The organism is Rhizobium sp. 10N414 (genome assembly GCF_056394785.1).
The window spans coordinates 1-57216 of the sequence record NZ_JBFTIN010000034.1; the positions used below are offsets into that span (position 1 = coordinate 1).

Below are 57216 nucleotides of genomic sequence, written 5' to 3' on the forward strand. Positions count from 1 at the left end.
GAGGTGACGATCGACGGCAGGACGCGGAAATCCTGCACCAGGGAGGCAGCTTCATCGTTCCCCCCGATCTGGTGCATGGGGTCAAGGCTCTCGAGAAGGGCCGCCTGATCGATACGTTTACGCCACATCGCGCCGAGTTTCTGAAGTGAGCGTGAGATGACCATGTTCGATCTTTCCGGGCAGGTGGCGGTCGTCACCGGTGCCAATACCGGCCTTGGTCAGGCAATTGCCGTGGCGCTGGCGGCGGCCGGCGCCTCGATCGTTGCCGTTGGCCGCTCATCGATGGACGAAACCGAGGCTGCGGTTCGCGAGATCGGTGCCGGTTTTCACGCCATCAAGGCCGATCTCGGGTCGATCGAGCCGGTCAAAGCGATCGTCGACGAAACGGTAGCGACCTTTGGCAAGCTCGATGTCCTGGTCAACAATGCCGGCATCATCCGCCGCGCCGACGCCATCGACTTCACGGAGGCCGATTGGGATGCGGTCATGGACATCAACCTGAAGAGCGTCTTCTTTCTGTCGCAGGCTGCCGCCCGGCATATGCTCGCGAGTGGCAGGGGCAAGATCATCAATATCGCCTCGCTATTGTCCTTCCAGGGCGGCATCCGCATTCCCTCCTACACGGCCTCGAAGAGCGGGCTTGCCGGACTGACGCGCCTCTTGGCCTGCGAATGGGCGGGCAAGGGCATCAACGTCAATGCCATTGCTCCGGGCTATTTCGTGACCAACAACACTACCGCGCTTCGCGAGGATCCGGTCCGGAACGCCGGCATCCTTGCCCGCATCCCGGCCGGCCATTGGGGCGATCCCGCGCAACTCGGTGGCGCAGCCGTGTTCCTGGCATCAAAGGCGTCCGACTATGTCCACGGCGTCGTCTTGCCTGTCGACGGCGGATGGCTTGCGCGCTGAACCAGCCAAGCAAGTCTTTGGCCGGGTGAACCGAGGATCGGGAAATTGTAGATAAGCGGCACAAAAGCCCAGCGCCTGGCCAGGACTGATGTCCGGGTCAGAAATGAAGAACCCTTCCTCACCCCAATTACGGGGAGTTGATCGATGGCAGGAAGAATTCGACTTCCCTTCGGCGACGCATTTCCAAAGCTTCGACACGATCATGCCAAAACTGCTCAGCGGCGGGCGGGTCTGCCTCCCATGCGCGCACAGTTTGCTGATTGTCGTCGATCTTGACGCGCCTCTTTCCGCCAAGCCGGAGATATTCCTCCGCAAGCTGACGGCCCTCCGTCATTTCCATCTTGAATCACGTCCTTTCGATGAGCCTCGCGACGCACCCGTCGCTTATTCGAAGAACGTTTGTCGCGAGCCATTGTTCCGCAGTCTCGGCATCGATTGCGACGGTGCAATGTCACCAATGCGTGGCCTTCCCGCCGTCAACCGCGTCGATGACGGCACCCCACAAGGCATCGACTTCTGCCTTCGCGTCAATCGATGCCAGATGGCTTTGGCTTGCTTCCAGCACCGCGTCGGCCATGGTGTTTACGTCGGCCTGTGTGTCGACCATGCGGATCGCACCGCCCTCTATCAGCTTGCAGAACAGGCCATGGTGGGCGAGGGCATCTCGCTGTCGCGGCGCGTTGACGACGACGGGCTTTCCCGAAAAGCTTGCCGCAAGCACGCTTGCCCGGCGCGCCGTCAGCCCTTCAGCGAAAAGATAGCAGAACACGTCGACATGTCTGAAGATCCCGAAGAGCTCCTCGGCGTCGGCAACATAACCTGTTACGACGACCCGGTCTGAAATGCCGAGCTTGTCTGCGAGCGCATAAAATTCCTGCTCCACATTGTCGCTGCCGCGGATGAACGATCCGGCGAAGACCACGCCGACGTCGTGGCCAAGCGCCACGAGCCGGGCAGCAGTCTCCAGAAGTGCCGTTGACTGCTTCTTGGGATAGATCGAACCGAATTGCCCAAGGATCAGCCGCCGGGCCTTGCGCTGTGCGTCAAGTCTCCGGGCGATCGGGCCGTCGTGGAGTGTGGTAGGCAAGGCAAGATTTGGCGGGATCGGGATGACTGCTCGCCGACTGGTCGACAGGGCGGACAGAGGGCTCTTGGCAAATTCGGCGGCGACTTCCGGCGCTGAAAACAAGATCCGAGTTGCGACCACCACCACCGGAACCAGCACCAGGCGACGCTTCCAGTCGAGAGCGTGCCATTCGTGCAATACCACGACAAGGTGTTTGCGCTGCAGCCGGGAAACGAATGCCGCGACGACCGGCTCTGCTAGCTTTTTCTTCCAGGCCACCACAGGAAAATTGAGGATGGCGGCGTCCGCATCGTCGAGCGCGGATTTAAGCCTCCCGATATTGCCGTCAAGCACGTGCCGAGTGGCGCGCCCGTCGAGTCGCAAAGCCGCCTGTCGGGCAAACTCTTCGACACCACAGGTTTGGGCGGCGTCGGAGACGAGTGCGAGGTAGCGACGTTTCGGCATATCAGACCTTTTGAACAGGCGGACGGCGGGTGACCGCGCTGCGTTGATACCGTCTTTTGGTAAAAGCCGGCTTACAATTTCAGGTTCAATGTTTGACATGCCGTCGGCAAAAAAAAAGGCCTGCCACCATCACGTGTATAGCGAGGGTTAACTATAGCTCGAGGTTTTACAGCGATGGGTCTTCGAAACAGCTAATTGTCGGATCCGTTCTTGACCGATGCTCGTTTCGAAGGTGCGTGAATGACTAGGCATAGCAGTGCACCAGCGCGTCTGAGTTATTCGATGAACGAATGGCCGACGAACCGGCTCGGAAGCCTGCCGATCGTGCGGGCCGGCATGGAAGAATCCGCAGACGCCTTCATTCAGTTGGCGCTCGAGCGCAGGGGGGCCGGCGGGCGTCCCTTCTACTCCACCTCCGCAAACGGTCAGGTCATTGCGCTTTGCGAGCATGATGCCAATTTCCGCTCGTTGACGCGTCAGGCCGACCAGATCCATGCCGATGGAATGTCGGTCGTGCTCTTTTCCAAGCTATCCTCGGCCGAGCCTTTGCCAGAGCGAGTCGCCACGACCGATCTCGTTCATGCCGTGGCGGAACGCGCGGCGGAAGTCGGGGTCAGTTTTTACTTTCTTGGTGCCAGCGAAGAGGTGAATGCCCGGGCGGTCGAGAACATGTCGAAGGCCTATCCGGGACTTCGCTTTGCCGGCCGACGCAACGGTTATTTTGATCGCGCCGAGGAAGAAGCGGTTGTCGAGGCGATCAATGCGGCGGCTCCGGATATCCTCTGGATCGGCTTCGGCGTGCCGCTGGAGCAGCAGTTCGTCGTTCGCAACATCAACAGATTGCACAATGTCGGCTTGATCAAAACCTCCGGCGGCCTGTTTGATTTCCTCGCCGGAAGCAAGAGCCGCGCCCCCCGCTGGATGCAGAAGATTGGCCTTGAGTGGTTATACCGCATGCTCCTCGAGCCGCGCCGGCTGGCAACACGCTATTTGACCACCAATCCGGTTGCCATCTACGCGATGCTCCGGCATTCGCTGCGAGCTCTTTCTGCAGGCCGGTGATCGGACCAACGATCTTGAGTTCCTCGATTTCGCTCATCACACCGAGTTATCGTGGCGACCTCGACAGTTGCCGCCTTCTCTGTGACTCGATCGACCGGTATGTGACGGGCTACGACGTGCATTACATCGTGATCGGGGACGAGGATGCGGACGCCTTCGTGGGCTTCGAAGGGGACAAACGCCGCGTGATCGTCTCGTCCAGCCTGCTTCCGTCCCTTTGGGCCCTGCCGAAATGGCGGGGGCGACGCTACTGGTGGGCACCCCATTTGCGCCTGCCGATCTACGGCTGGCACCTGCAGCAGATGCGCAAGATCGCAATGACGCTGGCGCAACCGAGCGAGCGGGTCATGTGCATCGACTCCGACAATTGCTTCTGCCGCCCACTGGATCTGAGCGCAATGGCATCGACGCCGAAGCTCGCTCACCACGTCGCGGCCGGAGATATCAATCCCACGCGACCTAGCCACGTCCGCTGGTGGCAAAATGCGCATCGGCTGCTTGGCCTGAGCGTACCGCCGCTGCCAGGCGACGATTCCATCAGCCAGATGGTTCTGTGGGAGCGGCGAACGGTGGCGACCATGGTGAAGCGTATCGAGGGCGCTAGTCGTTTTCCGTGGTGGCAGGCGCTGGCCCGCATCCGGCATTTTTCCGAGTATCTCATTTACGGTGTCGCGGTCGCCAATGATCCCGAGCTCGCGCAACGACATGAACGCGTTTCGCAAAGCCCGTGCCTGACCTATTGGGAGGGGCCGGCTCTCGACAGGGAGGGATTGGCGGCATTCATCGAAGGCTTGAAACCGGGTCAGACGACGATCGCGATCCAGTCGCATACGCACACACCGATCGAAGTGATCCGCGAGGCGGCTCTTGGCTGAGAGAGCCTAGTTGCTGGCCCGATATGGGGTTGGCAGGAAGCCGAGGCTTGCCAATGTACGACCGAGTGACACGAGCAGCGGATGGCTTGCCGGCAGCAGCCGCCGGGTCCTGAGGAACAGTGCCATCGATCGAAGGCAGCCGGCGCCGAGACTGAGAGCGTTTTTTGCAATCACCCTGATGGCCGACGTGCTGTGGATCCGATCGATAACATAATTGATGCTTCCGGTGCGCAGCGAGCGCGTCATCAGGAAACGGGCCGAGACGCGTTCCTCGGGTACGAATTCGCGGATAACCGCCTCGGCGCACCACCAGGTCTTGAAGCCGGCCTTGCGGCATCTCGTAAAAAACTCCATGTCGCCACCGCCCAGGAAGTTGAAGCGGACATCGAAAAGCGGCGAAGCAAGACCTGCAAATACGCGGCGGTGGATCAGGCAGTTGCCGGAACCGTGGATCTGATCAATTGCCCGGGTCGAGCCTTCTATCGAGCCGAAGAGCAGATGCTGGGTGACTGCGTCGGACACTGGTACTTCGAACTGCCGGACAACAGGCCCGCCGACGATGTCGGCACCCTCCCGCCGAGCCGTGTCAACGATCGCGGCAAGCCAACCGGGCATGGCCATTTCATCGTCATCGATCATCAGCAGAAACTCGGCCTCCGGAAAGCCAGCCATTGCCTCGCCGAACGCACGGTTGATGGCATGGCAATTGCCCTGCCGCTCTTCCGTGGTGACCAGGAAGGGCAGGCCGACCGTGGTGAGAAACTTGTGGGCAAAGTGGGCGCCGGCCGGGTTGGCTGCGTCGTTGTCGACAACGACGACGGCGAAGGCGAAATCGGTCACTTGCTCGGCGAGCGATGTCAGGGTGCGCGCCAGCCATTCCGGTCGACGAAACGTCGGGATGCAAACGACTGCCTCAACGGACCCCTTGCTTTCCTGCATCATCCAAACCTCGATCGCGCAGAGATTGTTCGCCTTGCGGCGTTAGCCGACTTGGCCTGGCCATTGGCGCTGAAGCTGTAATTGGCTGGCGCCCACTCTACAATCGACGGCTGAGTATGAGGTTAACGGGCCTTCTAAGAACCGTTGCGTCGATCCGAGGCGCGGGGACGGGAGTAACGCGCGATCCAAATTCGTCAGCCTCCTTGACGACAAGCCCGGCATTGGCCTGCAATCTCAAACCGAAGACCGCAATCAGCATCGTGAACCAGATCGGTCCGCTATTGCCGAAGAACGGGCTTTCGAGGCAGGCGAGAAACAGGGAAAAGAGCCAGATCCGCAAGAACAGGCGCGTCAATGCCATGTCGTTGCTGCCGGCAAGCGCGCGGCGGGCATAGCCGACAGGAAGGACCACCAGCCAGATGAACGTCATCACGAGCGCCGGGATGCCGCCATTGATCAACTGTTCCACGTAGCCGTTGTGTGAATTGGCGGCAGTGACGGCCCAGGTGGTCATGGCTTGGCCGCTGTTGAACAAGGCGTCGGTCTGCCAGAAGGACTGAAAGCCGTAGCCAATGATGGGCCGCTCGGCGATCGCGGAGAGTGCAAGCCGCCAGATCGAGCCACGATCGGTAAAGGTCGGATCGATGCCAGCGGAAGCAAGCAGGCTGCTGAAGGAAGGCGAGACCGCCGCGGTCAGCAAGATCAGGTTCAATCCGACAAGGCTGCCAAGAAGCAGCACCACGCCGAGTTTCGTCCAGCGTTCAAAAATCCAGGCAAGCAACAGGATTGCCGGAAGCATCGCGGCGGAGGTTTTCCCTCCCGCGTGAAGCACGAAGAACCCTGCTGACAATGCAATCAAGAGGCCAAGCCGGGCGTGTCCTGACCGTCTTGCATAGAGGCCGAAGAATACGGCATAGACCATCGCGGCTGCAGCAACGTTCTTATGGCCAAAATGACCGCGCCAGTCGCCGGCAAGCGACTGCTCTAGCGCGTCTGTCGCTTGATGGATGGCGAGGTGCGGCAGGAGAAGTACGCCAAAATAGGAAAGGCCGATCGTAAAGGTCAGGCCAAGGCACATGAGCCTTGCAAATTGCTCGCCGTTTCTTGGAATGAAGAGCATTGCGTTCGCGCAAAGGCAAACAAGGATTGCGAAAACGAGGCGCCTGAAGGCTGCGCTGGGGTCGCCTGCAAAAAGACCAGTGAAGAGCAGCCAGACGAGCAGGCCCATCAGCAGGCCATATGGGCGCAGCAGCAAGTGGCGCGCGGGATTCTGCAGGACCGTGCCAAAAACCACGGCCGACATGGCGATGACGATCAACTGATTGAAAACGTTGGACGTGCTGCCATAAGGTGTGGAGAGGCTCGTGGCGTTTGGATCGGGAAACGGGCTCAATCCGATCCAGAAGTAGCCGAAGACAGCCAGGAACAGAAAGCCTGCAAAGGTACTGCCTTTGCCCGCAGCAACACTCTTGCCGCTGTCAGCCATAGGCCTTGGCCTGGATCGCGCTCAAGCGGCGATAGTCTCGCCAAAGCCCCGACAAGACCGCGATGGCAAGGCCAAGTCCGAGGCCGACAACGCCGCCGGCGCCAGCCAGCACATAGCCCCGCGGCGGAAAGCTCCGCGCTGTCGGTACGATCGCCGGTGACACGATCCGCACGTTGGTCGTGTCGATCTGCTGGCGTTCGGCGGCTTCTCCTGCTCGTGCCATGAAGGCTTCGTAGACAGTCGCCTTGGCGCGCGCCTCACGCTCCAGTTCGCGCAGGTGAATCTGCGCGGCGGTGTCCTGGAAGACCGAGGATTTCATCTGGTTTGCCTCGGAATTCAGCGCGTCGAGTGCCGATCTTGCCTGGTCGAGTTCGGCTTTCGCGGCTTGCACGATGCGTGCCGTCTCCGCGTCGATCTGGCCCTCCAGCGCCCTGAGCTGTGGTTCGAGCGCCAGGATCATGGGATGACGCGGCCCGAGGACGGCCGATTGAGAGGTCACGCGTTGTCGCAGCGTCGAATATTGCGTGCGCAGCATTGTCATCGTTTCCGATTGCAGCGCAGACGCGTTCAGGCGGTTCTTCGGGTTGGTGGACACGAGTTCGTTGTAACGCGACTGCGCCTGAATGACGCGCGCCTTGGCGTCGATCAGCTGCGTGTTCGTCTGATTTGACATGAGGGTGCTGACGAGTTCTCCCGAACTCGATTGCAATCCCTGTTCGCGCTTGAACGTCTCAACCGCAGCTTCTGCCTTGGCAACCTCCACCTTCAGGTCACCGAGGCGAGCAAACAGCGAGCTCGCAGCCCGGCCGGCCCCTTCCGATTCCGCCTTGGCCAGTTCTTCCTGGAAGGCGGTCGCGATGGCATTGGTGATGGTGACTGACTTGGCCGCGTCCTGCGTCCACACCGCGATATTGACGATGAAAGAGCGTTCGTCACGACGGGCCGTAACCCGCTTTGCCAGCGTGCGCAGCGCGTCACCGGCCGGGTCCTTGGCTTCAGGCGCAACAAACTCCGGGTCATCGGTGAGCTTCAGCTCGCCAATCACGCGGCTCAGCACGTTACCCGATGTCAGGACCCGCAGCTTGCTTTCGACATCAAGCAGCTGCGTATCCCGCTGCATGCTCTCGGAGAAGATGTCGTCAGCAACAACCCGGAGATTCGACGGGTCGACGAGAAGGTCGATTCCGGCCGTAAAGCGCGGCTTCACCATAAGAACGACCGCATAGCCGGCGACCGCGCCGAGGATGGCAAAGGCAAAGATCCAGACGAGACCCACGCGCAGCCAGTTGAGGATACGGGTCAGGTCGAACTGAAAGAGTTCTTGAAAGACCGACGGCCAGTTTTCTGAGGAAGGGGTGGAAGCAGGGGGAGGCGCAACTTTCAGCACCGGCCGCGGCGATGCGGCACCGTCATCCTTTTCCCGGCTCGTCGTCCAGCCACGCGTACTGATGACCGGAGTCTGATGTCGGGATGCGGCTTCATACATGGCAGCGGGTTCTGATTTACATGGGCGCGGGAGCGCAAACCTATGGTTAAGAGACCTGATTTTCCTTAAGCATCCATTAATGGCGATTTCAATTTTCGCGTGCGCGTGAAGCAGCTCTCCAATAAAAAAGCAGAAGTTCAAGGCCTTGCCGCTTGCGCGGTCGAATTCTGGTTCATTTATACGCAATCCAAGGATATCCATTTATGCGCAGGCGGGACTTCGTTCTCGGCGCAATGGGTGCCGGACTGGCATCCACAGGCGCGCTCGACCCTTTTGTCCGGGGTGATCTGACTGCCAGGGCGGTGCCAGCCAGAGGCCCCATTCCCTACGGTGCGGCCGTGCGCACCGATCTTCTCGACACCGAATTCGACTACAAGCGGGCCATCGTCGATCACTGCCAGCTTGTCGTCGGAGAGGGCGGCTTGAAGTGGTTCGACCTGCGTCCGAGCCAGGATCAGTTCGTCTTCGACCAGCCTGACCGCCTGATCGATTTTGCCGATCAAAACGGCATGCAGATGCGCGGCCACACACTTGCCTGGTATGGCGCGATGCCCGATTGGACGAACAGCATCGGGAGCGTGTCGGAAGCCGAACGCGAACTCGTCCATCACATCACCACCGTCGTCGGACGCTATCGGGGGCGGATTCCGAGCTGGGATGTCGTCAACGAGGCAATCGCCGAACAGCCGGAGAGTGGTGCGACGATCCGCGGCTCGATATGGCAGGAGCGGCTCGGCAAGCGCTACATCGAGCTTGCGCTGCGCACGGCCGCCGCCGCCGATCCTTCGGCTCAGCTCGTCATCAACGATTACAACATTGAAAATCCGACACAGCAGTGCCGCGACCGGCGCCAGGCCTTGCTCGACCTGCTACGTGATCTGAAGGACCGCGATGTGCCGCTCCACGCCGTCGGTATCCAGGGACACCTCCCTGGCGACATGGACATCGACAAGGAGGGCCTATCGAGATTTGTCGAAACGGTGAAGGGAATGCAGCTTGACGTTCTCGTGACCGAACTCGATGTGATCGACAACAAGCTGCCCGCCCTTGAATATGACCGGGACCAGGTCGTCGCAGCACGCGCACGCGACTTCCTCGGTGCGATTTCCGAGGCGGCGCGCCCAAGCGCCATTCTGACCTGGGGCATCACTGATCGCTATACATGGGTGCCGATGTGGTTCAAGCGCGACGACGGCAAGCCCAACCGTCCGTTGCCCCTCGATGCCGGGTGCCGGCCGAAGGCGCTGATGAAGGTCATCGACGAATTCACGCGTGCAGCCGAATGATGTTTCGTCAGATCTCGGCATACATGATTGCGAACGCCGTTTCGGCCCTTTTCGGGTTCGTTTCGGTCGTGCTTTTCACGCGCATGCTTAGCCCGCACGAATACGGCATCTATGTCGTGGGTACGGGTGTTGCTGGTGTCATATCGACCCTGCTTTTCGGCTGGATCAAATTCTCCGTGCTGCGCTTCGATTCCGAAGGTGGATCGAAGGATGTACGCACCACTGCCCTTTTCGCTTATGCGGGACTGATGCTTCTCAGTCCTCTTGTCATCCTCGCGACGTGGCTCTTTGCGGAGGATTCGTCGACCTATGTCGTGCCGGCCGTGTTCGTCGCCTTCATGGTCGGGTTGTTCGAGTTCGTGCAGGAAGTGTTCCGGTCTCGCCAGCAGACGGGGGCCTACATGTGGTCGGTCATCCTGCGGGCGGTGCTGACGGTCGTCTTCTCTGCCGTCCTCGTAATGGTATTCGGCATGGGCGGGCAGGGTCTCCTTGTGAGCGTCGCCTGCTCCTATCTCGTGACTTTGTTGGTCTACGCGCCGAGCATCTGGCGCCGACCGCGCCACCCGTTCGATACCGGGCTGATGAAGGCAATGATGCGCTTCGGCCTGCCGATGACCGCCTCGTCCTTCATCTTCGTGTTGCACACGGTTCTCGATCGAATGATCATCATAACCTATATCGGCGAGACGGCCGCGGGCGTCTATGGTGCCGCTGCCGATCTCGTCCGACAGATCATCCTGTTTCCGGGCGTTGCAATCGGATCAGCAACAATTCCGGTGGCGATCCGTTTGCTGGCGCAGGACGGCCATACGGCTGCCAACCGGCATCTGATGGAAACCGCCGAGGTGCTCCTCACAGTGCTGATGCCGATGGTCGTCGGACTGGCGCTGGTGGCGCCCGGTTTTGCAAGCCTGATCCTCGGCCCCGAGTTTCGCGACGCGGCTGCCAACCTCATCCCGATCCTCGTCTTTGCCTGGCTGTTTCGCTCCATCTCCTATCAGTTCGTGCATGTCAGTTTCCAGCTGGCGAAGAAGCCGAGCCTGATGGGCGCGCAGGGCATGATCATTCTGGCGATCAACATCATTGGCATGGTTGTCCTCGTACCGCGCTTCCAGCTTGTCGGTGCGGCTTGGGCGCTGCTGATCTCCGAGATCGGTGGTGTGATTGCCGGTTACTTCCTGTCCTATCGCGCCCATCGCTTACCGCTCGAACTCCGTCCGATCGTCAAGGTCAGTCTCGCAACCGCAACGATGGCAGTGCCGACCTTCATCGTGGGCAGGCTTCAGACCGGCAACGCTGTCTTCGACCTGACTGTGCCGATCGTCACCGGTGTCGTCGTCTATGCGGCAGCTGCATTTGCGCTCAACCTGGCCGGCGTCCGAATGGCATTGACGAGGCGACCGCGGCCAGCCTGATCGGGATCACTTTCTTTTGATCTGGCGCCGAATAGAAGGCAAGGCAATGCCATTCCGACTTCCGCTAATTCTTAACGTGTCAAGTATATCGGTGAGGAATACGCACGGCGGTCTCTCGATTGGAACGCCTTGCGCGGGAGGGCAATAGTGACGCAGACAGATGTGAACTCGCAAGAAGAGAAGGGGCGTTCCGCCTCTCAGCCGACGGTCTTCGGGTCGCATACCGGATTGTTCACGGCAGCTGATGACGATGCGCCAAAGAGCGATCTCGCAGTGCTTTTCCTCAGCCCTTGGGGGCTCGAGGAGATGTGCACACGCAGGTTCTATCGCATCCTGGCGGAGCGCTTCGCAGAGATTGGTGTCGCGAGCCTCCGCTTCGACTATCCCGGAACGGTGAATTCGCTGGACGACACGTCAGCCGAACGCGGCCTGTCGGGGTGGGCCGAGGTGATCGGCAAGGCGGCTGAAGAACTCAAGATGCTGTCCGGCACCCGCAAGCTGGTCTTCATTGGTCAAGGTATCGGCGCGAGTCTCGCGCTCATGCAGGCGCGTTCCGCGTCATCACTTGCAGCGATTGCCCTTCTGGCGCCGGTACTGAAAGGAAGGGCCCATCTACGCGAGCTCTCGTTGTTTTCGCGGCTCATCGATGATGGTCTTGGCATAAAGCCTGAACTGCGTGACAGCGCGCCTGGATCGATCGCCGGATTGCGCATGCCCCGTGCTGTCGCAGATGACATCAAGGCAGTCGACCTCAACAGCATCGAAATCACGGCCGTACCACATGTCTTCCTCGCCGAGCGCCCGGGCTTTGAAGCCGATACGACGTTTCGTGATCGGCTGGCGTCGGCTGGCTGCCAGCTGCGGGCGATACCATTTTCCGGATATGATACGCTTGTTTCCAATCCGCTCGACCAGGAACTCCCCGAAGCGCTTGTCGATGAGTTGATCGACTGGCTGAAATCGCTGCCGCAATATCAGGATCACCGCCCGCTTCCGGCGAAAAAGCCTTCGCCGACCGCATCGGTCCGTTCGGAGAATATTCGCGAAACGTCCGTCCGCTTCGGTCAGGATGAACGGCTCTACGGGGTTTTGTGCGAACCCGCTGAAGGTTCGATTGGCGTGACCGCCGTTATTCTGACGACGGCCTACGATCATGCGGCCGGGTGGGCGCGCTCCTCGGTCGCGCTTGCGCGTGAGCTGGCAAAAGTCGGCGTGTCGTCCTTGCGCTTTGACAGCGCCGGTGTCGGGGACAGCCCGCCGGTCGCAGCCCGTCGCAAGCAGGTCCTCTATGACGAGGCCCAGATTGCCGATGTCGGAATGGCCCGGGATTATCTCGACAGTCTTGGTCTGGGCGACCGGACCTTACTGATTGGACGCTGCAGTGGCGCCTACGTCGCCTTTCGAAGTTTGCTGGCCGATCGACGCTGGAACTCCTGCGTGATTGTCAATCCGGTTGCTTTCCGCTGGCGCTTCAAGGGCCTGCCAAAGACATTGAAGGCCTATGTGAGGAATGCCCTCGATCTCGAAACGGTTCGCCGCCTCTGGAGCGGCGATGTGGACCTCGGCGCGGTGACAAAGAATGTCTCCATGCGTCTGGTGGACCGGATGGCGAACAGGCTGTCTTTCGTCTTCGCGCCCGCCAAGCCGATCACGCAGCTTACAAAGCAGGTGCATAGCGATTTTCAGGCCCTGGCCAGCCGCGGCACCCCGCTTTCGATCATCTATACGGAAGGTGACGAGGGGCAGGAGATGTTTCGGATCAATTTTGGCGATGCGGGCGAAAAGCTCTCTGCCTATCCGAACGTTCAACTGCATCTGTTCCCCGACGCCGACCACAATCTGACGCCGCTGCCGGCACGTGAGAAGATGATTGCGCTGGCAAAGCAACAAGCTCTTTCACTTGGCAACCGCAGCGAAGGGCACATTGCAAGCGCGGTTGCGTAGTGCAGTCATTCGCCTCCCTCGTCCGGCACCGGATTGGCGGAGTTGGTGCCGTCTGACCGACTGGTTTAGGCTCGTGGATGACACGCTGAATAGTGCCAGAACGCCGTGCATTATGATTTTAAGCACGGGGCTTCAACTATTGTTTGGCTGTATCTTGATTTGGGTCCTGCTGCTCATAAATTCATATACTTAAGCGTGAAGTTCACGCGACACCTGATAAGCGTCATATTGGGAGGTCATCATGGCAATCTCACTGATGGATGGAAGGAAAAGGCAGGATTGGGCTAACCTGGTTCTGGCGGTTTGCTTGTTTGTTTCGCCGTGGGTCATGGGATTCGCAGCGGACGCAATGCCGAGCTGGAATGCCTGGATCGTTGCCGTCATGCTCGCCGCTATGGCAACGGCAGCGCTGTCGGTATTTTCCGAATGGGAGGAATGGGCAAATCTCGTATTCGGCCTCTGGCTGATTGCGTCGCCCTGGCTGCTCGGTTTCACGGCCAATGCGAACGCGATGTGGACGGTTGTCGTGCTTGGCTTGCTCGTTGCGGCCGTATCGCTGTGGGCCGTCTGGGATGTTCATCATCCGCACGCCCACGCATAGACCGCGGCCCGGTCCGGTCGCTGCGGTGGGCTAGGTGAGCCGTGTCCACCGCTCAAATGATGGTGTGGTCTTAATTCGCGACCAGCATTGATCGCGAACATATGGCGATGGCGATCGTGTCGCCGGGAGCCCTCAAACTTCGAATATCAGCAGGAAATAGGCAACGAAGAGAACGAGGTGCACGGCGCCCTGCATGAGGTGCGTGTAGCCGCTCGCAAACGTAATGGTGCTGAGAGCCAGAGTGAGAACGAGCATCACGGTCTCGGTGCGCTCCAGACCAAGCACGACAGGATGGCCAATGAGGTGGCTGACGATCAGCATCGCAGGGACGGTCAAGCCGATTGTGGACAGAACGGATCCCAGGAAAATGTTGACCGACCGTTGCAGATGATTGGCGACGGAGGCCCGCACGGCGCCAATGGCCTCAGGTGTCGCAACGAGGACGGCCATGACGACGCCGCCGAGTGCCGCCGGAGCACGAATTGTCTCGATAACGAAATCGATTGGCGCTGCCAATTGTTCGACGAGAAAAACAACGAGGGCCATGTAGCCAACCAGCAGGATGACGGGAAGCCATAAAGGTCCTTCCCTGGTCCTGACATGCTCGACTGAAACCTCACCGGTGTCTTCGATGAAGAAGCCTCGGTGCCGTCCGGTTTGCAGGATCAAAAATACGCTGTAGAGCCCGACGGAGATGAAGACGAGAACCGCTTGTTGCACAGTCGAATACGGCAGACCGTTTGTCGGGTGCGTGAAGTTCGGCATGATCATGCTAAGCGTTGCCAGGGGCACGATAACGCCGAGATAGGCATTGGCTCCCTGGAGGTTGTGGTGCTGTTCATGCCGCCGCCAGCCTCCGATCAGAAGGCACAGTCCGACCATTCCGTTGAGGATGATCATCACCACGGCAAAGAGTGTGTCGCGCACCAGCGTCGGATTGTTTTCGCCGTGGCGCATGACAGCAGTAATGGCCATTACCTCGATCGACGTGATGGCTAGCGTCAGAATAAGCGTCCCATACGGCTCGCCCAGTCGCTCCGCGAGATGATCGGCATGACGCACGACCGCAAGTGCAGAACCGAGCACGACTGAAAACAACCACACAAAGATGACTGCCAGCCATATCGGATTGACGAGCAACCCGAAGAGAGACTCACCAAAGAACAGGAATATGACGCTCGTCGCAATGCTGACGGCGAGAATCCACTCCCGGCGCATCGGCGCCGACCAGTGACGTTGCTGCACGGCCACTTCCGGGTTCATTCCTGCAGGCCCCTCGAAGTCGTTTCGATGAATACGCCACAACCCGGCCCGTCCGTCCACTCTCATCGCACAAGTGGCGCCTGGCTGATCGTGCGGCCACTGTGCCGCCAGAATAAGTCCTTGCCGACACCGCTGGCCAATCTCAGCCCAGAATGTCGTGTCTCCAACGTTCCTCGGTTCTGGCAGGCCATGCCATTGGCATGCAGATAACGCTATGCAACTCCAGACTTAGTTTGATGCCGCGCGGCCCGACATGGCGCGCTGGTCTACTTGCTGGGGAAACGCTCCTGCCTATTTCCCCCACGAGGGATCATGAGAGGCGCCTTGTAGACGGTCGGCGGCCTGGATTGTGCCAATCAAAGGAGGAGTTGATGCCGGAGCCCTTTGTCGTTCATCGCGAGACCCACGTCGCGGCGCCACCTTCGGCGGTTTTTGCCTTGCTCACCGATCCCGAAAAGATCCTTCGCTGGATGGGGACTGAAGCACAGGTCGAACCTCAGCCCGGCGGGCTCTATCTGGTCAACGTTACCGGCGCTCGCTTCGCGCGTGGCTCGTTCCGAGAGGTCGTGCCCGTCCATCGGCTCGCCTACAGCTTTGGCTGGGATGGCAGTGAGATAGTCCCGCCAGGGTCGAGCCTGGTGGAGATAGACCTGATCGAGAAGCCCGACGGAACCCTGTTGAAGCTGACACATACCGGATTGCCGAATGCCGAGCAGTGTGCCGGGCATGCCGAGGGCTGGGAGCATTATCTCGGCCGAATGGCGCAGTGCGCGGCCGGACGCGATCCGGGTCCGGATCCGTGGGCCGGTCGGGCTGGATGATGGTCCGCCGCCTCGGTTGGAACTGCCTGAGTGGCTTGGACCGCGGGTGACAGCTCTCAACCGACATGGCATGATTTAAGCATGGATCTGCCCAACTCGCTTGCATGGTTGATCGATGAAGGCGGCACATCGCCGGATCCCGACTGGTTCCTGGCCGAATTGGGCCGGCGGCTGCTGACAGATGGTCTGCCGCTGGCAGGCGGTGCCCTGACGCTTGCGGCACCGCACCCAATCATCGCCCGCCGCACCTGGTTATGGCGAGCCGAGACCGGAGCCGTAATCGAGGCTTTGAGCTTCACTGATATTTCACGCAATCAAGCTGGGCGTGAATGGTTGTCTGGACTTGGGCCGGTGGCGGAGGACGTCGTAGGCCTTGCGCCCGACAGCCCGGTTCTGGGATGGGCCGGGACGCGTCCGTTCACGCCTTCGGAGGTCGGCGACCTGCATGAGGTGGCACGTTTTGCAGCACCATCCTTGGCCGCGTTAGCTGCAAGGGTTGGATTGACCGCGCTTCTCGAAGCCTATCTTGGCAAACGAAGTGCTGCCCGCGTGCTGGCCGGCGCTTTGTCTCGCGGCACCGGTGAGACGATACCGGCCGCTCTGCTCTGCGCGGATCTGCGAGATTTCACTGCGCTCTCGGAAGCAACCGAGCCAGCGGTGATGATCGCCACGCTCGATGCCTGGTTTGATCGTATTGCCGGCGCGGTTCATGCCTTCGGGGGCGAGGTGCTGAAGTTCATGGGGGATGGGGTATTGGCAATCTTCCCCGTCACCACTACGCCTGCCAATGCCTGCGAGGCGGCACTTCGCGCCGTTGCTTCGGCCCGCGCTGGCATGGCCCATCTCGATACCGTGCGCCAGGACCAGGGTTTGCCGACACTTCCCTTCGGTGTGGCACTGCATTTCGGGGAAATCCTCTGGGGTAATATAGGTGCTGCCGACCGGCTGGATTTCACCGCGATCGGCCCCGCAGTGAATTTGGTCAGCCGGCTTGAAGGCCTATGCAAGCCGTTGGGGCGTACCGTCCTGCTTTCCGGCGAGGTCGCGGCAGAGACGACCACCACCCTGGTTTCCATGGGTTACCATTCGCTGCGTGGCATTGCCGAGCCCTGTGCCGTCTTCACGCTTCCCGGCGACTGAGGTCACGGAGAGCGATCACTAAATTAGAACCAGACATCGGCGACTGTGCGCCCGTCCGACGGCAGATCCTCGAAACTGTAGAGGCCATCAAACCGTAGCAGGGGTATGTCGGCGACGTCAGCGGGCTCGGCGAGACGAAGGTTGACGGCGATTCTTGTCTGCCCGTTGTCGCCTGGCCTCAATCCACGCCAACTGACGAGATTGCCGCAGCGGCGGCAGAACTTGAAGGAAAGGCTTTGTGAGCCGCGGATATATGCGGTGAGTGCGTCGGTCGTGTCTTCGACACGAATTCCTTGGCCATCATATTCATAGGCCCAGAGGACGCCGTAGCGCCGGCAAACCGTGCAGTTGCAGATCGTCGCATCGGGAATCGTGCCGCGAAACTCCCAGTGAACCGCTCCGCAATGACAGGAGCCGCGGGTTATTTTGACGGCGGTCTGCTGCGCTTCCCCCGTGATCATGAAAACTCTCCCCCGACGATTGCCTCATATCTTCTAACGCAGATGGGGCGGGTACGACAGGTGCGACGTCGCCAGTTGGGCGGCAGCGATCGTTGCCGGGCGCGTCGAGGTTGTCAAATGGAGCCGTGGATTCAGGATCGTCCCGGCCTATTTTGCGGCCGCGTCCCCCGACCCTCGTCCTGCCAGCGTACTGAGCACGAGCACGATGTCCTGCCAGAAACCAGCCTTTTGAATGTAGCGGGCATCGGCTTGCGCGAGAGCCTCAGGCGTCGACATGTCAATTCCCTGAAGCTGGGCCAGTCCGGTTATGCCGGGCCTCACGGAAAACACGTTGAGTTTACGTCGTGCGGCGATGACGTCATGCTGCGATGGGAGGCATGGGCGAGGACCGACGAAGCTCATTTCACCGCGCAGGACGTTGATCAATTGAGGCAGTTCGTCGAGCTTGTAAGCGCGCAGCTTTCTGCCGAGCGGTGTGATCCAGGAGGAAGCCGCATCATGAGAGCCGACGTTCGGAGAGCCCGCTGCCATCGTCCGGAACTTGATGCACACAAACGGTACCTCACTTCGGCCAACGCGCTCCTGAAGAAACAACGCGCCGCCAGGCGACGATCTGCGCACGAGGACCACAAGGAGGAGCAGAACCGGAGAGAGAACAATAAGTCCGAGGCACGCAGCGCAGATATCAAACAGTCGCTTCAAAGACCTGTTAAAGCTGTTGACCATCGGGATATTCGTGTTCCTGTCTCAAAAATTCACACCAAACGTTTCAGCACGAGCGCTTCAGTGCGGTTCGCATATCAAAAGGCGGCGTCCAGTCCAATAGCGCGCGCGTATGCGAAATGTCCACTTCCAACCAGTCGGTGAGACGGTTCACCAGCTCTGCCTTGCCGGTTGCCCGGCCGAGGAAGTTGAGAACGCCGGGAGGGCACGGAAGCAATCGCGCCGAACACCCCATCGCGGTCGCCAGCTGCCTCATCAATTCTGGCGTCGAGACTGCTTCGCCGTCGCCCGCCAGGAATATTTGGCCAGCGGCAGCGGGATGAGATGCGGCGGTCACGATCAGATCGGTGAGATTTTCGACGTATATCATGGATCTTCGATTGTCGATCGAAGCCAGGGGCAAAGGAATGCCGCTCCGAACGAGCCGTTTGAGCGCTCGGAAGCTTCCTTCAGCGCCACGTCCATAGACCAGCGGCGGGCGGATAATGACGATCTCCATCCCGGTTGTCTTCGAAAGCGCCATCAGGGCTTGTTCCGCTTCGAGCTTTGAGACGGCATATTCTGTCGTCGGAGCAGCTGGATCATTCGACGTGAATGCACGCCCGGCGGCCGATCGTTCCCCGTTCACCTTGATCGTGCTGATGAACACGAACCGTTTGACCCCTGCGGCGACAGCCTGTTCAGCAAGGTTGATGGTTCCCTCGGCGTTCACTCTACGGAAGGAACCTGGCCCCGAGTCCGACCCATCGATGACATTCTGGTTTGCCGCCGCCAGATGGATGACGACATCGACGCCGCTCAGGGCGGCTTTCCAATCCGTCTCAGCATCGATCTTCCCGACGGCAACAGACCCTGCTCGGGGAGAGCGGCTGGCCGTCCTGTAGGCGAGGTTGCGGAGACGGAGTGCCTGCTGAAGATCCTGACCGACAAAACCTGTCGCGCCGGTAACGAGTAGCATTCTCAGCTCCGAGCCGATTGCAGAATGGCAAGCGATATCCCGATCAACTGGAGGCACCCTGCCGAACAGACACTAGATCGACCACTCCGTCGAACGGGTGAAAGTCCTGCACAAGCTCGCTCAGAATGCCTCGCAGTGCCTCGACATCTCCGTCGTCTGCGGCGGAACTCAATTGCTGGAGTTTCGGCATCAGCATCTCCAATGCCATGAACCGCTCCCGTGCGCGCATGATCTTGGCATGTTCCGTCGGCTCGGGATTGTCACCAATCAACAGCTCTTCGTAAAGCTTCTCTCCCGGCCGCAGGCCGGTCGTAACGATGCTGATGTCGCCGGACGGATTTCGTTCATCTTGGACGACAAGGCCGGAAAGTTCGACCATGCGCCGAGCGAGATCGATGATCTTGACCGGCTCGCCCATGTCGAGGACGAAGACATCGCCTCCCTTGGCCATGGAGCCGGCCTGGATCACGAGTTCGGTCGCCTCAGGCACCGTCATGAAGAAGCGCGTGATCTCGGGATGCGTCAAAGTGATCGGGCCGCCCTGGCGAATTTGCTGGCGAAACAGCGGAACGACAGAACCGGAGGATCCGAGGACATTGCCGAACCGCACCATGGTGAGAACCGTCGAGGCGCCTTCGGCCGCCAACCCTTGAAGCGCCATTTCCGCGAGCCGCTTGGTGGCGCCCATGATATTGGTCGGCCTGACAGCCTTGTCCGTGCTGATCAGTATGAACCTTTCGGCGCCGGCATCGATCGCTGCCCGGGCAACCGTCACCGTGCCAAAAACGTTCGTTTTGACGCCTTCGACCGGATTTTTCTCGACCAGCGGCACATGCTTGTAGGCGGCAGCGTGATAGACCATGTTCGGCCGCCAGGTCTCCATGATCTTCTGGATGCGATGTTCGTCGCAAACGCTGGCAAGCAGGGGAACGATCTGAAGCCCGCTATCCGGGTTGCTGCCGAGAAGTTCGTTCTCCAGGGCGTAGAGCCCGTATTCATTCTGGTCGAGAATCAATAAGAGAGCTGGCTTCAATCGAGCCAGTCCGCGGCAAAGCTCGCTGCCGATCGAGCCGGCCGCGCCCGTGACGAGCACCACTCGCCCTCTTATGTTCCGCTCCAGCAGTGTCTGGTCGGGCGCTACCGGGGTGCGGCCCAAAAGGTCCTCGATATCCAGTTCCTGCAGATCGGTGAATTCTGCCTGACCGCCGGCCAGGGCGTTCAGATCGGGGATCGTGCGAACCGCAACGCGCGCGCCCCTGAGCTTCTCCAGAATTTCGTTGCGACGCGACCGGTCGATCTTGGGAAGTGCCAGAAGGATCGTGCGCACGTTCAGCCGTGTGCTCAATTCAACGATCTTTTCAGGATCGTAGACCGCCACGCCGCCAATGAGACTGCCATGGAGGTTCCTGTCGTCGTCGAGATAGCCGACAACCTTCAAGTCGGCACTGCTGCTCAAGGCGCCCGCAACCTGCCGGCCACGGAAGCCGGCACCGTAGACGAGCATGTTTGTCTGCGTGCTCTGACGGAGGATCCGCTTGTAGGCTTCATGCAGGAAGTACCGCGCCGTAAAGCGAGAAAGGCCGATCGCGAGCAGCAGCAGCAAGGGCTGCATGATCCCCACCGTGCGAGGCACTCCTGGGAAGCTGATCGCCGTAAACACGGCCATGAAGGCAAGGCCATAAATGGTCACCGCCTTCAGAACGGTAACGAAGGCCGACCAGCCAAGGAAGCGGAAGATAGCCCGATATAGGCCCATCGTGATGAAGATCGGCAGTGCAATTATCAGCGAAACGGGAATGGTCAGGAGCTGAATTCCGGTCAGCGCCACCCATTCGTTCAATCGAAAGCAGAAGGCGAGCCAGATGGTCAGGATGCAGAGGCATGAATCGACCAGCAGCGCCAATACCCGCTTGGCGGGCCTCGGCAGATCGAGAATGTTTTGAACGTACCTGTCGGAAAGCGCCCGCATCTTATCCTATCCCTGCAGGCGCGCGGGGATTGCGTCGGACGGGCCGGTGATATCGGAAGCAACGCCACTTCGCTGACCCAAGCGCGAACGCAGCCTCATCGAACAGGCAAAACATGTGGCAGCAAACAGCAAGGAGTAGGACTCGCCGATCGCAAGCCGGTTGTTCGAATTGCTCAGGATCGTGAAGCCAAAGTAAACCGCGAACGTCAGGTAGCAGGCAAAGGCACTCCTGCTGATCACGCCTTCCGATGAAGCACGATAGACACGATAGATGCCTGAGACAACGATCAGCGCCAATATTGCGAGGCCAACGATCCCATATCGAACCAGAATCTCCAGATAGCCATCATGCAACAACGTGTATGGAACGCTGGCATAGGGTGTCGTCCGCCAGATCGTAAGCCAGCCGTTTCCGCTGCCGAAAATCGGCGAAACGGCTATGACATTCAGCGCGTTGGTCCAAAGCTGCAACCGCTCATCCATCGACATCGGGGTCTGCGGTGATTCGATTGCCTCCTTCATCACGCGCTCAAGCGGCGCGCCGCCATCCAATCGCTCCGCGATCATCACAGTGGCATTGAGCGTCGCGGCCCCGTAATGCGCGACGTTGTCACGAACCTCGTAGATGCCCCACGACAGAAGCAGGAGCCCACCGATCGCGGCGACCAGCACGGTCTTTTTCCTGAGGTAGAGGAGTGTGGTGACAGCCATCAGACCAACGGCAGGCAGCAGCGCCAGCCAGACACCCTTGGACTTGGCGCCATAAATATTGAAAATCGCCAAGCCGATAACAGCCACGGCGATCGCCAGCACAATTGCCTTTGCCCGTGCGGAACTGCCAATCTCCCACTGATGCACCGCCCAGTAGAAGGCTCCGATGAAGATGAAGCCGCACCCGACGGCGCCGTGAATGGAATTATGATGGAAAGCGGGAGATATGTACTCGCCCGCCATGATCGCTGAAAACGGCGTCGAGACAGCAAGAAGGACGAGCGCACCGCAGAAGAAGGCCAGCAAGATTGGCTTTATGAGATGCCAGCTCGTCTGCAGTGCCACGCCCATCGCGGGAAAGAAGATCGCGAAAGCGTAGAGCCATTCCGACGCGCCTTTCTCACCGGCTGAAATCAGGCCGAAGAGGAATCTCGACAAGGCGAAGACGCCCCAGGCAATGCAGACGATCGCAAGCCAGTCACTCAATACCGGGCGGAAAGGGGCCCTGCGAAGCGTGAAGGTCAAACCCATGATGAGGATGGCAGCATATCGATAGGCATCGCTTTCTATCAACGTCACGGACATCATGGCCAGCCATAAGATGCCGGTGGTGACATCGAGGGCTGACGACTTCACCAATTTGCGAAATATGGGTGCCGTCATGATAGTGCGTACCGGATTCGGCGTGCATACTCGATCACGCGAAGAAAATGCGTCGCGAGCTTGCGGGCGCCTCGCAGTTTTACGGCGCGGTATTGAGCCCGATCGGCAATCTGGCTCATAGCCGAGCGCTCGGACAACTCGACGATATTTTGTCGAACCGTGTAAATGCTGACGCCGGTCTTCCACCCCCGCTCGAGTGTCATATCATAGGGGAATTCGATATTATCGGCGCTTTTAAGCAGCTTGCGGGCCCCTTCACGCGTGACCAGGTAGCAAGCCGCAGACCCCTGCGGACCGTGCAGACAGCGCCCGACCGCGTCTCCATACTCAGAAACAGCCACTGTTCGGCACCACCTTGATCTGTGATTAAGCAACTTTACTACCTCGGCGGAAGGCACTGCTCGCAAGATTGCCTCTGCTCTATTGGTAAAATCATGACGTAATTCGACGTCATCTTCCATGATGATGGCGTTTTCGTAGTCGCTGGAAAGAAAGGCTTCCAGGGCTCTGATATGAGCGCGATAGCAGCCATATTCGCCAGGCAGCATCGCCCGGCCATTCCGGCGCAGGAACGCCTTCTCATTGAACCCGGATCTTTGCGTCGACGGGATCACCCTTCCATCGACGCCGGGGACTCTGTTGATCTCCATGCCAGCAAGAGTTGCTTGCGACGAAACGTCCGCCCATCGCCTTGACGAACTGTCCAGATTGATCACATACGCGCCGGTCAAACCTTGCAAACGCCCCATTCCCGTCAATGTGTTCAGTTTCAGCATCTGATCCGCGTCATTTGTGGCACTTCCCTGGCTCTGCGTCGCTCCCGCCTCGAAGACGCTGCGGATGCCACAAGCAATCGGCCGCCTTGGCCGGCTTTAATGGATAGTATTTCCGTCGATCCTTATCTACAACACCTTCTACGTGTGCATCCACAATTGCGACGGTGATCATGCTGCGTGACCGAGGCCAACGCGACAAATCACGTCCGGCTGTGGTGAACCACACAAAATCCAGCGCTGGGGCCTCCTATCTTCAACATGGCCGGTCTTTGCAAGCCAAATGTTCGACCAGTGCATCAGTTTTCGACGATAGCTGTCCCGTTCCCGAGCTTTGCCTTAACCCCAATGCGTTGGTTGGCTGGCTGTCGAAAGAGGCGGCAGATGCGAAAAGTCCCGATCGAAATCGAAACTCCCTGCATAGACTTCCTGTTGCTGCCGGATCGCCCCTTGCGTGCGCTTGTGCCTCTGCTAAGCCTTCTCAGGCTGCAAAACGAAACGCAAGTGAAAGAGACAGGGCTCATGTTCCTGAGCGATCGCCAAACGGAAATAGTCGGAATGGCCAAATCGAACGGCCGCGTTTTCGTCGAGGATCTGGCTGCCCATTTCTCCGTCACGCCGCAGACGATCCGCAAGGATCTGAACGACCTCTGCGATGCACAGATCTTGACGCGTGTTCATGGTGGAGCGACCTTCCCGAGTGGTACCGAGAACGTGAAATACGAGGCGAGACGCCAGATCGCGGCCACGGAGAAACAAGCAATCGGCGTTGCAGCAGCCGGTCTCATTCCCAATAACGCCTCGCTTTTCATCAATATCGGCACGACAACCGAGGCGGTCGGGGATGCGTTGACGAACCATCACGAACTGATGGTCATCACCAACAACATCAACGTTGCCAACAGACTGCGACTGTTCCCGACGATCGAGGTCGTCATCGCTGGCGGCGTGGTGCGTGGCTCCGATGGCGGTATTGTGGGGGAGGCAGCCGTCGATTTCATCAGGCAGTTCAAGGTGGACTATGCGGTTATCGGCGCGTCTGCGATCGACGAGGATGGCGCACTGCTTGACTATGACTTTCGCGAAGTGAAAGTCGCGCAGGCAATCATTGCAAATGCGCGGCATGTCATCCTCGTGGCCGATTCAACAAAATTCGAGCGGACTGCGCCCGTCCGCATCGCGCAACTTCCCCAGGTGCATACGTTCATCACCGATCGGTGCATTGCGCCGTCGATCCGCCGCCTCTGTCAGGAAAACAGCGTGAAGTTGATCGAGACCGGATCAGCGGATACATAGACAGTGGTAATTTGGGGTTCATTTCATCCAGGTCCTACGCTAGCGTTTGCCCATGAGTCTAGAAACCGTTCGCGCGTTCTTCCGCGCCTATGCTCCCGACGTCGAGATCATCGAAACCGCCGAAAGTTCCTCGACGGTGGCGCTGGCTGCGGAGGCGCATGGGGTCGATCCCGCCCAGATAGCCAAGACGATCTGCCTGCGTGTCGGTGAGAAAACGATGCTTGTCGTTGCCGGCGGGCTTGCGCGGCTCGACAACAGGAAGTTCAAGGATACCTTCGGGGGCAAGGGCCGGATGCTTGGGCCAGACGAGGTCGTGGAGGTTACCGGCCATCCCGTGGGGGGTGTCTGCCCCTTCGGTTTACAAACGATTATGCCGATTTATTGCGACGTCTCGCTGAGGCAATTTGACGAGGTGGTACCGGCAGCCGGCTCCACCAATTCAGCTGTACGCATATCGACCGAACGCTTGGCCGAACTCACCAAGGCAACCTGGGTCGATGTCTGCCAATGAAGATCGTCCCCTAAGGCTTCAAACCCGCGGGGCAATCCCTATATAAGCTCCCGACATGCATCATTTGTCATGACAGGAGAGATTGGATGCCGAGTGCCGTTTCGCGTTTTGCCAAGATTGCGGCGATTGCCGCTCTGACAGGCGCTACCGTGTTTGCCTCGATCGGCGAGGCTGATGCGCGCCGGGCTGGCGGCTTCGGATTCGGCAGCCGTGGTACACGGACCTTCCAGGCGCCGCCCGTTACCCGCACCGCCCCGTCGCCTGCCGCACCGATTGAGCGGTCGATGACGCCTCGCCCGCAGACCAACGCGCCGTATGCCGGCCAGCAACCGCTCGGCGCGCAGAGGCCCGGCTTCTTCAACGGCTTCGGACGGTCGATGATCGGCGGCCTCATCGCTGGCGGTCTTCTTGGCATGTTGCTCGGCCACGGTTTTGGTGGCGGCTTCGGCTTCCTCGGCATGTTGCTGCAAATCGCTCTGATTGCGATTGCGATTTCCTTTGCCATGCGCTTCTTCGCCAATCGCCGCCAACCGGCCTACGGGGGTTCTGGTCGCGCAACGGCTAGCAATATGACTCCAGCCGGCAACGGGTCGTTTCAGATCCCGTCGATTGGATCGGGGCTGGGCTATCAACAGCCACAGGCAAGCGCGAAACCAAATGACGAGCTCGGTTTGAGTCCACGCGATCTTGACCGCTTCGAGCAACTGCTGACGGAGGTGCAGACCGCTTATGGTGCCGAAGACTACGGCACATTGCGTCGTCTGACGACACCGGAGGCCATGTCCTACCTGGCCGAGGAACTGGGGGAGAATGCGACGAACGGCGTGCGCAACGAAGTCTCCAACGTCAAGCTGCTGCAGGGCGATATTGCGGAAGCCTGGCGGGAGGATGGCGCGGACTACGCGACGCTCGCGATGCGCTATTCGTCTGTCGATGCGCTTGTTGAGCGGGCAAATGGCAAGCTCGTCAGCGGGGACAACAGTCGACCTACGGAAACAACGGAAGTCTGGACCTTCGTCCGCAAGGGGGCGGACGAGTGGAAGCTTGCCGCGATCCAAGGCACGGAGCAGCGCGCCGCGTAACCTCGCGTCGCATCAACCTTCCTGGGCAGTCGGCACGACCCAAAGCGGGCGATCGTCACGTTTGCCTCGCAGGGCCGGCGCCGACTGGTCCTCCACGGCAAGGCCCTCTTCGCCTTCCTGAACGTCTACTTCATAGGTATAGTCGTAAAGCATTTCACAGGCGCGATCATTGGCCTTGATCTTCGCCTCGGTTTCGCCGATTGCAGTCGAAATCGCCTTGATCCGTGCGCGCAACATGGAACCGAGGATGTCGGTGGCCGGTCGCTTCTCCAGCCGCTCCAGGTGATGTTCGATCCGTGAGGCGTGGCGCTCGAGTTCTCTTTTGCTGAAACGCGCCTTTCGCATTTCCTCGGAAAGGTCGGACCGCATGCGGGCGAGGGGATCGAACGTGCCTGGCTCGCGTTCGTCCAGGGTCAGTTGATTGACGAGCTTTTCGATGACGATAAGTGCCTGCAGATCGACGGGATCGGCCAGTTCGACATCGTAGCCGGTGTCATCGAAGACCTTTCTGCGAACTGGATCCAACAGAAGCTCGTAGGCCTTCTGGACGCGGCTGAACGCCTCCGGGTCGCCACCAGAGTCCGGATGCGTCGCCTTTGCGCGACGCCGATAAGCAGCCTTCACCTGTTCGTCGGTCGCGTCTCGCCGGACCCCAAGAATCTCATAAGGATTGGTCACCATCCCTCCGTCGCTGTTCGGACATTGCCGTGACACCCATGAAGGGCATTCGTCCATCGAGGCCTTCTTCTACCATCACTGGGGCGGAGTTTGGACAAAAAGAATAAACAAAATCCCCTGATTCAATGCAGGCATGACACGGTTATCGGACGCGCGATTGCGGTTGATGGAGATCCACCGCCCCATTCACCCGTTCAACACCCTCGCCCTTTGAGCATGCCAGGCGCGTCATCGCGCTCGCGCTGAAAATAACCCATGCCCAGTCTGCTGCTTAATCGATATAATCCCGCGGCCCGCGTTGACGCATTTCGTCAAATCGAGTTCTATCCGCCACCATTTGTCCGGCCCCTCCTGGAGGTCCCGGAGAATTCGGAGGAGGTTTCATGCGCACTATCCGCAAGATCGCAGAATTGCGCGATCAGCTTGGTGCCTATCGGCGCGACGGCAAGACGATCGGCTTTGTGCCGACGATGGGTTTCCTGCACGTCGGACACATGGAGTTGGTCAGGCGCGCGCGCGCCGAAAACGAGGCGAGCGTTGTATCCATCTTCGTCAATCCGCTGCAGTTCGGGGCCAATGAGGATCTCGCCAAATATCCGCGTGACCTGACGCGCGACAGCGCGATGCTTGAGGCCGCCGGCGTCGATATCCTGTTTGCACCCGATGTCAGCGAAATGTATCCGGAGCCGATGCTGACGGTCGTCGATGTGCCGGCACTCGGAAACCAACTGGAAGGGGAGGTCCGCCCCGGACATTTCGCGGGTGTCGCGACCGTTGTGACGAAGCTCTTCAACCTCGTGCAGCCGGATCGTGCCTATTTCGGCGAGAAGGATTACCAGCAGGTGGCGCTCATCAAGCGGATGGTCAGGGATCTCGCCCAGCCGGTTCGTGTCGTTGCCGTGCCGACCGTACGGGAGACCGATGGCCTGGCTTGCTCGTCGCGCAACGTCTATCTCAGCGAGCGTGAGCGGGCGGCGGCCATTGTCGTGCCGAATGCGCTGGCGCAAGCCGAGCAGCTCTATGCGAAGGGCTGCGATAGTCCCGAGGAGCTGGAGGCTGCGTTGAGGCAATTCATCGCGACGGAGCCGCTCGCCACGCCTGAAGTGGTCGCGGTGCGGCACCCGGAAACCCTGGAACGATTATCCTCGCTGCAATCGGCGCCTGCCCTTGTCGCGCTTTTCGTGCGTGTCGGCACGACGCGGCTTCTCGACAACAAGATCATCGGGCTCAAATCGGTCAAGAATTCGAGGGCAGCGTAGTGAGCACCCACAGCAAGCAGAAGCGGCTGACGACAGCCTCGATTCGGGCGATGAAGGGCAAGGACCGTGTCGTCTGCCTGACGGCCTATACGACGCCGATCGCCCGCCTGCTCGATCCACACTGCGACCTTCTCCTGGTTGGCGATTCGCTGGGGATGGTCCTTTACGGCATGGAAACAACAGTTGGCGTGACGCTCGACATGATGGCTGCCCATGGCCGCGCCGTTATGCGCGGCGTATCGCGTGCCTGCGTCATCGTCGATCTGCCCTTCGGTAGTTACCAGGAATCAAAGGAACAGGCCTTTCGAAGCGCCGTCCGGCTGATGCAGGAGACCGGATGCGACGGCATCAAGCTGGAAGGCGGAGAGGAAATGGCGCAGACGATTGCGTTCCTGACAGCAAGAGGCGTTCCGGTCTTCGGTCACGTGGGGCTGATGCCCCAGCTCGTCAACACCGCCGGTGGCTTCCGGTCGCTCGGCCATTCCGATGAGGAGGCGGCAAAGATCAGGCGCGATGCACTGGCAGTCGCAGAAGCCGGTGCCTTTGCGGTCGTGGTCGAGGGAACCGTCGAGCCCGTTGCTCGTGACATCACGGCTTCCATTCCCGTGCCGACGATCGGCATCGGCGCATCCCCTGCCTGTGACGGGCAGGTACTCGTGTCGGACGATATGTTGGGGCTTTTCAACGACTTCAAACCGCGCTTCGTGAAACGCTATGCTGATTTGAGCCCTCTGGTGTCTCAAGCCGTCGAAGCTTACGCCGAGGAGGTCCGCACCGGGCAGTTCCCCACCAAGGAACATACGTTCCAACGCAAGTCATAGTGTCCAGTCGCCACCTGTGATCCCGTACGTCATGGGGCGGCGAGGGCTACCGCCATAGGCGCTGGAACACGGATTGGGGCGTTTAGCGTTCGCGGAGCCAGGCGTCGATCCCTCGCGCGGCGGCCCGGCCGGTGGCGAAGCATGCTGTTAGAAGATAGCCGCCTGTAGGGGCTTCCCAATCGATCATCTCACCTGCGACGAAAAGGCCGGGGAGTGCCTTCAGCATATAGTTCCGGTCAATCTCCCCCCACTCGACGCCACCTGCCGAGGAAATCGCCTCGGCGATCGGGCGCGTTCTTTGAACGGGGATCGGCAGGGCCTTGATCAGACGCGCCAGTCGATCGGGATCATTGAGGTCCGTGGCACTTGCGAGCTCTCGCAGAAGCGCCACCTTCACGCCATCGAGGCCAACTGCCTTGCGGAGCCGGTTTGACAGGCTTGCTTTTGGATCTTGCTTTCCAAGCGCGTTGGCGATGCGCTCCTGTGTGCGTGCCGGCACCAAATCGACGTCAAGCGTTGTGGTTTCGCCAGCCGCCAAGCTCTCTCTCAGCGCGGCCGCGTGGGCGTAGACGAGGCTGCCCTCGATGCCATGCCGGGTTATCACGAATTCTCCCGGAATGGTGCCGACCCTTGAGGTTGCCGTGACCGATTTGACCGGCTCACCGGAAAAACGCTCCCTCAGGTGCTCGCTCCAATCGACATCGAAGCCGCAGTTGGCAGGCTGAAACTCATCGATGGCGATGGTCTTCTCTCTCAGCCATGGCAGCCAGCTTCCATCGGAACCAAGCCGTGGCCAGCTCTTCCCGCCAAGTGCGAGCAGGGCTGCATCTGGTTTGACCACATGTGCAGCCCCGCTTGCCTCGATCGCATAGCCTCCATCCGAAAAACCGGTCCAGCGGTTCCGGGTGAGGATCTGAACACCTTGCGCCTCAAGCCTTCGCAGCCAGGCGCGCAGGAGCGGCGAGGCTTTCATGGCCGTTGGAAACACCCGACCCGAAGATCCGACGAATGTTTCGGTGCCAAGCCCTGCGGCCCAGGCTCTCACTTCCGACGGCTTGAAGCCGTCCAGCGCTTGGCGCAGGCGGGCATTCGACGTGCCGAAGCGTGACGCAAAGCGATCGTAGTCCTCGGAGTGGGTGATGTTTAGCCCGGACTTGCCGGCAAGGAGAAACTTCCGCGCAACGGTCGGCATCGCTTCATAGACTGTGACGGTGTGCCCGGCCGACGACAGGCTTTCAGCGGCCATCAGGCCTGCCGGCCCGCCGCCGAGGATCGCGATTTGCTTCTTGACCATGAAGTGTTGCCCAGGCTCGATCTGCAAACTCTCTCATGGCCCGCGCGAGCGTCATGTGCAAGAGCGCTGCGATGGGTATGGATGCTCCAGTACATCCTGTGCATTTAAATGGGGCTTTGTTCTGCAGAACGCGCGCCTGCGGACAGTTGGGCACGCCGCCTTAAGCGCCGCTGTAACATGGCTGGCATCGTTTGGGCGAAGATCAATCCACGATGCGGGGCGTGAATTTCGGCTTTGCAGGTGTCTCGGCTTTTTTCATTGCCTCTTCGTGATACCAGCAACTTTCGTAAACGGATGGAGTCATCCCCTGTTCAATATCAGTTTGACGTGTTTCGCCTGCGCCAAAGCGCTTCTGTGGAAATGCGTGGATCGTTGCAGTCTCGTGATGCACACCAACGGCCATTTTGTGCCTCCTTGTTCACCTGCCTCCGAAGACGTCGACGCGACGATAGCACATGTGCACATGATTTGCGCGATATGATTGAAAAAGGTGCAATATTTGTCAGAATAATGAGCATTCAAATTTGCTGCGGTTTATATCAGAATCCTTGAAGGTTCAAAATATAGGCAAATGCATAAGTAGTAATCATTGTAAGGTGGGTGCGAAAAAAATGTTGCACTTGAAGGCGCCCCGCCATCGGAGCTTCTCGACCGATGCGCCAACCATTTCCCTGGCGACTAAATGATTGAGTCCGCTATCAGTTCCACGCCCACGATCACGGCCAACTAGCCTGCAGCCCGCCGATCGACCGGCGAGCTTTGAACAGTTCGCGATGCCGTTCAAACCAAACTGGCACGCGACGTGCATATCATTTGGCAGCCCTTCGCGGCCTGGTCGCTTCAACGGTCGGTTCGCGTGAGGTTTTGCTCACGATTTATGTTTGAGAGACTCGCAAATGACCAAGTATAAGCTCGAGTACATCTGGCTCGATGGGTACACCCCGGTACCAAATCTCCGCGGCAAGACGCAGATCAAGGAATTCGACGCTTTCCCGACGCTCGAGCAACTCCCGCTCTGGGGCTTCGATGGTTCGTCCACGATGCAGGCCGAAGGCCGCAGTTCTGACTGCGTGCTGAAGCCGGTCGCGATCTATCCGGACCCGGCGCGCACCAACGGCGTTCTCGTCATGTGCGAAGTCATGATGCCCGATGGCGTCACCCCGCATCCGTCCAACAGCCGCGCCACCATCCTCGACGACGAAGACGCATGGTTCGGTTTCGAACAGGAATATTTCTTCTACGAGAACGGTCGTCCGCTCGGTTTCCCGGAAACCGGCTATCCGGCTCCGCAGGGTCCGTACTACACCGGCGTTGGCTACTCGAACGTGGGTTCGATCGCTCGCGAAATCGTCGAGGAGCACCTTGATCTGTGCCTCGCAGCTGGCATCAACCACGAAGGCATCAATGCCGAAGTGGCGAAGGGTCAGTGGGAGTTCCAGGTCTTCGGCAAGGGCTCAAAGAAGGCTGCCGACCAGATCTGGATGGCACGCTATCTGCTGCAGCGCCTGACGGAAAAGTACGGCATCGACATCGAGTATCACTGCAAGCCGCTCGGCGACACAGACTGGAACGGCTCGGGCATGCACTGCAACTTCTCGACCAAGTTCATGCGCGAAGTCGGCGGCAAGGCTTATTTCGAAGCGCTGATGGCGCAATTCGAAGCGAACCTGATGGACCACATCAACGTCTATGGCCCTGATAACGACAAGCGCCTGACCGGCAAGCATGAGACGGCTCCGTGGAACAAGTTCTCCTACGGTGTTGCTGACCGTGGTGCCTCGATCCGCGTTCCGCATTCCTTCGTCAAGAATGGCTATCGCGGTTATCTGGAAGATCGTCGTCCGAACTCTCAGGGTTGCCCTTACCAGATCGCTTCGCAGGTTCTGAAGACGATCTCGGAAGTTCCGACTGCCGGTTTTGCTTCGGCCGCGGCCTAAGCCAGCAATCTTGCGTTAGATTTGGTGGCGCCGGTCGGCTGATCGGCGCCATTTCCTTGACTGGCGGCCCGCTGACACCGAATTTGCAGCGGAAACGCCCTCGCACGCGCCGCTGCGATCCATCCACCAAAATCACCCGGTGGTTGAAAAGTCCAGCCGGACAAGTATAATCCTTTTGCGTTGTCGGTGTTTGGTCCTATACTCCTGGCGGATCCTCCAATCGCGAGTTGCCGTGACAGGGAAACACAGCCACTTCCTCCGCTTGCTCGGAACGCCTGCACTTTTTGCAGAGGGGCACGAGATTGCGTTGCCGGAGAAGGCCTATGCGTTGCTCGCCCTTCTGGTGTGCGCGCCGCAATATTCCATGGACCGCGAGATCCTGCGCGGCATACTCTGGCAATCGGATCAATCCAAACAGCGTGCCGGCAGCTTGCGCCAGCTACTTGCGCGTATCGATCGCARCATTCCCGATGATATGCCCCGCCTTGTCAAGGCGACCAACAGCCATGTCTCGTTCAACGACGAGGGATGGAATGCCGACGTTCTGGTCTTGACCAATACGGCCGCGCCGTTGCCACGTCCTGCGTGGGATTTGCTTGGCGGCGAACTCCTCGAGGGGTTCAAGGCGCCGACGATTGAAGCGGAAGAGCGCATCGGTGTGGAGCGACAGCGCATCGCCGACCGTCGCGAAGCCCATATCATTTCACTGCTTGAAACGCCGGAAAAGCGAACCTCCGACGATGTCCTCTTCCTCGCGGGTCTGCTCGTCGAGGCCGACCCTGCCAACGAGGTCGCTTGCCGGGCGCTGATGAAAAGGCACGTTGACGCGGAAGATCTTGCAGCCGCGCGCCAGGCATATTTTCGCTGCCGCGGTGAGCTGAAAACCGAATATGGTGCGGAACCGGATGGCGTGACGCAGGCCCTCGCGCAGGAACTCGGCATCATCGCTCCAGCAATGCTGGCCAGTTCGCCCATGACTGTGCCAACGATCGCGCCCACCGACCCGGTCGGGCAGCCCCGTGTCCTCATTTTGCCGCCGGATTCGATTTTGTCTGACCCGATGCTGCAGCGTGTGGGGCGAGCCTTGCTGGAAGAGGTAACGATCGGCCTGAGCCAGCAACGTGGGTTCAAGGTTATTGCCGCTCATACCAGTCTGGAAATCGTCAATCGCAATCTTGCGGGCATTGCTGCTCCAACGCCGCCCGAACTGCGCTTTGACTATACGGTCTATGTCACCATCCATGGCCGTGATGACGACATTTATGCGACCTGCCGATTGACGAAGACCTCAACGGCCGAGGTGCTGTGGGCAATCGACCTGCCGCTCGCCATGCAGAAGGTCAATCACTCCTTCGGGCAGCTTGCGCGGCGTATCGTGATGACGCTTGCCGACACGATCGAGCGCCGCGAGCTTCTGGACATGACGCACGACGTCAACCCGTCGGCATACCGGTTATACCTTGAAGGAAAGCGTCTCGTTTCGAAGACGGATCTGCAGCATCTGCGGCAGGCGCGCAAATGGTTCAAATCGGCGCTGGCCCGTCACGACAGATTCTCATCCGCGCACGCCGGAATGGCCCGCGTGCTCGGCATGGAGTGGCTGGTGCGCGGGATGAAGGACACGCAATTACTGGAGGATGCCGACCGGTCCGCCTGGCTTGCGCGCGACACCGACCCCAATAGCGGGCGGGCGATGCGTGAGTTGGGCTTTGTCGCTCTTTACCGTCGCCGCTTCAGCGACAGCCTCGATTTCTTCGCGGAAGCGCAGATGCTCAACCCGAATGACGCCGATATCCTCGCCGACCATGCGGATGCGCTTTTGCATGACGGACAGAGTGACAGGGCACTGGAGTTGAGCCTGGCGGCGATCAAGCTCAATCCGCTGCCTCCGGATTACTACTACTGGAACCTCGGTGGCATTCACTTCGTCCAGGAAAATTACGCAAAGGCGATCGAGGTACTCGATCGCGTCAAGGATCGTCCGGCGACCTCGCGCCTCTTGGCCGCAGCTCATGCGAAGAACGGCGACCTCCGGACCGCGTCGCGTTATGCCGCCATTGTCCTCGAAAATTTCCCGGATTTCCGTACCGATGACGTCTGGCAATTCGTGCCGGATCGCAATCCGGAGGACACGCGTCAGCTGATCGACGGTCTTCGCATCGCCGGACTGTCCTGAAGCGCTACAACTTCGGCGTTTTCCCTCTTTTCTGATGAGAATCTCGGTCACGCCGAAATAACGCCCGTTGGTGCATCTTCTCTGTGTCCGCAGCGCAATGCTGTTTTCAAACAGGAGATGAAACAATGACGACGACACAGATCAAGCCCGTTGCAGTCCGTCTTTCGGCAGCCGCTCAGGCCGTCCTGAAGCAGGAAGCAGTGCAGCTCGACACGAACGCGACGGCGAATATCGTTCACGCCCTGAAGTTCCGTTGAGGATTGATGCGAATGTCTGTTCAGACCTCACTCGAGCGCCTGGCGCAAGATCTCAGCCTCTCATCGGCCGGCATCAACAGCTATCACGACCGCTCGTTGACACCTGGGCAGACATTCGCGGCGATCAAGCCGCATTTCAAGGAACTCGGCATTACAAGGGTGGGTCTGCTCACCGCGCTGGATCTCCTTGAGATCCCCGTTGCCTTTGCCACGCGACCGAACAGCTATACGCTCTCCGTCTTCCAGGGAAAGGGCATCGACGAGGAGGCGGCAATGACCTCGGCTGCGATGGAGGCGGTGGAGACGCGTGTTGCCGAGAGCCAGCCAAGCGACCTTGTCATTGCGACCGTCGCCGGCATGAGGGCTGAGCATGCGCCGATGATCGACCTTGATTCGGTGGCCCGTTGTGTCCCTTCGGAGATTGGTTCCGAGCCGATCGCCTGGGGCGAGGGCCTCGATATCATGTCCAACCGTCCGGTCTTCGTTCCCTGGCCGCTCGTCGGCCTCGACCATCGGGGCACCCGGCCGTCGGGTTTCGAGCAGTCGAGCGACGGTCTCGCTTCCGGAAACCGGCCGGCGGAAGCCGTGCTTCACGGTCTTTGTGAACTGGTTGAACGCGACGCTTGGGCGCTGACGCAGTTGCGTCCCTATGAACAGCTGCGCGGCGCGCGGATTGATCCGATCGCGTTCGGCGACCCTGTGCTCGATATCATTGTCGATCGCATCCGTCGCGCTGGAATGCGTCTGTTGCTGCTCGACATGACGACCGATATTGGCGTTCCGAGCTTTCTGGCAGTTATCATTCCCGGCAATCTCGGCGAGCGCGTGGATGCCCGCTGGACCCATGTTTGCGGGGGATGCGGATGCCATCCTGATCCTGTTCGCGCAGCACTGCGAGCAATCACCGAGGCCGCACAGAGCCGACTGACGGCGATTGCCGGCAGTCGTGACGACTTTTCCCCGCGTCTCTATCAGAGGCTCGATGATGGTGGCCCGATGCAAGAGCTCATCAATCTCTGCGACGAAGCCCCGGTTACTCCCAAATTCTCTCTCGAAGCCCCGCAGCGCACCATGCAGGAAAACATCGGCCGCATTCTCGATCGCCTCAGGTCGAGGGGCATCGATCAGGTGGTGGCCGTGCCGCTTTCCCATCCGGGTCTGCCGGTCTCGGTCGTTCGTATGATCGTTCCTGGCCTCGAGGTGGATGTCAGCGGCGAATTCATTCAACTCGGATTGCGGGCCGTGAGCGCCATGCAGGGAGCGATGCAATGAAGGTCATTTTTGGCGGTCCGAGTTTTGGCGCCGACATCGATAGGCTTCGGGTCGAGAATCCGTCGATCCTCTTTCGTGGGCCGGCTGCACGCGGCGACATATTCCAGGCGGTGCGAGATGGAGCGCATGCGATCGGGATTGTTGACGGCTACTTCGGGGAAGTGCCTTCTGTGTGGCACAAGGAAATCCTTTATGGGCTGCAGCACAATGTCATCGTTGTCGGAGGTGCCAGCATGGGCGCGCTTCGCGCAGCCGAATGCGACGCGTTCGGGATGGTTGGGGTCGGCACGATCTACGAGGACTATGCCGAGGGTCGCCTGATCGATGACGAGGCCGTCGCGCTCGTGCATGCGCCGGAAGAGCTCGGCTGGTTGCCGCTTTCGGTTCCGTGGGTGGATTTTCAGCCGACGATCGACGGTCTCTATCGGCAGGGCGCACTTTCGCCTGCCGAGCACAAGATGCTGTTGCTCGCGGGCCGTTCGATCCATTTCTCAGAGCGTACCTATCCCAAGGTCGTCGAAGGCTGCACCCTTTCCGGTGACGGCCGTGCCAAGGAGATCCTGCGGCTGATTCGCGCCGGAAAGGTCGAGCGGAAGCGTCAGGACGCCGAACTCGTCCTGCAATATCTGCTGGAGGTGAGGTTTGCTCCCCAGCCGCGTGACTGGGGCTTCGCCGCCACCTCGCATTGGGAGCTTTTGCGGGCGGAAGTCACAGGTGCTGTCACGCCTGTAACGCCCAAGTAACGCCGGACCTGAATGATGGATATCGCTGAAGCCCGGAAGGCTCATCATTGGAGAAGGCAGTGACAATGAACATTCTGACGCGGGACGAGGGTACGGGTAGCGAGTACGCGAGAATCTTCCGGTTGCTCTCGGCGGCAAAGGATGAGGCCCAGAAGCTCAAGCTGAACAATCTGATGCACTTGACCAACATGGCTCTTCTTCAGGTGGTCATCGACTGGGACGGGATTGACCCCGAACGGGAGCTCGACGTCAACCTCGAAAAGCTGATCGGCACCAAGACGCAGGTCGCAATGAAGGATGCCAGCGAGAATCTAGTGCTTCTCGACTGCCACTGACGGACCGGGGTGACGTTGGGACTGCGCCTTTACTCGCCGTCGTCCAGCTGTTCCATGCCGGCAATTGCCTGTACGAGCTTTACGATCTTCTTGCGAACTTGCTCGTTCTTGATCGACAGGAAAGCGGCATTGAGCAGCACGCCGTCGCGGGAAACAACGAATTCCTCGCTGGGCGTTGGATTATCGTTGGCCGAGTTTGGGTTGACGTCCTCGAAGAAAGATCGGACGTCGACATCGAGGGCACCGGCAATTTCGACCAGCATGCTCGCTGAAACGCGGTTTGATCCCTTTTCATATTTTTGGATCTGCTGGAAGGTGACGCCAACCCGATCACCAAGTTCGGTCTGCGATACTTTACGCATCAGACGCTTTATGCGGATTGTCTTCCCGACGTGAACATCAACTGCATGGGGACCTTCCTTCATCGCTCTCTCCTTCCAACGCCGGTTGTTACGCGACTATTATGCCAGCAATCAACCTAACGGAGATAATTGAACGGATCAATTGCGTTGATGTGTTTTTTATCCCGCATAGAGAGCCTATGGGCAACATATTGGATATTCGGCTTTCGGCCCGATTTGCGAGGGGTTTAAATCGCAAATTTCTGTCACGGGGAGCAGCAACCACAGGTCGTGCGCAGCCGGCCGTTTTAAGTTGACGGATTCCCCCGCGTCGGGGTAGCGGCAATCCTGTGTGCTGGCGAGCCTTTCCGCCTCCAAACTCCGGAGCGCTTTCGCGGCGCGATGTGGTATGCCACTGATAGATCAGTCGATACAGATGGATTCGTAGCTGCCGTGACGATCGGGTTTGCCCATGCCGAATTGATAGCCGTACTGGTTGCGGTAACGGGTGGCGAACCGCGTGTCATGACGATCCGATCCGGCGATGCACTGCCGTCCGGTCCGTTCGAAATGGGACATCGCACACTGCAAAGCGGTCTGCGCGAATGGGTTCAGGAGCAGACGGGCCATCCGGTCGGCTACCTGGAGCAGCTCTATACCTTCGCCGACCGCGATCGAAACAACGAGATCATGGGTGGCCGGACGATTTCGATCAGCTACCTCGGCCTTGTGCATGAGCAAGCGACGCCAGGAGGCGGCCGACCCGGCTGGCAGGGCTGGTACGGCTATTTTCCGTGGGAAGACTGGCGTACCGGGCGACCGGTGGTCCTCGACCACCTGGTCGGCTGCCTTATGGCGTGGGCCGAGCGTGATCCGTCCCGTCGTGAGGATCGGATCCGTCGGGCAAATTTCGCCTTTGGGCTCGGCGAGGCCTCATGGAACGAGGATCTTGTATTGCAGCGTTACGAGCTCCTCTATGAAGCTGGCGTTGTGAGCGAGTCGGGCTGCGCAGCCGAAACCAATCCGGGCCGGGCAATGTTCGCGGACCATCGGCGTATCCTTGCGACAGGCATTGCGAGATTGCGTGCGAAGATCAAGTATCGCCCGGTCGTTTTCGAGTTGATGCCGGTGAGCTTCACGCTGCTGCAGTTGCAGCGCAGTGTCGAAGCGCTTGCCGGGCTGACGCTGCACAAGCAGAATTTCCGCCGGCTGATCGAGCAGCAGGAACTTGTCGAGGAAACCGGCGAGACGACGAGCGAAACGGGCGGACGCCCCGCAAAGCTTTTCCGTTATCGCCATGCTGTCCTGGAAGAACGCGCGCTCGCCGGATCAAAGCTGCCAATCTCCCGCAATTGACATATGCTCACAACGAGAATATCTATGCGCTCTAGATATGCTCTGATTGAGTATAAATAGGAGCCGGCCATGAACCACAGCGTTTCCGCATCCTCGCTCTACGAGCGCGTTCGTCGTGTTATCCCCAAGGCGGAGTGGATGTCGTTCCAAGACGATGTCGAGGCGATCCTTGAGCTGAAGCGGCGGCGAAACGCCGTCATTCTTGCGCATAACTATCAAACGCCGGAAATCTTCCACGGGGTCGCCGATATCGTCGGCGACAGCTTGGCGCTGGCGCGCAAGGCAATTGACGTCGAGGCGGATATCATCGTGCTTGCCGGTGTGCATTTCATGGCCGAAACGGCCAAGCTCCTCAATCCCGACAAGACGGTGCTCATCCCGGATATGGGGGCCGGTTGCTCGCTGGCGGATTCAATCACGCCCGAGGATGTGGCGCTTCTACGCCAAGCTCACCCCGGCGTGCCTATTATTACCTATGTGAACACCTCGGCGGCCGTGAAGGCGGCATCGGACATTTGCTGCACATCGGGAAATGCCAGGCAGGTTGTCGAGTCGCTCGGCGTGCCGCGCGTGCTGATGATTCCAGACGAGTATCTCGCCCGAAACGTCGCCCGCGAAACGTCGGTCGAGGTGCTTGCCTGGCATGGTCATTGTGAGGTCCATGAACTGTTCACGGCGGATGATGTCAGACAGCTTCGTGAGAATTATCCCGGGTTGACGGTGCTGGCGCATCCCGAATGTCCTCCGGATGTCGTGGCCGAGGCGGATTTTGCCGGGTCGACGGCGGTGATGTCGGATTTTGTCGGCCAGCAGCGTCCGGCCCGTGTCGTGCTCCTCACCGAATGCTCGATGAGCGACAACGTCGCTGTGCACCATCCCGATGTTGAGTTCATCCGCCCCTGCAACCTTTGCCCGCACATGAAACGGATCACGCTCGCCAATATCCGCGCTGCACTCGAGGAAAACCGCCACGAGGTCACCGTCGACCCTGAAGTTGCCGTTTCTGCAAGGCGTGCGGTCGAGCGGATGCTTGCGATATGACCGCGCTTCTCGGGTCATTGAGCGGGCAGGTCGTCGTCGTGGGAAGCGGGCTCGCCGGTATGATGACGGCGCTGACGCTGGCGCCGCAGCCGGTTGTGCTCATTACCCGCGGCGCCATTGGTGCGCAGACCTCGAGCGCCTGGGCGCAAGGGGGGATTGCCGCAAGCCTTGGCGAGAATGACAGCATCCAGTTGCATCTGTCCGATACACTTGCTGCCGGCGACGGCCTGTGCGATCCGCAAGCCGCGTCCGAGATCATCGAAGAGGGGTCGGCCGTCATCGCCGCCCTGGAGCGCGCCGGCGTTGCTTTTGATCAGGACAGTCAGGGTCGTCTGGTCCTTGGCCTTGAGGCGGCACATTCGCGTCGACGCATCGTGCATGTATCCGGGGATGGGTCGGGTGCTGCGATTATCGCCGCTCTGGTGGAGGCAATCGCCAACACGCCCTCGATTACCACGCTCGATGCAACCGAGGTGCGCTCGCTTCTGACCCATGATGGATCTGTCAACGGGGTGGTCGTCAACCGGGGAGGGCAAACCGCTGCCATCATGACCAACAGAGTGGTGTTGGCCACAGGTGGGATCGGCGGACTCTACGATGCCACGACCAATCCGATGTGCAATTTCGGCCAGGGGATCGCGCTGGCGGCAAGGGCAGGGGCAAGGCTTGCCGATATGGAATTCGTGCAGTTTCACCCGACCGGCCTTGACTCTGCGCGACGGCCCCTGGCGCTTGTCAGCGAGGCCGTGCGCGGCGAAGGAGCTGTTCTCGTCAACGACAGGGGTGAGCGCTTCATGACCGGTTTCGACGGCGCCGAGCTTGCTCCGCGCGACGTCGTTGCGCGCGCCATCAGCGCCGAGCTCTCGCTGGGGCGGCGTGTCTTTCTCGACGCCCGTGCTGCGCTCGGCAATCGCTTTGCCTCCCGCTTTCCAACGATCCATGCACTCTGTCAGGACGCCGGAATCGACCCGGCAATCGATCTCATTCCAGTGCGCCCCGCCGTCCACTACCACATGGGCGGTGTTGCGACCGATTTGACGGGGCGCAGTTCGCTCCCCGGTCTTTGGGTCATCGGCGAGGCCGCCTCGACCGGGCTGCACGGCGCCAATCGTCTGGCCAGCAATTCGCTGCTCGAGGCGGCAGCCCTTGGTATTCGGGCCGCCCGTGATATTGGAGCGACATTGCCCGGCACCGTTCGGGCGGCCCCGACAGTCTCAGCCGGGCCGGCACCGGATGCGTCGGCGGTGCGCGCGATCGTGTCGCGTCACCTCGGCGTGCTGCGCAATGCTGGGGCTCTCCAGGGTGCGATCGCCACCCTGCTGCCGCTCGCGGCATCCGACGGACCCGCTGCTGACCCGGCGATCGTCGCATTGACAATTGCCGTCTTCGCAATGCTGCGCAAGGAAAGCCGCGGTGCCCATGCCCGCACCGATTTTCCGCTGAAGCTGCCTGTCGCCGAACGCCGCTTCATGACATTTGCCGATGTGCTCGATGTCGCACATGCCGCCACCCATTCTTTCGCCCGGAGTGCCTGATATGTCCCTTGCCCCTTTGCCGCGCCTCATTATCGAACCGATGGTGCGCACTGCCCTCGTTGAGGATCTCGGCCTTGCCGGCGACATTACCTCGGCGGCGGTCATCCCCGCCGATCATCGCTCGTCTCTGGTTATGGTGGCGCGGCAGCCCGGTGTCGTCGCAGGCCTGGATGCGGCTGAACTCACCTTCCAGCTGGTCGAGCCAACGATCACCATGGCCCGTTACATGGAGGATGGATCCCCGGTCAGGCCCGGTGACATCATCGCGGAGATCACCGGACCGTCGCGTGGGTTGCTGACGGGGGAGCGCACGGCGCTGAACTTTCTTGGACATCTGTCCGGGATTGCGACGGTGACGGAAAGCTTGGTTGAGGCGGTCAGGGGCACGAAGGCGTCGATTGCCTGCACCCGCAAGACGACACCTGGGCTGCGGGGCCTGGAAAAATACGCGGTGCGCGCCGGCGGGGGCATGAACCATCGGTTCGCGCTTAATGATGCCGTCCTGATCAAGGACAATCACGTGGCGATTGCCGGCGGCGTGGCCGAGGCGATCCGTCGTGCCCGGGCGGGCGTTGGGCACATGGTCAAGATCGAGGTCGAAGTGGATACGCTCGAGCAGCTCAGTGAAGCGATGCGAGAGGGTGTTGATGCGGTCTTGCTCGACAACATGACGCCGGCGCAGCTGCGCGAGGCCGTCGCAATCGTCGATGGTCGCGCGATCACCGAAGCGTCGGGAAGAGTAACGCTTTCAACGGTTGCCGCGGTCGCCGCCTCAGGCGTTGACCTCATCTCTGTTGGCTGGTGTACGCACAGCGCGCCGACGCTGGATATCGGGCTCGACGTGCAAGGCTGACCGATATCGTTGGCAAATTCGTCGCGTGTCACGATTTCTGCGGCGCGCCACGAAGACCGGAAGGACCGGCTTGAGACGGCCCGGAGTATCCCGTCATGTGTCCAGGCGCGATATTCGGTTTCAGAGATGAGCGTTGGCTGCGCCGACACGAGGTTCTTTCCTCGACCTGAATAGTCGAAGGATGCGCGCTTCCGTTTCAGGCGATCGAGCATCCTGCGGAGGTGTTCGGCGTTCTTTTCGGCGAGCAGGCAGGCTGGAAGCCCATAGGAGTTCTTCGACCCTTGCCTGTTCATCCATGAGCAGCCGCTACATCGTCATCATTGTCGCAACAATGCCAAGGTCGCGACGAGCTGACCCGCGTAAAGCTGAGCGAGGTCACGGGTCTGCTCATCCCTGGATCGCTCCGCCTCGCCGAGATAAAAATCAAGAAGCAGTTCTGCTAGCGCAGTGGGTGGGATATCTGCCACCCCCATCGAGTTCTCAAACTTCAATATGCGTCCCCCGAAGGCTGCAACGCGCTGCGCCCAGCCGTTCTGTCGCAGTGTCGTCGGCTCTCGCGAGGGCGGATGATCATTTTGAACTAATGTCCGAAGGTGAGCGTCAAGTCTGGTTTCAACTTCGCGCAGGAGGATCGTTTCAGTCTGCGCGTGCTTCTGAAGATGGAAGGCCAAACGCCGTTCGCGGCGTAGAACAGAGACGTGCCCGAGTTCCTCGCGCGCCATACGTTCCGCCGCTTCGGCAATCTCCTGTGTCGGCGCGTGGGCGGAAACATACGTCCAGAAGAGGAAGGCCCGTTCCTCGTTTCGCACAGCCACCGAAAAGGCCCGATAGGCCGAAAGCAGCGCGGGGTCCGTGAGGTTCATACCTTCATCGTCAAAGACGTCCTCCGGTTCGCCGCCCGCAGCGACGCTGGCCATTCCCATTTGACCTGACCAATCCTCTACGGAAGCAAGATGGCCACGTTCCTCTGCAGCCAGGCGTTCGAACACGGCAACCAGGTCGGGCTTTCGCGATCGACGCATATGGTCCGCCAGCGTCTCGTAGCCAGCAATGGCTTCGGTCTCCATAGCCTTCGCCGTTGCCAGCAACTCGGGCATCGAACGGATGGTCATCGGTTCTCTTGGCAATTCTGTCATGGTTCGCTCCTGAGACGCGCCGTCTTGCGGAAACGGTTATCAGAAGGAAAGATTTTCCCGTTTGATACATGTCAAAGATGGGCTGCTGCGTCGCGACTACACCTTTCACCGTAAACCGCCAACGTGGGTGTACGGGGAAGAATGCTTTTGAAATCGAGACCTTGGCTGCAAGCCTGCTTGCAAGCGCTACTCGTGCTTGCTGCAATCTGGTTTTCTGCCGTTGCTTGCAGCGCCGCTGATCAGCTTGCGACCTACATCCAAAAGGTAGAGCCCTCAGAACTTTTCGAGGGAGCGGACAGCTTTGGCCCGCCGCAGGGAGAGCCTCCGATCGCCCCGGTGTTCCGCGGGAGCGAGGTTCTTGGTTACGCCTACCTGAATTCGGACTTCACGGCGTCCGCCGGCTATTCCGGAAAACCAATCCACATCGTGGTTGGCATTGCGGCCAATGGCGTCATTCGCGGTATCAAGCTCGTCGATCACAAGGAACCGATCGTCCTCATTGGCATTCCGCAGGCCCGTGTCGTTGCGGCGTTGAATTCGATCATCGGCAAAGATCTCGGACGTGTCGCCGCTGGCCTCGATCGTCCGCCGCAGGTCGACATCGTCAGCGGTGCGACAGTAACCGTCTTGGTCATGGGGGATAGTGTAGTCCGCTCGGCCGTGAAGCTTATTCGTGCCCATCGGCTCGACAGTCAGCAGCAAACCGCCGGAACGTCGGTCGCAACGGAAGTCAAGCGTGTCGACGAGGCAAAGGTAGGCACGCAGGATTGGGAAACGCTCCTTGGAGACGGTTCGATCCGCAGCCTGCGGCTGACAGTGGGTGAGGTCTCGGAGGCTTTCCGCACATCGAATAAGGACGCGGCTGCCGCAAGACCGGAAGCGACGCCTGAAACCGAACGATTCATTGATCTCTACGTTGCTCCGGTCAGCGTTCCAATCATTGGCCGGAGCCTGCTCGGTGACACCCTGTATGAACGGCTTCGCAAGCAACTGCAGCCGGATCAGGCAGCAATCCTCGTTGCCGGCGACGGTGCTTACTCTTTCAAGGGGTCAGGATATGTGCGCGGCGGGATCTTCGATCGGATCGAACTCCTTCAAGACGGGCAAGGTGTCAGATTCCACGACCACGACCATACCCGCATCCCGGCGCTCGCAGCAGCCGGCGCGCCCCGACTGAGGGAAATCGCCCTCTTCGCCGTTCCCAAGGATTTCACCTTCGATGTAACCGAACCCTGGGAGCTGCAGCTCCTGGTACAGCGCGCCGGCGAGGGCACACAGAAGGCCGTGCTACCCTATAACCTCGGCTACTCGCTCCCCACACCCTATGTGAAGGTCGAGAAAGCAAGCCAGACGCCTGCTGCCGCCCCGGTCTCCACAGCGCCGCGCGTGCCGCAGCCAGAAGCAACCGTCGACGAGGGCGAAGCTCCGCTCTGGATATCGATATGGCAGGGAAGCCGCGTCAAGATCGCGATAACGATCGGTGCGCTTTTGACGCTGACGGCAATCTTCTTCTTTCAGGACTGGCTTGTCCGCCGGCCGAAACTGTTCGCCTACGTCCGGAACGGCTATCTGCTATTTACCCTTGTTTGGCTGGGGTGGTTCGCCAACGCGCAGCTTTCGGTCGTCAATGTGTTCACCTTTGCCAATGCTCTCGTGACGGGGTTCAATTGGCAGTTCTTCCTGGCAGCCCCGCTCATTTTCCTGCTCTGGGCAGCGGTTGCGGCGGCGCTCTTGTTCTGGGGCCGCGGACCCTTCTGCGGGTGGCTTTGCCCGTTCGGTGCACTGCAGGAGCTTACCAGTAACGTCGCCAAGAAGCTCAAGGTGCCGCAGGTCAAGCTGCCATGGGGTCTGCACGAGCGTCTCTGGCCATTGAAGTACATCATTTTCCTCGGTCTCTTCGGCCTTTCCTTCTATTCGATGGCTCTTGCCGAGACGTTCTCCGAGGTGGAGCCCTTCAAGACTGCGATCATCCTGAAGTTTGCACGCCAGTGGCCGTTCGTACTGTTCGCGGTCACACTTCTGGTCGCCGGACTCTTCATCGAGCGCTTTTACTGCCGTTACCTGTGCCCGCTGGGCGCAGCGCTCGCCATTCCTGGGCGGATCAGGATGTTCGAGTGGCTGAAGCGTTGGCCTGAATGCGGCTCGCCGTGCCAGCGTTGCGCGAAGGAATGCCCGGTTCAGGCCATTCATCCCGAAGGTCAGATCAATGTGAACGAGTGCATCTACTGCATGCACTGCCAGGAGCTGTACCAGGACGACCACCGCTGCCCGCACATGATCCAGGTGCGCCTCAAGCGCGAGAAGTTCATGGCGCTGTCGACACCTGAATCCAGAGGAGAGGTCACCACCAAGAAGAAGGTCGAGGTTACCTACAAGGGTACTCCAATCAAGAAAGCAGATTCCGCGTCGGATCAGCCGGCGTGAACACACCCACCAAGGAGACGCAAATGACAACTCAAGAAAAGCATCCATTGTTCAACAGACGGCAACTTTTGGGGACGACTGCATTCGCGGCGGCAGCCGGCGCGGCCGGGGTCGGTGGCGCTCTGACGCTTTCCGGAGCCACGGCTACGGCGGCGCGCGCGGAAGGCTTGAACCATGAGGTCAAGCCTGGCGAACTCGACGAATACTACGTGTTCGTGTCCGGAGGGCAATCGGGCGAAATCAGAGTGGTTGGTCTCCCATCCATGAGAGAACTCATGCGTATCCCGGTTTACAACCGCTGCAGCGCGACCGGCTGGGGTCTTACCAACGAAAGCCGCAAGGTACTCACGGACGGTCTGCTTCCTCAAACGCGCGAATTCTTGTCCACTCGCGGCGGTGTCTACCACAACGGCGATCTGCACCATCCGCATCCCTCCTTTACCGACGGTACCTACGATGGGCGCTACCTGTTTGCCAATGACAAGGCAAACACGCGCGTCTGCAGAATCCGTCTGGACGTCATGAAGTGCGACAAGATCATCGAACTTCCGAACCAGCACACGGTCCACGGACTTCGTGTGCAGAAGTACCCCAAGACCGGATATGTGTTCTGCAACGGCGAAGATCGCGTTCCGATCCCGAACGACGGCAAGATTCTCGACGATACCAAGCAGTACCACGCTGTCTTCACGGCCGTCGACGGCGAAACGATGAAGGTTGCCTGGCAGCTGATCGTCGATGGCAATCTCGACAATGTCGATGCGGACTATCAGGGGAAGTACTGCTTTGCGACCTGCTACAACTCCGAAGAAGGCGTCAATCTTCCGGAGATGATGGCGAAGGACCAGGACTGGGTCGTTGTCTTCAATCTCAAGAGGATCGAAGATGCCGTCGCGCGGGGCGACTTCAAAGAGATCGGCGGCGTTCCCGTTCTCGACGGCCGCCACGGTTCCGCCTACACGCGTTACATCCCGGTTTCGAACAGCCCGCATGGCATGAACACGGCTCCGGACGGAATACATGTCGTCGCCAACGGAAAGCTGTCTCCTACCGTCACAGTATTCGACGTTCGCAAGTTCGATGACCTGTTCGAGGACAAGATTCAACCGCGCGACACGGTGGTCGCCGAGCCTCAGCTTGGCCTCGGGCCGCTCCATACGGCCTATGACGGGCGCGGCAATGCCTACACCACCCTGTTCATCGACAGCCAGATCTGCAAGTGGAACATTGAAGACGCTATCCGCGCCTTCAAGGGCGAGAAGGTCGACCCGATTCGTCAGAAGCTCGATGTTCAATATCAGCCGGGTCACAACCACACATCGATGGGCCAGACCAAAGACGCGGACGGAAAGTGGCTCATTTCGCTGAACAAGTTCTCGAAGGATCGCTATCTTAACGTCGGCCCCCTGAAGCCGGAGAATGATCAGTTGATCGACATTTCCGGCGACAAGATGGTTCTCGTTCACGACAATCCCACCTTCGCCGAACCACACGACGCGACCATCGTTCATTCGTCGAAGATCAATCCCGTAAGTGTCTGGAAAAGGGACGACGTCTTCTTCGCCGATGCAGTCGCTCAGGCCAAGAAGGACAACATCGACCTCCTGTCGGACTCCCAAGTTATCCGGGATGGAAACAAGGTGCGGGTCTATATGACGTCGGCGGCTCCGGCGTTTGGCCTTGAATCATTCAATGTCAGGCAGGGCGACGAGGTGACCGTCTACGTTACCAACATCGATGACGTGGAGGATCTTACTCACGGCTTCTCGATCGTAAACTACGGTATCCAGATGGAGGTCGCGCCGCAGGCGACCGCGTCGGTGACCTTCACCGCCGATAAGCCAGGCGTCTATTGGTACTATTGCTCGTGGTTCTGCCATGCGATGCATATGGAGATGCAGGGTCGCATGCTCGTTGAACCAAAGGCAGCATGATGCCGCCGCTTGGCAAAATAGCACTCCTCGGAATGGCGGTCGCAACGACCGCCATTCCGGCCCATGTTCGCGCCGCAGAATTCCAGCTTGCGGCGGCGGATGCAGCAACCGTTCAACGTGTCCTTGATGTCGCCGCAGATGGAGACATCGTACGGCTGTCCCCTGGCCGGTATGCCGGACCATTGACTGTCAGCAGGCAGATCGTGCTGGAAGGCCAGTCTGGCGCGGCCGTCGTGGGCAATGGCAAGGGAAGCGTGATCACGATCACGGCGCCAGGAGCTGTTGTGCGAGGTCTTGAGATTGAAGGATCCGGCTCTGATCTGTCTGCGCTCGATTCCGGGGTGTTTGTAAGCCAGAGCGCTGACCATGCGGTGGTCGAAGACAACACGATCAAGGGAAACCTGAACGGTGTCTATTTGCACGGTGCCGCCGGTTCCGTCGCAAAACGCAACCGGATCATCGGAATGGCGTCGGGTCGGATGAGCGAGGCCGGCAACGGCGTCTCACTGTGGAATGCCCCGGGGGCAATGATCGTGGACAATGACATTAGCCTCGGCAAGGACGGCATCTCGACGAACGCGAGCAAACGCAACGTCTTCAAGGGAAACCGTTTCCGCGACCTGCGGTTCGCCATCCACTACATGTACACCAACGACAGCGAAATCAGCGACAACGTCTCAGTGGGCAACCTGGTCGGCTATGCCATCATGTTTTCGAACCATCTGAAGATCACCGGAAATGTCTCCGATGGCGACCGGGATCACGGATTGCTCCTCAACTTTGCCAACGGCTCGACCATAAGGCAAAACAGGGTCACCGGCCGCCTTCAGCCATCAGATCGATGGCTGTTGGGTGGAACAAGGGCCGACGCCAGCGACATGCCTGGCATCGAGACGCGACTTGCCGAAGGGCAGGGGACGCAGCTCGGACCGGAGAAGTGCGTGTTCATTTACAACGCAAACCGGAATGTCCTTGAAGACAACGTGTTTGAGAACTGTGCGATCGGCATACATTTTACAGCCGGCTCCGAAGGAAACGCCATTGCCGGCAACGCGTTCGTAGGCAATCGGAATCAGGTAAAGTACGTCGGGTCGCGATACCTCGATTGGTCGAAGAATGGTCGAGGTAACTACTGGAGTGACAATCCCGCGTTCGATCTCGATGGCGACGGGATAGCAGACAGTCCCTATCGCCCCAATGACATCATCGACACCGTTCTTTGGACAGCCCCGCAAGCCAAGGTTTTGACCACAAGTCCCGCGGTTCAGATCATCCGATGGGCGCAGTCCCAATTCCCTTCGCTCCTGCCGGGCGGCGTGGTTGACAGCAAGCCCCTGATGGGGCCGCCCGTACCCTTGGAGAATGCACGATGACGGCGACAATTTCTCTCGAACATGTTTCGAAATTTTATGGCGATACCGCCGCGATCAACGATGTTTCGTTTTCCCTTGGCGAGGGAGAGCTGGTTGCACTTGTCGGTCACAATGGAGCCGGCAAGACCACGTTGATCAAAGCGATCCTGGGGCTTCTTCGACCGACCGACGGAAAGGTGCGCGTCCTTGGCGAGGACCCGGTTTCCGGGAACCTGATCGTGCGCAGGGAGGTCGGATATCTCCCCGAGAGTGTCACTTTCCATCTGGCGCTCACTGGACGTGAGGTTCTGTCGTTCTATGCGAAGCTGAAGCGCGTGCCGGCGGATCGATGGCGAAATCTCTTCGATCAGGTCGGCCTGGCGCAGAACGCTGCCGACAGGACGGTAAGGACCTATTCGAAGGGAATGCGCCAACGATTGGGCCTGGCACAGGCACTTCTCGGAGAGCCACGCCTTCTCCTCCTGGACGAACCCACCAGTGGATTGGATCCAGCACTACGACGCAGTTTCTACGATCTCATCCTCGACTTCCAGAAGAAGGGAACGACCGTACTTCTCTCCTCCCACGCGCTGAGCGAGCTTGAGGAACGGGCCGAACGCGTCGTTATCATCAACGGCGGTAACAAGATCGCCGACGGAACGCTTGACGAACTGCGTCGGATTGCCTGCCTTCCGACCCAGATCCGGTTCAAGCCGAGCAGCGAGTCCGCTGCTCACTCGTGGTTTGACGGGCCGGTGCGATGGACCGAGCGCAAGGATAAATTTCTGGAAGCCAGTGTCGACCATAGCGAGAAGATCGCGGTTCTGTCGGCTGTAACATCCGATCCGGCTGCACTGACCAGCATAACTGTCATCGAGCCGACACTCGATGACGTCTATGCGCATTTCCTCCAACGACAGGGAAGAAAGCCGTGAACAATATCGTGATCATTGCCCGAAAGGAGATCCAGGAAGGGTTGAGAAACCGCTGGGTCATCGCGGTGACCTTGCTACTTGCCTCGCTGGCGCTGACGCTTTCGTTTCTGGGTAGTGCGCCGACAGGCAACGTCGGCGCGGGCCGTTTGGATATCGTCATTGTCAGTCTTGCCAGTCTCACGATCTTTCTTGTTCCCCTCATTGCCTTGCTGCTTTCGCACGATGCGATCGTTGGAGAACTGGAGCGTGGAACACTTCTCCTGCTTCTGAGCTATCCGGTAGCGCGTAGCCAGATTGTGTTTGGAAAATTCCTGGCACACATACTCATACTCTCGTTCGCCACTCTATTGGGCTACGGCGCGGCGGGTCTGGCGCTCGTTGTCGCCGGGACGCCGACCACTGCGGAGAGTTGGACGGCGTTCGGCGCCATGATTGGATCCTCGATCCTGCTTGGATCGGTCTTCACCGCTATCGGATACCTCGTTAGTGCGACTGTCAGCCAGAGGAGTACGGCCGGGGGCATCGCCTTGGGAGTATGGCTGTTTTTCGTCATCATTTACGACATGGGTTTGCTGGGTGCGATCGTGTCGACGAAGGGCGTTGGATTTTCGCCGGGGCTGCTGAGCATACTTCTGATGGCCAATCCGACCGATGCCTACCGTCTTCTCAACCTGGGATCGGAAACGGCCGGCTCTGTCTCGGCTCTGTCCGGTCTCGCAGCGAGTTCGAAGCTGTCTCCGACCGTCCTGATGGCATCCTTGGCCTTATGGGTTGCCGTCCCTCTATCGTTGGCCATGCTTCGTTTTTCCAGGAGAGAACTTTGAACCGCTCGTTCGCAATATCAATCGTCCTTATGGCATCTCTGTTAAGCGCTTGCGAGAAGGCCGAGACCATCGTGCCTCCTCCGTTGGAGCTTACCTCCGATGCCGTCGATCATTTCTGCGGCATGAACGTGCTGGAGCATGCGGGGCCGAAAGGACAGGTTCTCCTAAAGAATGGCGGAAAGCCGGTCTGGTTCAGTTCGTCGCGTGATGCAGTTGCATTTACCCGGCTTCCGGAAGAACCAAAGGACATTGCTGCAATCTACGTATCGGACATGAGCCACGCTACCAGTTGGCAAGCGCCGGGAAGTCAAAACTGGGTTGAAGCCGATCGCGCATTCTTCGTTGTCGGGAGCAAGGTTCACGGCGGGATGGGCGCACCGGAAACCGTTCCTTTCTCCGTTCGGGCAGACGCCGAAGAGTTTGCGAAAAAGAACGGCGGCAGAGTTTCGATCCTCGGGGAAATCAAGGATCAGGATGTTCTCGGAACGTCTACCAGCGCACCCGCGAGCTCGGAGATTGAATCCAATGGTTAGAGCCGTCACCAGGCGACGTGCCATAGGAATTATCGCAGCGGCAGCCGGACTTCCGCTGCTTTACTCCAGCTTTCCCGCGAAAGCCAATGCGCCGGTCGTCGTCTGGACCGGTCAAGCACTCGGAGCGCCGGCCAAGCTGGTCCTGCATCACGGCAATATGGCGAAGGCTCGGCGGTTAATAGATGAGATCGTTCTTGAAGTTGCTCGGCTAGAAGGAATTTTCAGTCTCTATCGGGACGATTCGATCCTCGCGGAACTCAATCGGGTAGGTGGGGTTGCCGTCTCTTCGCCAGAGATGGTCTCCTTGCTCGACCAGTGTCTGCGGGTCTGGGAAAGGACCGGCGGGTTGTTCGATCCTACCGTGCAGCCGGTATGGGAGGTGTATCGCGATCACTTTGCATCGGGGCATGGATATGAACTCGGGCCCAGCCAGACCAAGCTGAAGAGGGCTCTCGGCAAGGTCGGCTTCGAAGCCGTAAGGTATGGCTCGGACCGCATCGCCTTCGCCGAGCGGGGAATGGCGATGACCCTGAATGGCGTTGCCCAGGGGTTCATTACCGATCGAGTAGCCTATATGTTGCGGAACGAAGGCTTCGACAGTTGTCTTGTGAACATGGGCGAGGAACGGGCGGTCGGCGCACAATCGGATGGAACGCCATGGCATGTCGGGTTGGCCACAACCGAAGACAGCCTGGATCCCGATGCGGTGCTGTCCATCGTAAATCGGGCGGTCGCCACGTCCAGCCCGACTGGCTTCGTCTTCGACGAAGACGGCAAGTTCGGGCACATCCTCCACCCAAAAACGGGCAGCGCGCCGATGGCCTATCGGAGAGTAACCGTTATCGCTGATGACGCGACCACGGCAGATGCGTTGTCGACAGCATTTAACCTTATGGACGTGAATTCAATAAGATCCGTATTGAAGGACTGGCCCGGAGCCTCTGCCGACCTGGTCGAACCAACTGGCGAAAGGCACCGGATCTAGGCGCCAGATTCATGGCGGGTCGCCGCTCTGCCAGCCCTCGCATTGGTCAAACCTGGTCGAGTAGCGTGAGAACGTCGCCGAACGTCATGTGGGCCAACCGTTTGCCGCAGGAGAATTGTCCTTCAAGGCGCAGCGAGATTTAGGTCACGATCCGCGACAGCTAGGACTTGGCGGAGAGCGCGCTCAATTCTTCGAGATCGAGGTCTCGTTCGAGTTCGTGCAGCGTTTCGTCGTCGATATCACCGGCGCGGTGAAGACGGATCAGTTCACGGCGTCCGGTGGCGATCGCCGCCAGAACGACATCGAAATGGGCATGGAGCAGAACGTCGTGGTGTTCCGTTTTCTGGATATAGTCGACGATCATCTTGGCCCTGAGTTGATAACGCTCCAGCAGACGAGGATGGATGAGATTGCCGTCCGTGTCATAGGCCCTGTCCTTTACGGTTGCCAATTGCGCCTGAGCCATGGCGGCTTCGGCCTGGCTCAGGTTGAGGCGCGCCTTTTCTGACTCCGGCTCGATCAGCTTTGCCCATTCGATCAGGCGCCCCAGCGTCGTGCCCTGGACCAGTACGGTCCCGACAATGACGGCGAACGACGTCACCAAAATGAAATCGCGGCCGGGAAAGCCTTCGGGCACGCTCAGCGCCAGGGCAAGTGTAACCACACCGCGAACGCCCGCCCAGCTCAGAACGACTGAAGCGCGCGCGCTGAGCGGCGTGTATCGCTCAAGGCCCAAGACCTTGCAGAATTCGACCACAAGGTTTGATCCAAAAACCCAAGCGAAGCGCGCAAGCGTAAGTGCGACCAGGACCGCGAGCATCGGCAATCCCATGGTGGCGATCACGACGCCGAAGCCACCGCCACGTTCGACCACGCCTCGCAAGGATGACCCGATCAGCATGAAAACCGAGGCTTCCATCAGAAAGATCATCACAGTCCAGAACGAGGTGCCGCGCATGCGCGCCGAGGCCGAAAAGACGGTATGCTGATACCAGCCCGCGATCAGGCCCGTCGTCACGGTGGCGATGACGCCGGAAACATGGATCATTTCGCCGAGCATATAGGAAATCCAAGCGAGCAGGGTCGTGGCCGCTATGATCAGGTATTCGTCGTTCAGGCGGCGGACAAACACCACCCATACCGTCCCGATGGCTATGCCGACGGCGGCGCCGCCGAGCGCCAGCAGGAAGAAACTTCCCATCGCCTCGGCCGTGCTGAAGGCACCCGTGACGCCGGCGGCGATGGCGAACCGGAACAGCACCAAACCGCTTGCATCATTGAGCAGGCTCTCGCCCTCGAGCAGGATTTGAAGGCGGCGGGGCAGCTTGACCCGTTGCAGCACGGCGCGAGCGGAGATCGCATCGGGTGGTGACACAATCGCCCCGAGAACCGCGCAGGCCGCCCATGGCAAGGAAGGAAAGAGGAAGTGGACCGCGACTGCCACGACGGCGCAGGTGAAAAATACCGCGCCGACGGCAAGCGAAGCAATGCCGATCATGTGGCGGCGCAGCCGGCCGAGAGCAATGAACCAGGCACCGTCCATCAACAGTGGTGGCAGGAAGATGACGAGTACCAGATCGGGATCAATGGCAATGGCTGGCAGACCCGGCAGAAAGGCAAGCAGTGCACCGCCGGCGAGCAGTGCTACGGAGGGCGGCAAGCCAAACCGGTGAGCAGCGTAATGCAACGCGATGATCGCCAAGAACATCACGATCACCAGCTCGAACAAGTGAGTTGGGTCCATTAACCGCTGCCTGATTTCACCCGATGGTCTATTACAATGCGCGTTTGCTCGAAATGCAATCGCCCGGGCATGTCTGTCGCATCCAGCACGCCAAGGCTCCACTGGATTCTGCAGTGCCACGGGAGGAACCGTGAAGCATATGGATCCGGCAAATGGGCATGCGCCGAGCCGGCCGCGCTGCCAGTGGTCCCTGACGGAAAGATTTTCCATCGAGGAACAGATAAATGGAACGATCCGCACTCGTGACCGGCGAGCGCCCAGCTATTTTGCGGCCAATAGGCGGCTACCAAGCGCGGCTGCCGCGTTAGGCACTAGTTTGTGGAGATATGCATATGAATTTTATTGCTCGCCGTGCGAAATTGCTTGGCACCGTTTTTAGCCTGGGGTTGTTGATCGGTGCGCCGGTCCATGCCGAAACACCGCCGAACGTTCTGGTCGTTGCCCAGTCGATTGATGACGCCGTTAGCTTCGACCCGGCCGAGGGCTTCGAGCTCACCACCGTCCAGTCCTTCAACAATCTCTACCAGCGTCTCGTTCAGTCAAATCGTGATGACGGCACCAAGATCGATCCGGCGCTTGCCGCCTCCTGGGAAGCCGGCAGCGACGGCAAGAGCCTGACCTTTGCGCTCGCCGACGCGAAGTTCGCCTCCGGTAACCCGGTGCGCCCGGAGGACGTGATCTTCTCGCTGACGCGCGCCGTCAAGCTCAACAAGTCGCCGGCCTTCATCCTGAACGAGCTCGGCTGGAAGGCCGATAATGTCGATGCTGCCGTCACCAAGGTTGATGACAAGCATGTGAAGCTCACCTGGACGGCCGATGTCGGCTCAGGCTTCGCGCTGTCGCTGCTGACGGCGCCGATCGCCTCGATCGTCGACGAGCAGACCGTTGCCGCAAACGCAAAGGACAACGATTTCGGCAATGCATGGCTGAAGACCAATTCGGCTGGCAGCGGTGCCTACGCGATCGGCACCTACACGCCCCACGAGGCGCTGGTGCTCCAGGCCAATGCCAATTCGAACGACAAGCCGAAGCTCGAGAGTGTCATCATCCGCAACGTGCCGGACGTCGGCGCCCGCCGCCTGCTCGTTGAGCAGGGCGATGCCGATATCGCCCGGGGCCTCTCTGCCGACCAGATTGAAGCGCTGAAGGATAAGAGCGGCATTAAGGTCCTCTCTGTTGCCTCGGCCCGCACCGACTACATCCTCTTGAACAGCAAGGCGAACGAGACGCTCGGCAATCCGGCGTTCTGGGAGGCTGCGCGTTACCTCGTGGACTATGACGGCATTGCCAAAAACCTGCTGCGTGGCCAGAGCACCGTCCATCAGTCGTTCCTGCCGGTAGGCTTCCCCGGTGCACTGACGGATACCCCCTTCAAGCTCGATGTCGACAAGGCGAAGAAGATTCTGGCGGATGCCGGTATCAAGACGCCGTTCAAGATCGAATTCATCGTCTTCAACGACCAGCCGTTCCTTTCGATCGCGCAGTCGCTGCAGTCGACCTTCGCGCAGGCCGGCATCACGCTGGACATCCAGCCGGGTGTTGCAAGCGACATCTATGCCCGTGGACGCGCCGGCAAATACGAGATGACCCTGCGTTATTGGATCCCGGACTATTTCGACGCTCACTCGAACGCCAGTGCCTTCGCCATCAACAAGGACAATTCAGCCAACACGGTTGCCAAGCAGGCCGGCTGGGTGATCCCCGAACTGAGCGACGCGACGCTTGCTGCCGTCAAGGAACAGGACCCCGCCAAGCGCGCGGCGCTCTATCAGGATCTGCAAAGGAAGATCCAGGCAAGCTCGCCCTACATCTTTACGCTTCAGGGCAACGACCAGGTCGTGCTAAGCGACAAGGTGAAGAACTATGCCCAAGGTCTGAACGCAGACCAGGTTTATTACGACAAGGTAGAAAAATAAGTGCCGCAGGCGGCAACACCCCCTAGTGCCGACATGAGCAACTCCCGCCAGCACAGAAGCTGGCGGGAGTTGTCTTTCGTCTTGCCCCTTATCAAGTGGCTGTGGTCGTTTGCACTGACGCTCTTTGGGCTGGCAATCGTGACCTTTGCCATGACGCGGCTTTCCCCCATCGATCCGGCGCTGCAACTCGTTGGCGACCATGCCAGCCAGTCGACCTATGAACAGGCGCGGCTCGAACTCGGGCTCGACCAGCCGTTGCCGCTGCAGTTCCTGCGCTATGTCGAGACGGCGCTTTCTGGCAATCTCGGCCAGTCAATCTCGACCGGCCAGCCGGTCGCGCATGATATCGCCCGTACGTTTCCGGCGACGATAGAGCTTGCCACGACGGCAATCGTCCTTGGCGCGACGATCGGCCTGGCGCTCGGCATCATCGCGGCAATGCGGCAGGGGACATGGATCGACGGTGTTTGCCGCCTTGTATCTCTGTTTGGCTATTCGGTGCCGATCTTCTGGCTCGGCCTCCTGCTGCTGTTGCTCTTCTATGCCCGGCTGCATTGGGCGCCCGGGCCGGGCAGGGCGGATGTCGTGTTCCAGTACACCGTCAAGCCTGTCACCGGCTTCGCGCTGATCGACACGTGGCGTTCCGGCAAGCCTGGTGCCTTTCGCGATGCGCTGGCCCATCTGGCATTGCCGGCGACCGTGCTTGCCATTCATGCTCTTGCGGCAATCTCGCGGTTGACGAGGGCCTCGATCATTACCGAGCTCGGCCAGGAGTATGTATCCACCGCACGAGCAAAAGGAGCCCGCCTGGGGCGGATCGTCTTCGTCCATATTCTGCCGAACATCTCCGGGACGCTGCTGACTGTGATTGCCCTTTCCTATGCAAGCCTGCTTGAGGGAGCCGTTTTGACCGAAACTGTCTTCGCGTGGCCGGGGATCGGACGTTACCTGACGACGGCGATGTTTGCGGGCGACATGCCTGCGATCCTGGGAGCCACGCTTGTCGTCGGTGCCTCCTTTGTGCTTCTCAACGCGCTAACCGATCTCGTCGTGGCTCGGCTGGAAGTGGAAAGAAAGCGATGAGCGCCATCGAACAAGCACGGATCGGCGGGATGTCCTTTGGTTGGCGGATGCTTCGCTCCCCTTCGGCAGCGTCGGGCGGTGGCATCGTGATTTTCATCCTCGCCATCGCGCTGCTTGCGCCGTTTGTCGCGCCCTACGATCCGAATCTGCAGGAAACGGCCAATCGCCTCATGGCCCCGAGTGCTGCCCACTGGCTCGGCACCGATGGCTTCGGACGCGACATCCTCTCGCGCTTGATCTACGGGGCCCGGCCGACCCTGCTCCTGGTGCTCATTGTGGCATTGCTGATGGCACCGCTCGGCATTGCCGTTGGTATACTCGCAGGCTTTTTCGGCGGCGCGACGGAGCGTATCCTGATGCGTATCACCGACATCGTCATGTCCTTCCCGCGATTGTTGTTGTCGTTCGCCTTTGTTGCGATCCTGGGGCCCGGGCTTATCAACGGTGCACTGGCGCTCGCCTTGACGAGTTGGCCGGCCTACGCCCGTCAGGCGCGCGTCGAGACCGGAGCGCTCAGGCAGAGCGACTATCTTGCGGCAGCCGAAAT

At 59.7% G+C, this 57216-nt stretch carries 52 protein-coding genes and 1 pseudogene (1 of these 53 only partly in view); 35 read left to right on the forward strand and 18 right to left on the reverse strand.

What is annotated here, in order from left to right; all coding sequences use genetic code 11:
- Together AC1DE4_RS24220 and kduD are read left to right on the forward strand one after the other, a co-directional pair.
- Nucleotides 1-149: pseudogene (locus AC1DE4_RS24220) on the forward strand (cupin domain-containing protein); the annotation flags it as partial.
- Nucleotides 150-156: 7 nt separating this feature from the next.
- Nucleotides 157-909 (forward strand): 2-dehydro-3-deoxy-D-gluconate 5-dehydrogenase KduD, encoded by a 753-nt coding sequence (kduD, locus tag AC1DE4_RS24225; RefSeq protein ID WP_477883455.1) that lies wholly within the window; start codon nucleotides 157-159, stop codon nucleotides 907-909.
- Nucleotides 910-1036: 127 nt separating this feature from the next.
- On the opposite strand, the gene AC1DE4_RS24230 is transcribed toward kduD, so the two are convergent.
- Nucleotides 1037-1249 carry a hypothetical protein gene (locus AC1DE4_RS24230; protein WP_018858147.1) on the reverse strand — a complete coding sequence of 71 codons (213 nt, stop codon included), beginning with the start codon at nucleotides 1247-1249 and terminating at the stop codon, nucleotides 1037-1039.
- Between the two features lie 111 nt (nucleotides 1250-1360).
- Entirely contained in the window at nucleotides 1361-2440 is a 1080-nt protein-coding gene (locus AC1DE4_RS24235) for a glycosyltransferase (protein ID WP_477883457.1), read from the reverse strand.
- 282 nt (nucleotides 2441-2722) lie between these two features.
- Here AC1DE4_RS24235 and AC1DE4_RS24240 point away from each other — a divergent pair, with 282 nt between their 5' ends.
- Both AC1DE4_RS24240 and AC1DE4_RS24245 read left to right on the forward strand, forming a co-directional pair.
- Nucleotides 2723-3502 carry a WecB/TagA/CpsF family glycosyltransferase gene (locus tag AC1DE4_RS24240; RefSeq protein WP_477883459.1) on the forward strand — a complete coding sequence of 260 codons (780 nt, stop codon included), beginning with the start codon at nucleotides 2723-2725 and terminating at the stop codon, nucleotides 3500-3502.
- A 14-nt stretch (nucleotides 3503-3516) separates the two neighbouring features.
- Nucleotides 3517-4377, forward strand: a complete 861-nt coding sequence (locus AC1DE4_RS24245) for a DUF6492 family protein (protein ID WP_025660579.1) — start codon at nucleotides 3517-3519, stop codon at nucleotides 4375-4377.
- A gap of 6 nt (nucleotides 4378-4383) precedes the next feature.
- Here AC1DE4_RS24245 and AC1DE4_RS24250 read toward each other — a convergent pair whose 3' ends face one another.
- The 3 genes from AC1DE4_RS24250 to AC1DE4_RS24260 form a co-directional block, all read right to left on the reverse strand.
- Nucleotides 4384-5316 (reverse strand): glycosyltransferase family 2 protein, encoded by a 933-nt coding sequence (locus AC1DE4_RS24250; RefSeq protein WP_025660580.1) that lies wholly within the window; start codon nucleotides 5314-5316, stop codon nucleotides 4384-4386.
- A gap of 97 nt (nucleotides 5317-5413) precedes the next feature.
- Nucleotides 5414-6802 carry an O-antigen ligase family protein gene (locus AC1DE4_RS24255; protein WP_025660581.1) on the reverse strand — a complete coding sequence of 463 codons (1389 nt, stop codon included), beginning with the start codon at nucleotides 6800-6802 and terminating at the stop codon, nucleotides 5414-5416.
- Nucleotides 6795-8288 (reverse strand): GumC family protein, encoded by a 1494-nt coding sequence (locus tag AC1DE4_RS24260; protein WP_025660582.1) that lies wholly within the window; start codon nucleotides 8286-8288, stop codon nucleotides 6795-6797. The genes AC1DE4_RS24255 and AC1DE4_RS24260 overlap by 8 nt, the downstream gene beginning before the upstream one ends.
- Before the next feature lie 203 nt (nucleotides 8289-8491).
- Between AC1DE4_RS24260 and AC1DE4_RS24265 the strand changes: the two genes are divergently transcribed.
- The 4 genes from AC1DE4_RS24265 (at nucleotide 8492) to AC1DE4_RS24280 (ending at nucleotide 13534) form a co-directional block, all read left to right on the forward strand.
- A complete protein-coding gene (locus tag AC1DE4_RS24265) occupies nucleotides 8492-9574 on the forward strand; it encodes an endo-1,4-beta-xylanase (protein ID WP_025660583.1) in 1083 nt (360 codons plus the stop codon).
- A complete protein-coding gene (locus AC1DE4_RS24270; RefSeq protein WP_477883462.1) occupies nucleotides 9571-10989 on the forward strand; it encodes a lipopolysaccharide biosynthesis protein in 1419 nt (472 codons plus the stop codon). Before AC1DE4_RS24265 ends, AC1DE4_RS24270 begins: the two co-directional genes overlap by 4 nt.
- 147 nt (nucleotides 10990-11136) lie before the next feature.
- Nucleotides 11137-12933, forward strand: coding sequence for an alpha/beta fold hydrolase (locus tag AC1DE4_RS24275; protein ID WP_477883464.1), 1797 nt, complete (start codon nucleotides 11137-11139; stop codon nucleotides 12931-12933).
- Between the two features lie 241 nt (nucleotides 12934-13174).
- Entirely contained in the window at nucleotides 13175-13534 is a 360-nt protein-coding gene (locus AC1DE4_RS24280; RefSeq protein ID WP_025660586.1) for an SPW repeat protein, read from the forward strand.
- 132 nt (nucleotides 13535-13666) lie between these two features.
- Here AC1DE4_RS24280 and AC1DE4_RS24285 read toward each other — a convergent pair whose 3' ends face one another.
- Nucleotides 13667-14797 carry a calcium:cation antiporter gene (locus AC1DE4_RS24285; protein WP_477883466.1) on the reverse strand — a complete coding sequence of 377 codons (1131 nt, stop codon included), beginning with the start codon at nucleotides 14795-14797 and terminating at the stop codon, nucleotides 13667-13669.
- A gap of 371 nt (nucleotides 14798-15168) precedes the next feature.
- Between AC1DE4_RS24285 and AC1DE4_RS24290 the strand changes: the two genes are divergently transcribed.
- Nucleotides 15169-15618, forward strand: coding sequence for an SRPBCC family protein (locus AC1DE4_RS24290; RefSeq protein WP_018858135.1), 450 nt, complete (start codon nucleotides 15169-15171; stop codon nucleotides 15616-15618).
- An 81-nt stretch (nucleotides 15619-15699) separates the two neighbouring features.
- Nucleotides 15700-16758 (forward strand): adenylate/guanylate cyclase domain-containing protein, encoded by a 1059-nt coding sequence (locus tag AC1DE4_RS24295; protein ID WP_477883469.1) that lies wholly within the window; start codon nucleotides 15700-15702, stop codon nucleotides 16756-16758.
- Between the two features lie 23 nt (nucleotides 16759-16781).
- On the opposite strand, the gene AC1DE4_RS24300 is transcribed toward AC1DE4_RS24295, so the two are convergent.
- The 6 genes from AC1DE4_RS24300 to AC1DE4_RS24325 form a co-directional block, all read right to left on the reverse strand.
- Entirely contained in the window at nucleotides 16782-17219 is a 438-nt protein-coding gene (locus AC1DE4_RS24300) for a GFA family protein (RefSeq protein WP_477883471.1), read from the reverse strand.
- A 147-nt stretch (nucleotides 17220-17366) separates the two neighbouring features.
- On the reverse strand, nucleotides 17367-17945 hold the full coding sequence (locus AC1DE4_RS24305; RefSeq protein ID WP_025660590.1) for a sugar transferase: 579 nt from the start codon (nucleotides 17943-17945) through the stop codon (nucleotides 17367-17369).
- A gap of 43 nt (nucleotides 17946-17988) precedes the next feature.
- On the reverse strand, nucleotides 17989-18900 hold the full coding sequence (locus tag AC1DE4_RS24310) for an NAD-dependent epimerase/dehydratase family protein (RefSeq protein ID WP_477883473.1): 912 nt from the start codon (nucleotides 18898-18900) through the stop codon (nucleotides 17989-17991).
- Nucleotides 18901-18943: 43 nt separating this feature from the next.
- A complete protein-coding gene (locus AC1DE4_RS24315) occupies nucleotides 18944-20869 on the reverse strand; it encodes a polysaccharide biosynthesis protein (protein ID WP_477883475.1) in 1926 nt (641 codons plus the stop codon).
- A gap of 6 nt (nucleotides 20870-20875) precedes the next feature.
- Nucleotides 20876-22243 (reverse strand): O-antigen ligase family protein, encoded by a 1368-nt coding sequence (locus tag AC1DE4_RS24320; RefSeq protein WP_477883476.1) that lies wholly within the window; start codon nucleotides 22241-22243, stop codon nucleotides 20876-20878.
- Nucleotides 22240-23019, reverse strand: a complete 780-nt coding sequence (locus AC1DE4_RS24325; RefSeq protein ID WP_051420069.1) for a glycosyltransferase family 25 protein — start codon at nucleotides 23017-23019, stop codon at nucleotides 22240-22242. Before AC1DE4_RS24325 ends, AC1DE4_RS24320 begins: the two co-directional genes overlap by 4 nt.
- 519 nt (nucleotides 23020-23538) lie before the next feature.
- Here AC1DE4_RS24325 and AC1DE4_RS24330 point away from each other — a divergent pair.
- The 3 genes from AC1DE4_RS24330 (at nucleotide 23539) to AC1DE4_RS24340 (ending at nucleotide 25905) form a co-directional block, all read left to right on the forward strand.
- A complete protein-coding gene (locus tag AC1DE4_RS24330) occupies nucleotides 23539-24312 on the forward strand; it encodes a DeoR/GlpR family DNA-binding transcription regulator (RefSeq protein WP_192303576.1) in 774 nt (257 codons plus the stop codon).
- Between the two features lie 52 nt (nucleotides 24313-24364).
- Nucleotides 24365-24823 (forward strand): YbaK/EbsC family protein, encoded by a 459-nt coding sequence (locus AC1DE4_RS24335; RefSeq protein WP_112824032.1) that lies wholly within the window; start codon nucleotides 24365-24367, stop codon nucleotides 24821-24823.
- 86 nt (nucleotides 24824-24909) lie between these two features.
- The gene (locus tag AC1DE4_RS24340; RefSeq protein ID WP_025660597.1) at nucleotides 24910-25905 is read left to right on the forward strand and encodes a Tim44 domain-containing protein; all 996 of its coding nucleotides are present in this window, start codon (nucleotides 24910-24912) and stop codon (nucleotides 25903-25905) included.
- Between the two features lie 12 nt (nucleotides 25906-25917).
- On the opposite strand, the gene AC1DE4_RS24345 is transcribed toward AC1DE4_RS24340, so the two are convergent.
- Nucleotides 25918-26583 (reverse strand): J domain-containing protein, encoded by a 666-nt coding sequence (locus AC1DE4_RS24345; RefSeq protein WP_025660598.1) that lies wholly within the window; start codon nucleotides 26581-26583, stop codon nucleotides 25918-25920.
- 383 nt (nucleotides 26584-26966) lie between these two features.
- On the opposite strand from AC1DE4_RS24345, the gene panC reads away from it, so the two are divergent.
- Both panC and panB read left to right on the forward strand, forming a co-directional pair.
- The gene (gene panC, locus AC1DE4_RS24350) at nucleotides 26967-27842 is read left to right on the forward strand and encodes a pantoate--beta-alanine ligase (RefSeq protein ID WP_025660599.1); all 876 of its coding nucleotides are present in this window, start codon (nucleotides 26967-26969) and stop codon (nucleotides 27840-27842) included.
- Nucleotides 27842-28663 carry a 3-methyl-2-oxobutanoate hydroxymethyltransferase gene (gene panB, locus AC1DE4_RS24355; RefSeq protein WP_025660600.1) on the forward strand — a complete coding sequence of 274 codons (822 nt, stop codon included), beginning with the start codon at nucleotides 27842-27844 and terminating at the stop codon, nucleotides 28661-28663. Before panC ends, panB begins: the two co-directional genes overlap by 1 nt.
- An 82-nt stretch (nucleotides 28664-28745) precedes the next feature.
- Here panB and AC1DE4_RS24360 read toward each other — a convergent pair whose 3' ends face one another.
- Complete coding sequence (locus tag AC1DE4_RS24360) at nucleotides 28746-29957, reverse strand: TIGR03862 family flavoprotein (protein ID WP_477883478.1); 1212 nt, start codon at nucleotides 29955-29957, stop codon at nucleotides 28746-28748.
- 202 nt (nucleotides 29958-30159) lie between these two features.
- Nucleotides 30160-30360, reverse strand: a complete 201-nt coding sequence (locus tag AC1DE4_RS24365; RefSeq protein ID WP_025660602.1) for a DUF2735 domain-containing protein — start codon at nucleotides 30358-30360, stop codon at nucleotides 30160-30162.
- A 493-nt stretch (nucleotides 30361-30853) separates the two neighbouring features.
- Between AC1DE4_RS24365 and AC1DE4_RS24370 the strand changes: the two genes are divergently transcribed.
- From AC1DE4_RS24370 to AC1DE4_RS24395, 6 genes are all read left to right on the forward strand, one after another.
- The gene (locus tag AC1DE4_RS24370; RefSeq protein WP_018858119.1) at nucleotides 30854-31894 is read left to right on the forward strand and encodes a glutamine synthetase beta-grasp domain-containing protein; all 1041 of its coding nucleotides are present in this window, start codon (nucleotides 30854-30856) and stop codon (nucleotides 31892-31894) included.
- 232 nt (nucleotides 31895-32126) lie between these two features.
- A complete protein-coding gene (locus AC1DE4_RS24375) occupies nucleotides 32127-34070 on the forward strand; it encodes a BTAD domain-containing putative transcriptional regulator (protein ID WP_477883480.1) in 1944 nt (647 codons plus the stop codon).
- A 125-nt stretch (nucleotides 34071-34195) separates the two neighbouring features.
- The gene (locus AC1DE4_RS24380) at nucleotides 34196-34327 is read left to right on the forward strand and encodes a hypothetical protein (protein ID WP_007795609.1); all 132 of its coding nucleotides are present in this window, start codon (nucleotides 34196-34198) and stop codon (nucleotides 34325-34327) included.
- A gap of 12 nt (nucleotides 34328-34339) precedes the next feature.
- Nucleotides 34340-35599, forward strand: coding sequence for a YcaO-like family protein (locus AC1DE4_RS24385; protein WP_112824038.1), 1260 nt, complete (start codon nucleotides 34340-34342; stop codon nucleotides 35597-35599).
- Nucleotides 35596-36342 (forward strand): TfuA-like protein, encoded by a 747-nt coding sequence (locus tag AC1DE4_RS24390; protein WP_062368969.1) that lies wholly within the window; start codon nucleotides 35596-35598, stop codon nucleotides 36340-36342. The genes AC1DE4_RS24385 and AC1DE4_RS24390 overlap by 4 nt, the downstream gene beginning before the upstream one ends.
- A 65-nt stretch (nucleotides 36343-36407) precedes the next feature.
- Nucleotides 36408-36677 carry a hypothetical protein gene (locus AC1DE4_RS24395; RefSeq protein ID WP_018858115.1) on the forward strand — a complete coding sequence of 90 codons (270 nt, stop codon included), beginning with the start codon at nucleotides 36408-36410 and terminating at the stop codon, nucleotides 36675-36677.
- A gap of 29 nt (nucleotides 36678-36706) precedes the next feature.
- Here AC1DE4_RS24395 and AC1DE4_RS24400 read toward each other — a convergent pair whose 3' ends face one another.
- Nucleotides 36707-37102, reverse strand: coding sequence for a helix-turn-helix domain-containing protein (locus AC1DE4_RS24400; protein WP_025660606.1), 396 nt, complete (start codon nucleotides 37100-37102; stop codon nucleotides 36707-36709).
- A 369-nt stretch (nucleotides 37103-37471) separates the two neighbouring features.
- On the opposite strand from AC1DE4_RS24400, the gene AC1DE4_RS24405 reads away from it, so the two are divergent.
- The 4 genes from AC1DE4_RS24405 to nadC all read left to right on the forward strand — a co-directional run bounded on the left by AC1DE4_RS24405 (nucleotide 37472) and on the right by nadC (nucleotide 41803).
- Nucleotides 37472-38374 (forward strand): NUDIX hydrolase, encoded by a 903-nt coding sequence (locus AC1DE4_RS24405; protein ID WP_025660607.1) that lies wholly within the window; start codon nucleotides 37472-37474, stop codon nucleotides 38372-38374.
- Between the two features lie 69 nt (nucleotides 38375-38443).
- Nucleotides 38444-39415, forward strand: a complete 972-nt coding sequence (gene nadA / locus AC1DE4_RS24410) for a quinolinate synthase NadA (RefSeq protein WP_025660608.1) — start codon at nucleotides 38444-38446, stop codon at nucleotides 39413-39415.
- Nucleotides 39412-40950, forward strand: coding sequence for an L-aspartate oxidase (locus AC1DE4_RS24415; RefSeq protein WP_025660609.1), 1539 nt, complete (start codon nucleotides 39412-39414; stop codon nucleotides 40948-40950). Before nadA ends, AC1DE4_RS24415 begins: the two co-directional genes overlap by 4 nt.
- A gap of 1 nt (nucleotide 40951) precedes the next feature.
- Nucleotides 40952-41803, forward strand: a complete 852-nt coding sequence (gene nadC / locus AC1DE4_RS24420) for a carboxylating nicotinate-nucleotide diphosphorylase (protein WP_025660610.1) — start codon at nucleotides 40952-40954, stop codon at nucleotides 41801-41803.
- 317 nt (nucleotides 41804-42120) lie between these two features.
- On the opposite strand, the gene AC1DE4_RS24425 is transcribed toward nadC, so the two are convergent.
- Nucleotides 42121-42939, reverse strand: coding sequence for a ferritin-like domain-containing protein (locus AC1DE4_RS24425; RefSeq protein WP_477883485.1), 819 nt, complete (start codon nucleotides 42937-42939; stop codon nucleotides 42121-42123).
- A gap of 141 nt (nucleotides 42940-43080) precedes the next feature.
- Between AC1DE4_RS24425 and AC1DE4_RS24430 the strand changes: the two genes are divergently transcribed.
- From AC1DE4_RS24430 to AC1DE4_RS24460, 7 genes are read left to right on the forward strand one after another with little or no spacing between them, the layout of a single operon-like run.
- Nucleotides 43081-45363: a 4Fe-4S binding protein gene (locus AC1DE4_RS24430; RefSeq protein WP_477883487.1), complete on the forward strand. Its 2283-nt coding sequence runs from the start codon at nucleotides 43081-43083 to the stop codon at nucleotides 45361-45363.
- 23 nt (nucleotides 45364-45386) lie between these two features.
- Nucleotides 45387-47297, forward strand: coding sequence for a TAT-dependent nitrous-oxide reductase (gene nosZ / locus AC1DE4_RS24435; RefSeq protein WP_192241035.1), 1911 nt, complete (start codon nucleotides 45387-45389; stop codon nucleotides 47295-47297).
- Nucleotides 47294-48670 carry a nitrous oxide reductase family maturation protein NosD gene (locus AC1DE4_RS24440; protein WP_477883489.1) on the forward strand — a complete coding sequence of 459 codons (1377 nt, stop codon included), beginning with the start codon at nucleotides 47294-47296 and terminating at the stop codon, nucleotides 48668-48670. Before nosZ ends, AC1DE4_RS24440 begins: the two co-directional genes overlap by 4 nt.
- Nucleotides 48667-49584 carry an ABC transporter ATP-binding protein gene (locus AC1DE4_RS24445; RefSeq protein ID WP_477883491.1) on the forward strand — a complete coding sequence of 306 codons (918 nt, stop codon included), beginning with the start codon at nucleotides 48667-48669 and terminating at the stop codon, nucleotides 49582-49584. The genes AC1DE4_RS24440 and AC1DE4_RS24445 overlap by 4 nt, the downstream gene beginning before the upstream one ends.
- Nucleotides 49581-50408: an ABC transporter permease subunit gene (locus tag AC1DE4_RS24450; RefSeq protein WP_018858104.1), complete on the forward strand. Its 828-nt coding sequence runs from the start codon at nucleotides 49581-49583 to the stop codon at nucleotides 50406-50408. The genes AC1DE4_RS24445 and AC1DE4_RS24450 overlap by 4 nt, the downstream gene beginning before the upstream one ends.
- Complete coding sequence (locus tag AC1DE4_RS24455; RefSeq protein WP_477883493.1) at nucleotides 50405-50941, forward strand: nitrous oxide reductase accessory protein NosL; 537 nt, start codon at nucleotides 50405-50407, stop codon at nucleotides 50939-50941. The genes AC1DE4_RS24450 and AC1DE4_RS24455 overlap by 4 nt, the downstream gene beginning before the upstream one ends.
- Complete coding sequence (locus AC1DE4_RS24460; protein ID WP_477883495.1) at nucleotides 50934-51926, forward strand: FAD:protein FMN transferase; 993 nt, start codon at nucleotides 50934-50936, stop codon at nucleotides 51924-51926. Before AC1DE4_RS24455 ends, AC1DE4_RS24460 begins: the two co-directional genes overlap by 8 nt.
- 160 nt (nucleotides 51927-52086) lie before the next feature.
- Here the strand turns inward: AC1DE4_RS24460 and AC1DE4_RS24465 are convergent, their stop codons facing one another.
- Nucleotides 52087-53670, reverse strand: a complete 1584-nt coding sequence (locus AC1DE4_RS24465) for a Na+/H+ antiporter (protein WP_477883497.1) — start codon at nucleotides 53668-53670, stop codon at nucleotides 52087-52089.
- Between the two features lie 332 nt (nucleotides 53671-54002).
- On the opposite strand from AC1DE4_RS24465, the gene AC1DE4_RS24470 reads away from it, so the two are divergent.
- The 3 genes in view from AC1DE4_RS24470 to AC1DE4_RS24480 are tightly spaced (each overlapping or abutting the next) and all read left to right on the forward strand, a layout consistent with a single transcriptional unit that may run on beyond the window.
- Nucleotides 54003-55586: an ABC transporter substrate-binding protein gene (locus AC1DE4_RS24470; RefSeq protein ID WP_477883499.1), complete on the forward strand. Its 1584-nt coding sequence runs from the start codon at nucleotides 54003-54005 to the stop codon at nucleotides 55584-55586.
- Complete coding sequence (locus AC1DE4_RS24475) at nucleotides 55587-56669, forward strand: ABC transporter permease (RefSeq protein WP_477883501.1); 1083 nt, start codon at nucleotides 55587-55589, stop codon at nucleotides 56667-56669.
- A protein-coding gene (locus AC1DE4_RS24480; RefSeq protein WP_477883502.1) for an ABC transporter permease crosses the window boundary here: on the forward strand, nucleotides 56666-57216 show its 5' portion. The gene runs 307 nt beyond the window's last position; 551 of the gene's 858 nt are visible here — the first part of the coding sequence; the start codon lies at nucleotides 56666-56668; the stop codon falls past the right edge of the window. Before AC1DE4_RS24475 ends, AC1DE4_RS24480 begins: the two co-directional genes overlap by 4 nt.

Coding starts and splice junctions, on each gene's coding strand:
- kduD (WP_477883455.1), top strand. CDS start 157: ATGACCATGTTCGATCTTTCCGGGCAGGTGGCGGTCGTCACCGGTGCC.
- AC1DE4_RS24230 (WP_018858147.1), bottom strand. CDS start 1,249: ATGGAAATGACGGAGGGCCGTCAGCTTGCGGAGGAATATCTCCGGCTT.
- AC1DE4_RS24235 (WP_477883457.1), bottom strand. CDS start 2,440: ATGCCGAAACGTCGCTACCTCGCACTCGTCTCCGACGCCGCCCAAACC.
- AC1DE4_RS24240 (WP_477883459.1), top strand. CDS start 2,723: ATGAACGAATGGCCGACGAACCGGCTCGGAAGCCTGCCGATCGTGCGG.
- AC1DE4_RS24250 (WP_025660580.1), bottom strand. CDS start 5,316: ATGCAGGAAAGCAAGGGGTCCGTTGAGGCAGTCGTTTGCATCCCGACG.
- AC1DE4_RS24255 (WP_025660581.1), bottom strand. CDS start 6,802: ATGGCTGACAGCGGCAAGAGTGTTGCTGCGGGCAAAGGCAGTACCTTT.
- AC1DE4_RS24260 (WP_025660582.1), bottom strand. CDS start 8,288: ATGTATGAAGCCGCATCCCGACATCAGACTCCGGTCATCAGTACGCGT.
- AC1DE4_RS24265 (WP_025660583.1), top strand. CDS start 8,492: ATGCGCAGGCGGGACTTCGTTCTCGGCGCAATGGGTGCCGGACTGGCA.
- AC1DE4_RS24270 (WP_477883462.1), top strand. CDS start 9,571: ATGATGTTTCGTCAGATCTCGGCATACATGATTGCGAACGCCGTTTCG.
- AC1DE4_RS24280 (WP_025660586.1), top strand. CDS start 13,175: ATGGCAATCTCACTGATGGATGGAAGGAAAAGGCAGGATTGGGCTAAC.
- AC1DE4_RS24285 (WP_477883466.1), bottom strand. CDS start 14,797: ATGAACCCGGAAGTGGCCGTGCAGCAACGTCACTGGTCGGCGCCGATG.
- AC1DE4_RS24290 (WP_018858135.1), top strand. CDS start 15,169: ATGCCGGAGCCCTTTGTCGTTCATCGCGAGACCCACGTCGCGGCGCCA.
- AC1DE4_RS24295 (WP_477883469.1), top strand. CDS start 15,700: ATGGATCTGCCCAACTCGCTTGCATGGTTGATCGATGAAGGCGGCACA.
- AC1DE4_RS24300 (WP_477883471.1), bottom strand. CDS start 17,219: ATGATCACGGGGGAAGCGCAGCAGACCGCCGTCAAAATAACCCGCGGC.
- AC1DE4_RS24305 (WP_025660590.1), bottom strand. CDS start 17,945: ATGGTCAACAGCTTTAACAGGTCTTTGAAGCGACTGTTTGATATCTGC.
- AC1DE4_RS24310 (WP_477883473.1), bottom strand. CDS start 18,900: ATGCTACTCGTTACCGGCGCGACAGGTTTTGTCGGTCAGGATCTTCAG.
- AC1DE4_RS24315 (WP_477883475.1), bottom strand. CDS start 20,869: ATGCGGGCGCTTTCCGACAGGTACGTTCAAAACATTCTCGATCTGCCG.
- AC1DE4_RS24320 (WP_477883476.1), bottom strand. CDS start 22,243: ATGACGGCACCCATATTTCGCAAATTGGTGAAGTCGTCAGCCCTCGAT.
- AC1DE4_RS24325 (WP_051420069.1), bottom strand. CDS start 23,019: ATGCTGAAACTGAACACATTGACGGGAATGGGGCGTTTGCAAGGTTTG.
- AC1DE4_RS24330 (WP_192303576.1), top strand. CDS start 23,539: ATGTTCCTGAGCGATCGCCAAACGGAAATAGTCGGAATGGCCAAATCG.
- AC1DE4_RS24335 (WP_112824032.1), top strand. CDS start 24,365: ATGAGTCTAGAAACCGTTCGCGCGTTCTTCCGCGCCTATGCTCCCGAC.
- AC1DE4_RS24340 (WP_025660597.1), top strand. CDS start 24,910: ATGCCGAGTGCCGTTTCGCGTTTTGCCAAGATTGCGGCGATTGCCGCT.
- panC (WP_025660599.1), top strand. CDS start 26,967: ATGCGCACTATCCGCAAGATCGCAGAATTGCGCGATCAGCTTGGTGCC.
- AC1DE4_RS24360 (WP_477883478.1), bottom strand. CDS start 29,957: ATGGTCAAGAAGCAAATCGCGATCCTCGGCGGCGGGCCGGCAGGCCTG.
- AC1DE4_RS24365 (WP_025660602.1), bottom strand. CDS start 30,360: ATGGCCGTTGGTGTGCATCACGAGACTGCAACGATCCACGCATTTCCA.
- AC1DE4_RS24370 (WP_018858119.1), top strand. CDS start 30,854: ATGACCAAGTATAAGCTCGAGTACATCTGGCTCGATGGGTACACCCCG.
- AC1DE4_RS24380 (WP_007795609.1), top strand. CDS start 34,196: ATGACGACGACACAGATCAAGCCCGTTGCAGTCCGTCTTTCGGCAGCC.
- AC1DE4_RS24385 (WP_112824038.1), top strand. CDS start 34,340: ATGTCTGTTCAGACCTCACTCGAGCGCCTGGCGCAAGATCTCAGCCTC.
- AC1DE4_RS24390 (WP_062368969.1), top strand. CDS start 35,596: ATGAAGGTCATTTTTGGCGGTCCGAGTTTTGGCGCCGACATCGATAGG.
- AC1DE4_RS24395 (WP_018858115.1), top strand. CDS start 36,408: ATGAACATTCTGACGCGGGACGAGGGTACGGGTAGCGAGTACGCGAGA.
- AC1DE4_RS24400 (WP_025660606.1), bottom strand. CDS start 37,102: ATGAAGGAAGGTCCCCATGCAGTTGATGTTCACGTCGGGAAGACAATC.
- nadA (WP_025660608.1), top strand. CDS start 38,444: ATGAACCACAGCGTTTCCGCATCCTCGCTCTACGAGCGCGTTCGTCGT.
- AC1DE4_RS24415 (WP_025660609.1), top strand. CDS start 39,412: ATGACCGCGCTTCTCGGGTCATTGAGCGGGCAGGTCGTCGTCGTGGGA.
- nadC (WP_025660610.1), top strand. CDS start 40,952: ATGTCCCTTGCCCCTTTGCCGCGCCTCATTATCGAACCGATGGTGCGC.
- AC1DE4_RS24425 (WP_477883485.1), bottom strand. CDS start 42,939: ATGACAGAATTGCCAAGAGAACCGATGACCATCCGTTCGATGCCCGAG.
- AC1DE4_RS24430 (WP_477883487.1), top strand. CDS start 43,081: ATGCTTTTGAAATCGAGACCTTGGCTGCAAGCCTGCTTGCAAGCGCTA.
- nosZ (WP_192241035.1), top strand. CDS start 45,387: ATGACAACTCAAGAAAAGCATCCATTGTTCAACAGACGGCAACTTTTG.
- AC1DE4_RS24440 (WP_477883489.1), top strand. CDS start 47,294: ATGATGCCGCCGCTTGGCAAAATAGCACTCCTCGGAATGGCGGTCGCA.
- AC1DE4_RS24445 (WP_477883491.1), top strand. CDS start 48,667: ATGACGGCGACAATTTCTCTCGAACATGTTTCGAAATTTTATGGCGAT.
- AC1DE4_RS24460 (WP_477883495.1), top strand. CDS start 50,934: ATGGTTAGAGCCGTCACCAGGCGACGTGCCATAGGAATTATCGCAGCG.
- AC1DE4_RS24465 (WP_477883497.1), bottom strand. CDS start 53,670: ATGGACCCAACTCACTTGTTCGAGCTGGTGATCGTGATGTTCTTGGCG.
- AC1DE4_RS24470 (WP_477883499.1), top strand. CDS start 54,003: ATGAATTTTATTGCTCGCCGTGCGAAATTGCTTGGCACCGTTTTTAGC.